43 protein-coding genes, 1 tRNA gene and 2 pseudogenes (1 of these 46 running past the window's edge) are annotated in these 57,671 nt (G+C 70.7%); 34 read left to right on the top strand and 12 right to left on the bottom strand.

What is annotated here, in order from left to right; translation table 11 throughout:
* The first annotated feature begins 1,445 nt into the window (after positions 1 to 1,445).
* Entirely contained in the window at positions 1,446 to 2,225 is a 780-nt protein-coding gene (locus tag ACFHVL_RS23435) for a Replicase polyprotein 1ab (protein WP_416630625.1), read from the top strand.
* Positions 2,222 to 3,262, top strand: coding sequence for an HAD-IIA family hydrolase (locus tag ACFHVL_RS23440; protein ID WP_416630586.1), 1,041 nt, complete (start codon positions 2,222 to 2,224; stop codon positions 3,260 to 3,262). The genes ACFHVL_RS23435 and ACFHVL_RS23440 overlap by 4 nt, the downstream gene beginning before the upstream one ends.
* A 38-nt stretch (positions 3,263 to 3,300) precedes the next feature.
* Here ACFHVL_RS23440 and ACFHVL_RS23445 read toward each other — a convergent pair whose 3' ends face one another.
* Positions 3,301 to 3,639 (bottom strand): SCP2 sterol-binding domain-containing protein, encoded by a 339-nt coding sequence (locus ACFHVL_RS23445; RefSeq protein ID WP_416630587.1) that lies wholly within the window; start codon positions 3,637 to 3,639, stop codon positions 3,301 to 3,303.
* A gap of 144 nt (positions 3,640 to 3,783) precedes the next feature.
* Between ACFHVL_RS23445 and ACFHVL_RS23450 the strand changes: the two genes are divergently transcribed.
* The 13 genes from ACFHVL_RS23450 to ACFHVL_RS23510 all read left to right on the top strand — a co-directional run bounded on the left by ACFHVL_RS23450 (position 3,784) and on the right by ACFHVL_RS23510 (position 18,747).
* The gene (locus ACFHVL_RS23450; protein WP_416630588.1) at positions 3,784 to 4,311 is read left to right on the top strand and encodes a phasin family protein; all 528 of its coding nucleotides are present in this window, start codon (positions 3,784 to 3,786) and stop codon (positions 4,309 to 4,311) included.
* On the top strand, positions 4,311 to 4,487 hold the full coding sequence (locus ACFHVL_RS23455) for a hypothetical protein (protein WP_416630589.1): 177 nt from the start codon (positions 4,311 to 4,313) through the stop codon (positions 4,485 to 4,487). The genes ACFHVL_RS23450 and ACFHVL_RS23455 overlap by 1 nt, the downstream gene beginning before the upstream one ends.
* Before the next feature lie 24 nt (positions 4,488 to 4,511).
* Positions 4,512 to 5,330, top strand: a complete 819-nt coding sequence (locus ACFHVL_RS23460) for a TlyA family RNA methyltransferase (RefSeq protein WP_416630590.1) — start codon at positions 4,512 to 4,514, stop codon at positions 5,328 to 5,330.
* Positions 5,327 to 6,256, top strand: coding sequence for an NAD kinase (locus ACFHVL_RS23465; RefSeq protein ID WP_416630591.1), 930 nt, complete (start codon positions 5,327 to 5,329; stop codon positions 6,254 to 6,256). Before ACFHVL_RS23460 ends, ACFHVL_RS23465 begins: the two co-directional genes overlap by 4 nt.
* A gap of 43 nt (positions 6,257 to 6,299) precedes the next feature.
* Entirely contained in the window at positions 6,300 to 8,057 is a 1,758-nt protein-coding gene (gene recN / locus ACFHVL_RS23470) for a DNA repair protein RecN (RefSeq protein WP_416630592.1), read from the top strand.
* Positions 8,058 to 8,146: 89 nt separating this feature from the next.
* On the top strand, positions 8,147 to 9,325 hold the full coding sequence (gene steA / locus ACFHVL_RS23475; protein WP_416630593.1) for a putative cytokinetic ring protein SteA: 1,179 nt from the start codon (positions 8,147 to 8,149) through the stop codon (positions 9,323 to 9,325).
* Positions 9,326 to 9,395: 70 nt separating this feature from the next.
* Complete coding sequence (locus ACFHVL_RS23480; protein WP_416630594.1) at positions 9,396 to 10,331, top strand: copper transporter; 936 nt, start codon at positions 9,396 to 9,398, stop codon at positions 10,329 to 10,331.
* 34 nt (positions 10,332 to 10,365) lie between these two features.
* The gene (locus ACFHVL_RS23485) at positions 10,366 to 11,223 is read left to right on the top strand and encodes a hypothetical protein (protein WP_416630595.1); all 858 of its coding nucleotides are present in this window, start codon (positions 10,366 to 10,368) and stop codon (positions 11,221 to 11,223) included.
* Between the two features lie 12 nt (positions 11,224 to 11,235).
* A complete protein-coding gene (murJ, locus tag ACFHVL_RS23490; protein ID WP_416630596.1) occupies positions 11,236 to 12,885 on the top strand; it encodes a murein biosynthesis integral membrane protein MurJ in 1,650 nt (549 codons plus the stop codon).
* Complete coding sequence (locus ACFHVL_RS23495) at positions 12,882 to 14,105, top strand: glycosyltransferase family 4 protein (RefSeq protein ID WP_416630597.1); 1,224 nt, start codon at positions 12,882 to 12,884, stop codon at positions 14,103 to 14,105. Before murJ ends, ACFHVL_RS23495 begins: the two co-directional genes overlap by 4 nt.
* Positions 14,105 to 16,345, top strand: a complete 2,241-nt coding sequence (locus ACFHVL_RS23500; RefSeq protein WP_416630598.1) for a hypothetical protein — start codon at positions 14,105 to 14,107, stop codon at positions 16,343 to 16,345. The genes ACFHVL_RS23495 and ACFHVL_RS23500 overlap by 1 nt, the downstream gene beginning before the upstream one ends.
* A 45-nt stretch (positions 16,346 to 16,390) precedes the next feature.
* The gene (locus ACFHVL_RS23505) at positions 16,391 to 18,088 is read left to right on the top strand and encodes a CTP synthase (RefSeq protein ID WP_416630599.1); all 1,698 of its coding nucleotides are present in this window, start codon (positions 16,391 to 16,393) and stop codon (positions 18,086 to 18,088) included.
* Positions 18,088 to 18,747, top strand: a complete 660-nt coding sequence (locus ACFHVL_RS23510; protein ID WP_416630600.1) for an NUDIX domain-containing protein — start codon at positions 18,088 to 18,090, stop codon at positions 18,745 to 18,747. The genes ACFHVL_RS23505 and ACFHVL_RS23510 overlap by 1 nt, the downstream gene beginning before the upstream one ends.
* Before the next feature lie 121 nt (positions 18,748 to 18,868).
* On the opposite strand, the gene ACFHVL_RS23515 is transcribed toward ACFHVL_RS23510, so the two are convergent.
* Complete coding sequence (locus ACFHVL_RS23515; RefSeq protein ID WP_416630601.1) at positions 18,869 to 19,045, bottom strand: TM2 domain-containing protein; 177 nt, start codon at positions 19,043 to 19,045, stop codon at positions 18,869 to 18,871.
* Positions 19,046 to 19,298: 253 nt separating this feature from the next.
* On the opposite strand from ACFHVL_RS23515, the gene ald reads away from it, so the two are divergent.
* The 9 genes from ald (at position 19,299) to ACFHVL_RS23560 (ending at position 27,358) form a co-directional block, all read left to right on the top strand.
* The gene (ald, locus tag ACFHVL_RS23520) at positions 19,299 to 20,414 is read left to right on the top strand and encodes an alanine dehydrogenase (RefSeq protein WP_416630602.1); all 1,116 of its coding nucleotides are present in this window, start codon (positions 19,299 to 19,301) and stop codon (positions 20,412 to 20,414) included.
* A complete protein-coding gene (locus ACFHVL_RS23525) occupies positions 20,411 to 21,391 on the top strand; it encodes a site-specific tyrosine recombinase XerD (protein WP_416630626.1) in 981 nt (326 codons plus the stop codon). The genes ald and ACFHVL_RS23525 overlap by 4 nt, the downstream gene beginning before the upstream one ends.
* A 193-nt stretch (positions 21,392 to 21,584) precedes the next feature.
* Positions 21,585 to 22,514, top strand: a complete 930-nt coding sequence (locus tag ACFHVL_RS23530) for a ParA family protein (RefSeq protein WP_326555661.1) — start codon at positions 21,585 to 21,587, stop codon at positions 22,512 to 22,514.
* Positions 22,515 to 22,538: 24 nt separating this feature from the next.
* The gene (locus ACFHVL_RS23535; protein WP_416630603.1) at positions 22,539 to 23,525 is read left to right on the top strand and encodes a segregation and condensation protein A; all 987 of its coding nucleotides are present in this window, start codon (positions 22,539 to 22,541) and stop codon (positions 23,523 to 23,525) included.
* Positions 23,522 to 24,292, top strand: a complete 771-nt coding sequence (gene scpB, locus ACFHVL_RS23540) for an SMC-Scp complex subunit ScpB (RefSeq protein ID WP_416630604.1) — start codon at positions 23,522 to 23,524, stop codon at positions 24,290 to 24,292. The genes ACFHVL_RS23535 and scpB overlap by 4 nt, the downstream gene beginning before the upstream one ends.
* Complete coding sequence (locus ACFHVL_RS23545) at positions 24,279 to 25,019, top strand: pseudouridine synthase (protein WP_416630605.1); 741 nt, start codon at positions 24,279 to 24,281, stop codon at positions 25,017 to 25,019. Before scpB ends, ACFHVL_RS23545 begins: the two co-directional genes overlap by 14 nt.
* 98 nt (positions 25,020 to 25,117) lie before the next feature.
* Complete coding sequence (gene cmk / locus ACFHVL_RS23550; RefSeq protein ID WP_416630606.1) at positions 25,118 to 25,798, top strand: (d)CMP kinase; 681 nt, start codon at positions 25,118 to 25,120, stop codon at positions 25,796 to 25,798.
* Complete coding sequence (gene der, locus ACFHVL_RS23555) at positions 25,795 to 27,180, top strand: ribosome biogenesis GTPase Der (protein WP_416630607.1); 1,386 nt, start codon at positions 25,795 to 25,797, stop codon at positions 27,178 to 27,180. The genes cmk and der overlap by 4 nt, the downstream gene beginning before the upstream one ends.
* Positions 27,181 to 27,284: 104 nt before the next feature.
* Positions 27,285 to 27,358: transfer RNA gene (locus ACFHVL_RS23560), tRNA-Pro, on the top strand.
* 1,082 nt (positions 27,359 to 28,440) lie between these two features.
* On the opposite strand, the gene ACFHVL_RS23565 is transcribed toward ACFHVL_RS23560, so the two are convergent.
* Genes ACFHVL_RS23565 through ACFHVL_RS23585 form a run of 5 tightly spaced genes read right to left on the bottom strand, consistent with a single transcriptional unit; the run spans position 28,441 to position 36,861 of the window.
* A complete protein-coding gene (locus tag ACFHVL_RS23565; protein ID WP_416630608.1) occupies positions 28,441 to 30,117 on the bottom strand; it encodes an amino acid adenylation domain-containing protein in 1,677 nt (558 codons plus the stop codon).
* A complete protein-coding gene (locus ACFHVL_RS23570; protein ID WP_416630609.1) occupies positions 30,114 to 33,137 on the bottom strand; it encodes a condensation domain-containing protein in 3,024 nt (1,007 codons plus the stop codon). The genes ACFHVL_RS23565 and ACFHVL_RS23570 overlap by 4 nt, the downstream gene beginning before the upstream one ends.
* Complete coding sequence (locus ACFHVL_RS23575) at positions 33,134 to 34,189, bottom strand: 2-oxo acid dehydrogenase subunit E2 (RefSeq protein WP_416630610.1); 1,056 nt, start codon at positions 34,187 to 34,189, stop codon at positions 33,134 to 33,136. Before ACFHVL_RS23575 ends, ACFHVL_RS23570 begins: the two co-directional genes overlap by 4 nt.
* The gene (locus ACFHVL_RS23580) at positions 34,179 to 36,161 is read right to left on the bottom strand and encodes a thiamine pyrophosphate-dependent enzyme (RefSeq protein WP_416630611.1); all 1,983 of its coding nucleotides are present in this window, start codon (positions 36,159 to 36,161) and stop codon (positions 34,179 to 34,181) included. The genes ACFHVL_RS23575 and ACFHVL_RS23580 overlap by 11 nt, the downstream gene beginning before the upstream one ends.
* Before the next feature lie 10 nt (positions 36,162 to 36,171).
* The gene (locus tag ACFHVL_RS23585; protein ID WP_416630612.1) at positions 36,172 to 36,861 is read right to left on the bottom strand and encodes a class I SAM-dependent methyltransferase; all 690 of its coding nucleotides are present in this window, start codon (positions 36,859 to 36,861) and stop codon (positions 36,172 to 36,174) included.
* Positions 36,862 to 37,303: 442 nt separating this feature from the next.
* Between ACFHVL_RS23585 and ACFHVL_RS23590 the strand changes: the two genes are divergently transcribed.
* The 5 genes and pseudogenes from ACFHVL_RS23590 to ACFHVL_RS23610 form a co-directional block, all read left to right on the top strand.
* The gene (locus ACFHVL_RS23590; protein WP_416630613.1) at positions 37,304 to 38,974 is read left to right on the top strand and encodes a condensation domain-containing protein; all 1,671 of its coding nucleotides are present in this window, start codon (positions 37,304 to 37,306) and stop codon (positions 38,972 to 38,974) included.
* A 70-nt stretch (positions 38,975 to 39,044) separates the two neighbouring features.
* Complete coding sequence (locus ACFHVL_RS23595) at positions 39,045 to 40,307, top strand: MFS transporter (protein ID WP_416630614.1); 1,263 nt, start codon at positions 39,045 to 39,047, stop codon at positions 40,305 to 40,307.
* Positions 40,304 to 43,234 (top strand): type I polyketide synthase, encoded by a 2,931-nt coding sequence (locus ACFHVL_RS23600; protein ID WP_416630615.1) that lies wholly within the window; start codon positions 40,304 to 40,306, stop codon positions 43,232 to 43,234. The genes ACFHVL_RS23595 and ACFHVL_RS23600 overlap by 4 nt, the downstream gene beginning before the upstream one ends.
* Positions 43,218 to 45,467, top strand: a complete 2,250-nt coding sequence (locus ACFHVL_RS23605; RefSeq protein ID WP_416630616.1) for a lantibiotic dehydratase — start codon at positions 43,218 to 43,220, stop codon at positions 45,465 to 45,467. Before ACFHVL_RS23600 ends, ACFHVL_RS23605 begins: the two co-directional genes overlap by 17 nt.
* A gap of 111 nt (positions 45,468 to 45,578) precedes the next feature.
* Positions 45,579 to 45,792 (top strand): annotated as a pseudogene (locus ACFHVL_RS23610) (hypothetical protein); the annotation flags it as partial.
* A gap of 130 nt (positions 45,793 to 45,922) precedes the next feature.
* Here ACFHVL_RS23610 and ACFHVL_RS23615 read toward each other — a convergent pair.
* Entirely contained in the window at positions 45,923 to 48,838 is a 2,916-nt protein-coding gene (locus ACFHVL_RS23615; RefSeq protein WP_416630617.1) for a condensation domain-containing protein, read from the bottom strand.
* Between the two features lie 414 nt (positions 48,839 to 49,252).
* Between ACFHVL_RS23615 and ACFHVL_RS23620 the strand changes: the two genes are divergently transcribed.
* Positions 49,253 to 49,381 (top strand): hypothetical protein, encoded by a 129-nt coding sequence (locus ACFHVL_RS23620; protein ID WP_416630618.1) that lies wholly within the window; start codon positions 49,253 to 49,255, stop codon positions 49,379 to 49,381.
* A gap of 149 nt (positions 49,382 to 49,530) precedes the next feature.
* Here ACFHVL_RS23620 and ACFHVL_RS23625 read toward each other — a convergent pair whose 3' ends face one another.
* Positions 49,531 to 50,727: an IS630 family transposase gene (locus tag ACFHVL_RS23625; RefSeq protein ID WP_416630619.1), complete on the bottom strand. Its 1,197-nt coding sequence runs from the start codon at positions 50,725 to 50,727 to the stop codon at positions 49,531 to 49,533.
* A gap of 97 nt (positions 50,728 to 50,824) precedes the next feature.
* On the opposite strand from ACFHVL_RS23625, the gene ACFHVL_RS23630 reads away from it, so the two are divergent.
* On the top strand, positions 50,825 to 51,145 hold the full coding sequence (locus ACFHVL_RS23630; RefSeq protein ID WP_416630620.1) for a hypothetical protein: 321 nt from the start codon (positions 50,825 to 50,827) through the stop codon (positions 51,143 to 51,145).
* Between the two features lie 462 nt (positions 51,146 to 51,607).
* On the top strand, positions 51,608 to 52,729 hold the full coding sequence (locus ACFHVL_RS23635; RefSeq protein WP_416630621.1) for an integrase core domain-containing protein: 1,122 nt from the start codon (positions 51,608 to 51,610) through the stop codon (positions 52,727 to 52,729).
* 247 nt (positions 52,730 to 52,976) lie between these two features.
* Here ACFHVL_RS23635 and ACFHVL_RS23640 read toward each other — a convergent pair whose 3' ends face one another.
* Together ACFHVL_RS23640 and ACFHVL_RS23645 are read right to left on the bottom strand one after the other, a co-directional pair.
* A complete protein-coding gene (locus tag ACFHVL_RS23640; RefSeq protein WP_416630622.1) occupies positions 52,977 to 53,891 on the bottom strand; it encodes an aminoglycoside phosphotransferase family protein in 915 nt (304 codons plus the stop codon).
* A 65-nt stretch (positions 53,892 to 53,956) separates the two neighbouring features.
* Positions 53,957 to 54,203 (bottom strand): annotated as a pseudogene (locus ACFHVL_RS23645) (transposase family protein); the annotation flags it as partial.
* A gap of 33 nt (positions 54,204 to 54,236) precedes the next feature.
* Here ACFHVL_RS23645 and ACFHVL_RS23650 point away from each other — a divergent pair.
* The gene (locus ACFHVL_RS23650) at positions 54,237 to 55,346 is read left to right on the top strand and encodes an ISAs1 family transposase (RefSeq protein WP_416630627.1); all 1,110 of its coding nucleotides are present in this window, start codon (positions 54,237 to 54,239) and stop codon (positions 55,344 to 55,346) included.
* Positions 55,347 to 55,481: 135 nt separating this feature from the next.
* Here ACFHVL_RS23650 and tnpC read toward each other — a convergent pair whose 3' ends face one another.
* Positions 55,482 to 57,188 carry an IS66 family transposase gene (tnpC, locus tag ACFHVL_RS23655; protein ID WP_416630623.1) on the bottom strand — a complete coding sequence of 569 codons (1,707 nt, stop codon included), beginning with the start codon at positions 57,186 to 57,188 and terminating at the stop codon, positions 55,482 to 55,484.
* Positions 57,189 to 57,339: 151 nt separating this feature from the next.
* Here tnpC and ACFHVL_RS23660 point away from each other — a divergent pair, with 151 nt between their 5' ends.
* Positions 57,340 to 57,671 carry the 5' portion of a hypothetical protein gene (locus ACFHVL_RS23660; protein WP_416630624.1) on the top strand. The gene runs 40 nt beyond the window's last position, so only the first 332 of its 372 coding nucleotides appear in the window; it begins with the start codon at positions 57,340 to 57,342; the stop codon falls past the right edge of the window.

Here is a 57,671-nt window from a genome sequence, read left to right on the forward strand (position 1 = left end):
AAGCTCTCCAGCGCCGATGGTACTGCACTCGTGAGGGTGTGGGAGAGTAGGTCACCGCCGGACATCTTTACAGTTGAGGGCCGCTCCCTGCGGGGAGCGGCCCTCAACTGTGTGCGCCCGCCGTGCGTCGGCTGGGGGGCATCAGGGAGGATAGAGTCGTGAACCCAAATGGGCAGGATGGCGACCGACCTCGCCGTACGGATGACCGAACCAGCCGGGCCGGTGGTTCCGGTCGCGGCGATGCCGGCCGTCAGGTCCGCGGTGACCGCGGACCGCGGCGTGACGACCACCCCCGGGATAGAGCCGGCGGTGATCCGCGGCGTGACCGCCCGCGCGCCGAGGGCCGAGGCGACAGCCGGGGCGGTGCTGGCGGTGAGCGTGGCGCCAACACCCGTCGCGTCGATGACCGTCGCGGCCCCGGCCCAGGTGAGCGCCGGTATGGCGACGACCGTCCCCGCGACGGCGGCAGCCGTGAATCCCGCGGCAGTTACGGCCGGGAGCGGTCGGGTGGGTTCCCGCCGTCTGGTTCTCCCCGTCGTAGCGACGGTGCCGGTCGTCCCCCGTACGGTGGCGGGTCTTCAAGCGGCCAGAGCCCCTCATCGGGCGCACGTGGGAGCGGACGTCCGGCGCGGGACGGCGATTGGCGTTCCCGGACTGAACGGACTGGGCCTCACTCCGACGACCGCCGCAGCCAGTCGCGCGATGCCGGGTACTCCCGTGGACGCGACGATGCCGGATTCCGCCAGCGGCCGGCCGGGTCCGATCGGTCGCGTGATGATCGTCGTCCGTTCCAGCGTGACGATCGCCGGGGCGACACGGCTGGCTTCCGCCGCGATGAGCGGCCCCGTACCGATCGGTCGCGTGATGATCGTCGTGGCGTCACGGGCGGACAGCGCGATGAGCGGCCCCGTACCGATCGGCCCCGTGATGATCGTCGTGGCGACGCGGGCGGTTTCCGTCGTGACGACCGGCCCCGCGACGATCGCTTCGTCGACCGGCGTGGATCGGGAGGCTTCCGGGCCGATGATCGGCCTCGTACGGCTGGGTCGCGCGATGAGCGGCCGAAACAGTGGGGGGATCGCGACCGGCGGGCCGAGTCGACGAGCGGCGATCGTCGGCCGCAGCAGCGTGACGGCGCGCAGCGGGAAGATCGCCGTCCGGGTGGGTACGCCGGGCGGGGGCAGCAGGCTGCCGGCGCACCGGAACGATCCGGGTACCGCGGCCGTTCAGACACCGGATCCGACCGCCCGTACCGTGGCGTTGCTGCGGACCGGTCCGCCAGCGGTTCCCGGGGGCATCGGAACGAGCATGGGGATCGTACGGCGGTCCCGGCCACGGGCGATCGGACGCCACAGCCTGAGCTCGCCGACGATGTGCTCGCGAGCGATCTGCACAGCGAGGTTCGTGCCGAGCTACTCGGTCTGGCGCGTCCAGTGGCCGAGACCGTGTCCCGACATCTGGTGGCGGCGGGTCAGCTCCTCGACGACGAGCCGGAGTCGGCGCTCGCGCACGCCCTGGCTGCGCGTCGTCTCGCCTCACGTATCGCTCCGGTGCGGGAGGCCGTCGGGTTGGCGGCGTACCGGGCGGGGGAGTGGCAGACCGCCGTCTCCGAGCTGCGGGCGTACCACCGGATGACCGGACGGCAGACGTACCTCGCGGTGCTGGCCGATTGCGAGCGGGCGTTGGGCCGGCCCGAGCGCGCGATCGACATCTATCGTGGTGCTGACCGTGACGCCCTGGGTCCGGAGACAGCGATCGAGCTGCTGATGGTTGCTGCGGGGGCACGGGGAGACCTGGGCCAGCCAGCTGCCGCGGTGGCGATGCTGCAGGTCCGGGAATTGGCTGCGGATGCGGGGCAGCCCTGGACCGGCCGGCTCCGCTACGCCTACGCTGACGCGCTGCTCAGCGCCGGCCGCAAGGACGAGGCGCGGGAGTGGTTTGCGCGGGCGGCGGAGGCGGACGAGGACGGTGCCACCGACGCCGTCGAGCGGCTGCTGGAGTTGGACGGTGTCGTACTCACCGGTGACGACATCGAATTGAGCGACACCGAGGGAGCCGAAGCCGACGAGACAACGTCGGTGGTGGCCGACTCCGGGCCGACCGATCCGGAGCAGGCCGACGATGGAGGCGGTCAACCGCAGGCCGCCGCCCCGGTGGAGCAGCCGCCGGCGGTGCCGGAGATCACCGCCCCGGTGGAGCGGCGCGACGAGGACGGGACACGGTGACCTCGTCGGACCCGGCGGAGACCCGGTGTGGGCTCGCCGCCGAGTACGACCTGATCATCTTCGACCTCGACGGGGTGATCTATCTGATCGACCGGCCGGTCGACGGGGCAGTCGAAGCTGTCGACCGGTTGCGGCGCATGGGCCTGCCGGTGGCGTATGCCACGAACAACGCGTCCCGGCGGGCGGCCGATGTCGCTGGGCTGTTGTCTGGCATGGGCGTGCCGGCTACCGCCGAGCAGGTGCTGACATCGGCCGGCGCCACGGCGTCGGTACTTGCCGAGCAGTATGGGCCAGGTGCGAAGGTGCTCGTCGTCGGGGCGGAGGCGCTGCGCCACGAGGTGTCCGCCGCTGGCCTGTCCTTGGCTGACGGTGCCGACGACAAACCTGCCGTGGTGGTGCAGGGCTACGGGCCGCAGGTGGCATGGGCGGACCTGGCGGAAGCATCGGTGGCGATCCGCGCCGGCGCCGACTGGGTCGCGACCAACACCGACCGTACGTTGCCCAGTGGTCGTGGTCCGCTGCCGGGCAACGGTTCCCTGGTCGCCGCCCTGCGGACCGCGCTGGACCGAGACCCGGACCAGATCGTCGGCAAGCCCGCGCCTGGTTTGTTCGTCACCGCGGCGCGGCGTGCCGGGTCTGAGCGCCCGTTGGTCGTCGGTGACCGCCTGGACACCGACATCGACGGTGCCAACCGGGCCGGGATGGCCAGCTTGCTCGTGCTCACCGGGATCAGCGATGCCAGTGAGTTGCTGTCGGCGCCGCCAACGCGCCGGCCGACGTACGTTGCCGCAGACCTCAGCGGGCTCTTCGACCCTGACGCCGCGCGACCGATCGTGGCGAGTGGTACGGCTGCCGGATCGACCTGGCAGGTCTACGGCGACAACGATGGCGGACTCGTCCTCGACGGGGCCGGAGGTACCGTGCTGGACGCGTTGCGGCTGCTGTGCCGAACCGCTTGGCAGGGGGAAGCCCCAGCAGCGATCCGAGCTGCGTCGAGCGAGGCCGGATCGGCGCTGGCCGAACTCGGCCTGGGTTGATGGTCGGCGGTCGGTCCGGTCACCGTCAGCGGGCCGGCTCAGAGCAACTTGCGCAGTTTGAGTAGGTCGAACGGGTTGGCGCTGATCGACAACCGGCGGTTGGCTAGGGCCTTGCCGGCGTCGAGTTCCCCACGAACCAAAGCGAGCAGATCATCGCTGCCGATGCTCATCGCGATCTTGGCCTTTGGGTCGTCGCCGTCGGCGATGTCGACGAGGCGTCCGTCTGTCAGCCGTCCGTGGAAGGCGGCACCCAGGTCGGTGATCCGGCAGGCAAGGGTGCGGTCCAGGTTGACCCGCTCACGCACGTCGTCGGCGTTGGCTGAGAGCTTCACGGCGAGCTCGTGCAGTGCCTGTCGGCACTCGTCGATGCTGGCCATGTCGAACCTCCCAGACCTCTTCTGACGTGCTGACGCTGCCTGACCAGCTCGGTTGTCCGCCGGTAGCACTGGCACCGTACCGCACCGGGGCGACCTGTCCCGGTAGCGTGGCACCGAACATTCTCCGTGGCAAAGGAGTCGGACATGCGTGACGCGTGGCGGGCGTACCTGGAACTGGCCCTCGGCCTGACCGAGGCGTCCCGGAAGAAGGCCGAGCGGACTGCCCGGTCACTGGTCGGAAAGGGCGGTGCCACCGCCGTGCAGCTCCAGACGGTGGCGGAGGATCTGTTGTCGGCCGGCACTGCCAACCGGGAGGCACTCACCCGGCTGGTCCGAGTGGAGGTCGACCGGGCGCTCGGCGCGGTGGGACTCGCGAAGGCCGACGAGATCGCCGCGCTGCGTGCGCGGCTCGGGCGCGTCGAGCAGGATCTGGAGCAGGCGCGCGCGCAGACGGCTGATGCGACGGCGGCCGCCGCCACCGCGGAGTCGGCCATTCCGGTGTCCGCCGCCGTCGAATCCCTGGCGCCGGGGATGCCTGCGCCGGACGCCGAATCACCGGACGCCGTGCCGCAGCCCGCACCCAAGAAGGCGGTGGCGAAGAAGGCGGTGGCGAAGAAGGCGGTCGCGAACAAGAAAGCCGCCGGGCTCGGTGACCCGCTGGCGGGTGCGTGATGACGGAGCCGGATGTCGAGGGCACCTCGGATGGTCGGACCGGGCATCCGGCGGTGGACGCCGCCATCGAGGCGATCCGCAACGCCGCCGGCCTGCCACCGGCGGACCAGATTGCCCAGTATGAGGCGGCGCACAGCACCTTGCAGGAAACTCTTGCCACTATCGACCAGGCCTGAGCGCCAGGAACCACACGGAGACCCATGGCCCGCCGTAACCGTCTTGACGTCGAGCTGGTACGCCGCCGACTGGCACGATCCCGGGAACAGGCCGCCGAGTTGATCGAAGCGGGTCGGGTGGAGGTCCGCGGTGTCGGCGCGGTGAAAGCCGCCGCGATGGTCGACCCGGCGGACGCGGTGCGGGTCCTCGGCGACGATCCCGTCGAGGCATACGTGTCGCGGGGCGCGCACAAGCTCATCGGCGCACTGGACAGTACCGAGGTGGCGGTCGCCGGCCGTCGGTGTCTGGACGCCGGTGCGTCGACTGGTGGCTTCACCGAGGTGCTGCTGCGTCGCGACGCCGCCGAGGTCGTCGCGGTCGATGTCGGCTACGGGCAACTGGCCTGGTCGCTGCGGAGCGATCCACGGGTACGGGTACATGAACGGACCAACGTCCGTAACCTCACCGTGGACCAGATCGGTGGCTCGGTCGAGCTGACGGTGGCGGATCTGTCGTTCATCTCGCTCCGGGTGGTGTTGCCGGCGCTGCTCGCGTGCACAGCGCCCGACGGCGACCTGCTGCTGATGGTCAAGCCCCAGTTCGAGGTCGGCCGCGAGCGGGTGGGCCCGGGAGGCGTGGTGCGCGATCCACGACTGCGCACCGAGGCGGTGCTGGAGGTGGCCGACGCCGGTGCGGAGCTGGGACTCGGCGTGGCGGCGGTGGTAGCCAGCCCGCTGCCCGGCCCACGGGGCAACGTCGAGTTCTTTGTCTGGTTCCGGGCTGGGGCACCGGCGGTCGATCCCCTGCGGGTCAGGGCTATCGTCGACGCCGGTCCGGCCACGAAGGAAGGTGGAACGCGGTGAACGCGACAGTCTCGGGCGGTATCGCTCCGCAGGTCCCGCGGAGCACCAGGGCCGCGTTGCTGGTGACTCACACCGGCCGGCGGCGTAGCACCGACCACGCCCGTACCGTGGCGGCCGACCTCATCGAGGCCGGCTTCGAGGTCCGGGTGGTAGCGGAGGAGGCCGAGGACCTGGACCTGCCGGGGGTGTATCCGATCGGCGGCCCGGCTGCGGCCGACGGGGTGGAGATCGTCTTTGCCCTCGGCGGTGACGGCACCTTCCTGCGTGCCGCCGAACTCGCCCGGCCAGCGAAGGCACCACTGTTGGGCATCAATCTCGGCAAGGTCGGTTTCCTCGCCGAGGCGGAGATCGGAGACCTCGATCGGGCGGTTCGTCAGGTCGTGGCCCGTGAATATACAGTGGACGAACGGCTGACCCTGGATGTGCGCGCTGAGCTGGAACACGGGGTGACCATCGACTCCTGGGCGCTGAACGAGATCAGCGTCGAGAAGGGCCAGCGCGCGCAGATGCTGGAGCTGATGGTCGACGTCGACGGCCGGCCGTTGTCGCGTTACGGAGCCGACGGTGTGGTCTGCGCCACCCCGACCGGTTCCACCGCGTACGCGTTCTCGGCCGGGGGTCCGGTGGTGTGGCCGGAGGTCGAGGCACTGCTGCTGGTGCCGATCAGCGCGCACGCGTTGTTCAGCCGGCCGCTGGTGACGGCGCCGAGTTCCACGTTCGTGATCACTGTCGACCCGTACACCACCTTCGCGGTGCTCTGTTGCGACGGGCGGCGGGTCTACGACCTGCCACCCGGTGCGCGGGTGACGGTCCGTCGGGGCGACCAGCCGGTACGGGTGGTTCGACTACATCCGCGGCCGTTCACCGACCGGCTGGTCGCAAAGTTCGACCTGCCGGTCAACGGCTGGCGGGGCAACCGCCGCTGACCCGGGTGGTCAACGTGGCTCCCCGCTACTACTGTCGGTGGCTGTGCTGGAAGAACTGCGTATCACCGGGCTGGGCGTCATCGAGGACACCACGCTGCCGCTGACCCGCGGTATGAATGTGATCACCGGTGAGACCGGGGCCGGTAAGACGATGGTGGTGACCGGGCTCGGCCTGCTTCTCGGCGGCCGAGCGGACGCCAGTCGGGTACGGGCCGACCCTGGTCGGGCCATCGTGGAAGGCCGGCTGCGGTTGACCGGCCGGGTCGGGGCCGTCGTGACCGGTCGGGTCGCCGACGCGGGGGCGGAGCCCGATGACGACGGTGGTCTGCTGGTCAGCCGGACGGTCACCGCGGAGGGACGCTCCCGGGCGTACGTTGGTGGCCGCAGTGTCCCGGTGTCAGTGCTCGGGGAGATCGGTGACCAGGTGGTCGCCGTGCACGGGCAGTCGGACCAGTTGCGGCTGCTGCGGCCGGCGGAGCAGCGGGCGTCCCTGGACCGCTTCGCCGGGGCGGAGCACGAGAAGCTGCTCGACGGCATGCGGGAGGTGTACGGCCGCTGGCGGCAGGTCAGCGACGATCTGGCCGACCGGCGGAGCAATGCCCGCCAGCGTCACCAGGAGGCCGACCTGCTCCGGCTGGGGCTCGACGAGATCACCCGGGTCGATCCGCAGCCGGGTGAGGAGGACGAACTCAAAGCCGAGGCGCAGCGGCTGGAACACGCCGAGGGTCTGCGTACCGCCGCGCAGCTGGCGGCCCTCCACCTCGCCGGTGGTTCGGAACCGACCGATGAGACGCCGGATGCGACCAGCCTGCTCGGGACCGCCCGCCGCGCGTTGGAGGCGCAGGCTGGGGTGGACCGGTTGCTGGGCGAGCTGGCCGCCCGGGTGGCCGAGGCGGGGACCCTGGTCGGCGACGTCGCCGCGGAACTGTCCGGCTACCTGGCGGCGCTCGACGCCGATCCGCAACGGCTGCAGGTGGTACACGAGCGCCGGATGGCACTACGGGGTCTGACCCGTAAGTACGCCGACGACGTCGACGGGGTGATCGCCTGGGCGCAGCGGGCCCAGGCGCGCCTGGCCGAGCTGGACGGCTCTGACGACCTGCTCGACGAGCTGGACCGGGAGCGGGCGCGGCTCGCGGACGAGGTCGTGGAACTGGCGGGCCGGGTGTCGACCGCCCGCCGGCAGGCGGCGGTCCGCTTCGCCGAACAGGTCAGTGTGGAGCTCGCCGGGCTGGCCATGCCGCATGCGCGGGTCGAGGTGGTGGTGTTGGCGCGGGCGGTAGGCCGGGGTGATCCGACGGTGACCGTGGACGGGGTCGAGGCCGGTGTCGGCCTGGACGGCGCGGACGAGGTGGAGTTGCGGTTGCTGGCGCATCCCGGCGCGCCGGCGTTGCCGCTGCAGCGGGGCGCGAGCGGTGGCGAACTGTCCCGGGTCATGCTGGCCATCGAAGTGGTGTTCGCCGGTGCGGGCGGGCCACCCACGCTGGTGTTCGACGAGGTCGATGCTGGTGTCGGCGGTCAGGCGGCGGTGGAGATCGGCCGTCGGCTGGCCCGGCTCGCCCGTAGCCACCAGGTGCTGGTGGTGACGCATCTGCCGCAGGTGGCGGCGTTCGCCGACCGGCATCTCGTCGTCGCCAAGGACACCGGCGGTGCCGTCACGACCAGCGGCGTCCGAGTGGTCGAGGACACCGACCGGGCCCGGGAACTGGCGCGGATGCTCGCTGGTCTGCCCGACTCGGATCTGGGTATCGCGCACGCGGAGGAACTGCTCGCCGTCGCCGCCCGCGAACGGCGTGGCTGACGGGTCGGCGACGTGTGGGAGTCCGCCGGATGCGGAGAAGCGGGCATGTCGCGTCGGATTCCGTTTCCCCGCGTGCCAGGATGGTGAGGATGCGTCTACCCACTTTACGCCGGGCCCGCGCCACCGAGCCCGGGACGATTGCCGGGCCCGCGCGGCTCGATCGCCGGACGAAACGTCTGGCCGGTCGGCTCCGGCCCGGCGACATTGCTGTCATCGATCACGTCGACCTGGACCGGGTGGCGGCGGATTCGCTGGTCGCGGTCGGGGTGGCCGCGGTTCTCAACGCCAAGCCGTCGGTCTCCGGCCGGTATCCGAACCTTGGGCCCGAGGTGCTCGTCCAGGCGGGTATCCCACTGGTCGACGGACTCGGCGAGGCTGCGTTCGAGAAGATCCGTGAAGGTGACACGGTGCGTGTCGACGGCGCGACGGTGCTGGTCGGCGAGGAGCAGGTGGCCGCTGGGGTCCGGCAGGACGCCGATTCGGTGGCCAAGTCGATGGCCGAGGCCAGGGAGGGCCTGTCGGTCCAACTGGAAGCCTTCGCTGCGAACACGATGGAGTACCTCAAACAGGAGCGGGATCTGCTTCTCGACGGCGTCGGCGTGCCGGACATCGAAACCCGGATCGCGCGCCGGCACTGCCTGATCGTGGTCCGTGGCTACGACTACAAGGCCGACCTGGATGTGCTGCGGCCCTACATCCGGGAGTTCAAGCCGGTGCTGATCGGTGTCGACGGAGGCGCGGACGCCCTGGTTGAGGCCGGGTACACCCCTGACATGATCATCGGTGACATGGATTCGGTCACCGACGACGTGTTGCGCTGTGGTGCCGAGGTCGTGGTGCACGCCTACCGGGACGGCCGGGCACCGGGCATGGACCGCGTCCGTGAGCTGGGGGTGGAGGCATTGACCTTCCCGGCCGCCGCGACCAGCGAGGATCTGGCGATGCTGCTCGCGGACGAGAAGGGCGCTTCACTGATCGTCGCGGTCGGCACACACGCCACCCTCGTCGAGTTCCTCGACAAGGGCCGGGGCGGGATGGCGTCCACGTTTCTGACCCGGCTCAAGGTGGGCGGTAAACTGGTCGACGCCAAAGGTGTGAGCCGGCTGTACCGGCAGAACATTTCTGGATCGTCGCTGCTGTTGCTCGTGTTGTCCGCCATCGCCGCGATGGCCTCGGCTGTCGCGGTCTCCACGGTCGGCCAGGCCTATCTCGGGGTGGCGTCCGAATGGTGGGACAATTTCGTGTTCCAGCTAGGGCAACTTTTCTAGCGGAGACGGCAGCGGCCAAGCGCGGACGGAGCCCCGGTCAAGCGCAGTCGGATCGGATAAGGCGGCAGGTTTGATCAACTTCCGGTATCACGTGGTGTCGCTCACTGCGGTGTTTCTCGCCCTGGCGATCGGGCTAGTGGTCGGCACCGCCGCATTGAACGGCCCGGTCGCCGACTCTTTGAGTGACAACGTGAACGCTCTTCGTAAAGACAATACTCAGTTGCGGGAGACCGTCAACAGCCTGCGCGAGGAAGTCAACCGGGAAGAGGACTTCGTCGCCGAGGCCGCGCCGATACTGCTGGCCGACAAGCTCGCCGGGCGTCGGATCCTGGTGGTCTGCCTGCCCAGCGGACGTGATCACGCCGAAGGTGTGACCGCAGCGCTCGACCTTGCCGGAGCGACGGTGACCGGTCGCATCGATGTGCAGGACAAGTTCGTGAACCCGGACAACAGCGTCGAGCTGTTGGAGCTCGCGACCGCAGCGGCCCGACCGACCGTGCCCACCACCGGGTTGCCCGGCAACAGTGACGGCGTGGAAACCGCCAGCGCCCTGCTGGCCAGCGCGCTGGTCGACCGTACCGAGCCGCCGGCGGTCGATCCGGCGGACCTGGCAGCGGTCCTCGACGCGTACGGCGACGCCGGCTACATCACGGTCGAGGATCCGGTCACCGGGCCGGCCGAGGCCGTCGTGGTGATCAGCGGACAGCCGTACGTCGACCGGGACGCGGCGAAGAAGGACGCCGCGGTGGTGACCATGGTCGTGCAGTTCGACCGGGTCAGCCAGCTCGTCGTCGCCGGTACCGGGTCCAGCGACGGCAATCTGATCTCCGCGGTGCGCAGCGACCCGACGTTGAACCAGTCGATCTCCACGGTCGACAACGGCAACACCACCGCCGGGCAGACCGTCACGGCGCTGGCCACGGCCGAGCAGTTCACCCTGGACCAGGCAGGTCACTACGGGCTTGGCGCCGGTGCCACGTCGCTGATGCCGCAACGCCCCGAGTAGCAACCGAGCAACACCCCGACGGAGTGGACCCCTGATGTGGAACCGTGGCCCGCTGGGCCTGTTGCTGGTCGGTGTCGCTGGTGCGTTCGCGGCCCAGGCCGCGCTACGTACCACCCGTAGGATCGCCCCCCGGGGCGTTCTGGACCGGACCAACTTCCGGGGCCGCGAGGTCAGCCTGGCCGGCGGTCCGGCGCTAGCCGCCGGTGCGTCGCTCGCCGCGGCCGTCGGGTGCGGGAACCCGGCCGCAGCGGCCGCGGCCCTGGTCGCCGGCACGGGCGCTGGCGCGGTCGGCCTCTACGACGACATTGTCGGGGCCCGCCCCGAGCAGCGTGCGGTCAAGGGTTTCGCCGGGCACCTGTCCGCGTTGCGGGCCGGCCGGGTGACCAGTGGGCTCGTGAAGATCGTCGGCGTGGGCGCCGTCGGTGTCGCCGCTTCGGCGCTGCTGTCCGCCGAACGGCGCCGGCCCGCCCGCCATCGGGTGATCCGCGGTGCCGACCTGCTGCTCGGCGCCGGAGTCATCGCCGGGACGGCCAACCTGGTCAACCTGTTGGACCTGCGCCCTGGGCGGGCAGCCAAGGCCGGCCTGATCATCGCAGGCCCGCTACTGACCGGCCCGGCCGCCGGCACCGCGGCCGGCGCCGCCGGCGCAGTCGCCGGCCTGCTCCGCGACGACCTCGAGGAACACCTGATGCTCGGCGACTGCGGTGCCAACGCGTTGGGTGCCCTGCTCGGCGTCGCGCTCGCCCAGCGCAGCGGTACAGCGGGCCGCGCCGCCGCGCTGGCCGTCATCGCCGCACTCACGGCGGCCAGTGAGCGGGTCAGCTTCACCCAGGTCATCGCGCACACACCGGGGCTTCGGGAGCTGGACGCCCTGGGTCGCCGGACCCCCTGAGCGGGTTCGACGATGACCACCGCGGCGGTCGCCACCAGGGTCGCCGGCGCCGCGGCGCTGATAACGGTCCTCACCGTCGCCAGCCGGCTGGCGGGCTTCGGCCGTACCGCCGTCTTCGCCTGGTCGGTCGGACCGACCGACCTGGGCGACATCTACCTGGCCGCCAACATCATCCCCAATATCATCTTCGAGATCATCGTCGGGGGCGCGTTGGCGAGCCTCGTCGTACCGCTGCTCGCTGGTGCGGTCGCGGCCGGTGACCGGCCGGTCGTGTCGGCGACCACGTCGGCGTTGTTGACCTGGACGTTGAGCCTGTTGGTGCCGCTCGCCGTCGTCGTCGCGCTCACCGCTGGTCCGATCGTCCGGCTGCTCGCCGGCCAGGCCGGCCCGGAACAGATCGACGCAGGGGTGCTGATGCTGCGGCTGTTCGCCCCCCAACTGCCGCTGTACGGGATCGCCGTCGTCCTCACCGGTGTCCTGCAGGCCCACCACCGCTTCGCCTGGCCGGTCGTTGCCCCGCTGCTGTCCAGCGTGACCGTGATCGGGACCTACCTGGCGTTCGCCGTCACCGAAGGAAGGTTGGCCGATCTACCGCAGGTCGGGGTGCCCGGTCAGGCACTGCTCGCCGTCGGAACGACCGCCGGAGTGGCGGTGCTGTCGCTGTGCCTGGTCGTCCCGGTGCTGCGGCTGCGGCTACGGCTACGGCCGGGCCTGCGGTTCGCCGGCGCCGCCCGTACGGCGGTGGGTGGGCTGGCGGCGGCCGGGGCGGTCACCGTCGGCACCCAGCAGATCGCCGTCCTGGTCGCGGTGTGGCTCTGCTTCGCCGGCGGCCCGCCCGGTGGCAGCATGGTGCTGTTCCTTCTCGCCCAGACAGTGTTCCTGCTGCCCTGGTCGGTGTTGGCGGTGCCGACGGCCACCGCCACCTACCCGACGTTGGCCGCCGCGCACGGTCGCGGTGACACCGACGGGTACCACGCCATTCTCGCTCCGGCGGCTCGCACGGTGGTGCTCCTGGCCTGCCTCGGTGCGTCCGCCCTCGTCGCGCTCTGCGTACCGGCCGCTGCCTTTCTCGTCCCGGCAGACCAGTCCGTCGCGTTGGCGGCCGGGATCGCCGGCTTCGCACCAGGTCTGATCGGCTACGGACTGTTCGCCATCGGCTCGCGGGCGCTGTACGCCGCCGGTCGTCCCCGGCCGGCGGCCGGCGCGGTCGCCATCGGCTGGTGTGCCACGGTCGTCGCCGCGCTGGTGCTGGCGGCGGTGCTGCCAGATCGCGACCGGGTGCTCGCCCTCGCGCTGGCCAACGCCATCGGCATGTCGACGATGGGTGTGCTGCTGGTAGCGGCGCTGCGCCGGGTAGGCGGTGGCGCGGCCCTCACCGGACTGGGTCGGGCGACCACGATCGGAGCCACGGCCGGACTCGTGGCGGCTCTCGCCGGCACGGGCGTGACTTACCTGGCCGGCGGATTCTCGACCACCCCGACCGTGTCCGGCGCCGCGCTGCAAGGCATGCTGTCAGGGGCGACCACGCTGGTGGTGTTCATCGCCGTGTGCCTGCCACTTGATCGTCACGACCTACGGCCGCTGGTCGTCGCGACGATCCGTCGGACCCGCCGACTCAGCGGCGGTGCCCGACCGAGCGGGAAGGGGACGGTACCACAGTGAGCGATTCCAGGCGGGACGGCTGGACCGGCACGGTGCTGCTGCTGCTGGCGTCCAGCACCGGTGGCGTCGGCCAGCACCTGGCCTCTCTCAGCGGAGGTCTCGTCGCCGGCGGCGCCACGGTGATCGTGGGCGGCCCGGCGGCCACCGAGAAGCAGTTCCGATTCACCGCCACCGGCGCGACGTTCGTCCCGGTGGAGATTCCCGCCAACCCGACCCTGACCGACGCGGCGGCGATTCGCACCGTACGCCGGGTGATCGCCGGCGGGGTCGACGTCGTGCACGCCCACGGGTTGCGGGCCGGGCTGGTCGCGGTGGCGGCCCGGCCGGCCGCGCCGGTCGTGGTGACCCTGCACAACAGCGTCCTCAGCGGCGGGCTGCGGGGCAGACTGTCGCGCTGGGCCGAGCGGCGGGTGGCCCGGTCCGCCCGGATCGTCCTCGGCGCCTCGCCTGACCTGGTGGACCGGGCGGTCGCCCTGGGCGCACCGGACGCCCGGCTCGCCCCGGTCGCGGCACCGGAACTGCCCTCGCCGCGGCGGTCCCGGGCCGCGGTCCGGGCCGAGTTCGGCGTCGGCGCCCGCCAACCCCTGGTGCTCTCGGTCGGGCGGCTGCACCCACAGAAGCGCTACGACCTGCTGGTCGACGCGGCAGCCCGATGGCGCGAACTGACCCCACCGGCGCAGGTGGCGATCGCGGGGAGCGGGCCGAGCTACCTGCCGCTGGCCGCGCAGATCTCGGCGGTACGGGCACCGGTCACCCTGCTCGGGCACCGTACCGACGTGGCGGACCTGCTGCTCGGTGCCGACCTCGCGGTGGTCTGCAGCGACTGGGAGGCCCGGCAACTGTTCGCGCAGGAAGCGTTGCGGGCCGGTGTGCCACTCGTCGCCACGGCCGTGGGCGGCATTCCGGAGCTGGTCGGCGACGCGGCACTGCTGGTTCCGCCCGGTGACGTCGACGCACTCGACGCCGCCGTACGGCAACTGTTGAGTGACCATCAGCGGCGGGCGGACCTGGCCGCGGCAGGACCACTGCGAGCCCGACTCTGGCCCACCGAGCCGGAAACCGTCGCGGGGATCCGCGCCGTCTACCAGGACGTGACGGGCGTGGAAGGCAGATCCGCCGCCAGCTCCGGCACCCGGACCGTCGGGCTGGGGTCGGGCGGACAGCCAGTGCCGGGCGGACCGGCCGACCGCGACGACGGACTTGTGGATGGTCGTGGCTGATGCGCCACCGGATCGTGCCGCTGCTGGTGCTGGCGGTTCTGCTGGCCGCCGGGATCACCGCGTTGGCCGGCCAGCCGGCGGTCGGCACGTCCGCCCGCAGCGCCGACTACGTGGTCGTCGTCGGCGTCGCGGGGCTGCGGTGGGACGACGTGGACCCGCAGCGCACTCCGACACTGTGGCAGCTGGCCGGACAGGGATCGATAGCCGCGCTGTCGGTCCGTTCCGCGAGGCTGCCGACCTGTCCAGCAGACGGTTGGGTCACCCTCGGCGCCGGCAACTACGCGGCCCACGACGCCAGCGGTGTCGACACCGACGGTGAGTGCACGCCGCCGCAGATCGTCGTCGACCAGCCGGACGGGATCGGCGGCTTTCTGCCGTCGCAGCGGGCGACCGTACGTTTCAACCAGGAACGGCTCAGCTGGGGCGCGGTGCCAGGTGCGCTCGCGGAGTCGGTGCGCTGCACGGTCGCCGTCGGCCCCGGCGCCGCGTTGGCCGCCGCCCGCCCGTTCGGCCGGGTCGACCGCTACGAGCCGGAGCTTCCCGAGGATCCGCGCGACCTGCTCGCTTCCTGCGTACTCTCGCTCGTCGACGCCGGTGCGGTCACCGGCGAGGACCCGGCCGTCCGGGCCGCGGCCGCCGCGCAGGCTGACGCGGAACTGGCCCGGGTCCTGGCAGCCCGCCCACAGCGTTCGCTGGTGCTCGTCGCCGGCCTGGCCGACACCAGTACGTCGACCCGGTTGCATGTCGCGGTCGCCGACGGACCAGGCTGGGACGCCGGCTGGATCACCTCACCGACCACCGGGCGCGACGGTTACCTGCAGTTGGTCGATCTCGCCCCGACCGCGCTGTACGTGCTCGACCGCAATCAACCCGCCGGTCTGTTCATCGGCCAGCCGGCGGCCTCGGCTCCAGGTCGGCCGCAGGACCTCGCGGACGCCATCGCCCACCCGGCCGACGCGGATCGGGAGGCCCGCGCCCAACGCCGGGCGTCCGCATGGTTCTTCGGTCTGCTCGTCGCGTTCCAGACGATCCTCGCCGTCGCGGTCGTGCCACTGCTGCGTCGGGTTCGCCGCAACGCCGGGCGGCCCGGCCCCGACCCGGTCACCAGGTGGGCCGGCGCGATCCTCGAGGTGCTGCTGACCGCAGCCGCACTCACCATTCCGGCGGCGCTGCTGGCTGATGGACTGCCCTGGTGGCGCAGCGACCGTCCGAACCTGGCACTGGCCGCGATCACCCTGGTCGCCGTCGCCATCGGCACCACGGCGGTCCGGTTCAGCCGCCCCTACCGGAGCACCCTCGGCCCGATGGCGCTGGTCGCCACGGTCGCCGCCGCGGTCGTCGCCGCCGACGTGCTGACCGGTGCCCGGCTGCAACTCAACGGCGTCACCGGCTACTCCGCCTTGGAAGGCGGTCGCTACGCGGGCCTGGGCACGGTCGGTCTGGGGGTGTTGATCGCCGGGACGCTGCTCGCCGCCGGCTGCCTGGCCCAGCGGGTCCGCCGGTCCTGGCGGGTCACCGTGGTGGTGGCGGTCGGCGGTGCCGTGATCATCCTGGTCGGCAGCCCGTACCTGGGTGCGGACCCGGTCGGTGCGATCGCGCTGACGGCTGGGGTGAGCATCGCGGCGGCGATCAGCACCGGCGGCTGGTTGAGCCTGCCCAGGGTGGCCTGGGCGACAGTCGCCGGTTTGGTGGTGACAGTCGGGTTCGCGCTGCTCGATCTGCAACGTCCGGAGACCGAACGGGGCAGCCTCGGGCGGCTGCTGACCGCGCTGGGCGACGGGACCGCCGGACTCACCCTGCACCGGTCCTCCGCGGCCAACCTGGCGGCCCTGCTTGGTAGCCCGCTGACCGTCCTTGCGCTGGTGAGCGGGGTGCTCGTCTGGTTCGCTCTGCTGCAGCCGTGGGGTGGGCTCAAACGGCTGTTCGGCATCTACCCGGCGGTCCGCGCGGCGATGGCCGGGGCTGCGGTCGCGGCGGTGGTCGGCGGCGGTCTCGCCGGGGCGGCACTCGACGTGGCGGGCGCCGCGGCCGCCGTCGGCGTGCCGATGGCGGCGCTGGTCGCGTTGCGGGTCCTCGGCCACTCCGCAGACCGGACGAGACCCACGATCGGCCCCGACCCGGACGGCTCCGCCACCGCCGCGAACTCGTCGACCGAGGCGCTGACCGAGGCCATCGAGCCCGTCGTTTCGGCAGGTGTTACCGTGGAGTCCCGTGGATCGCGCCAGCAGCTTCATCAGTGACGCGCAGGTCTGCATGACCAGTCAGACGACCCACGGGAGCACGCCTTGGCCCCTTCGACACAGACGGTGCGGCACATCTTCGTCACCGGCGGCGTCGCGTCCTCACTCGGCAAAGGCCTGACCGCCTCAAGTCTGGGAAATCTGCTCACCGCCCGGGGACTGCGCGTGGTGATGCAGAAACTCGACCCGTACCTCAACGTCGACCCCGGCACGATGAACCCCTTCCAGCACGGCGAGGTGTTCGTCACCGAGGACGGCGCCGAGACCGACCTGGACGTCGGGCACTACGAGCGGTTCCTCGACCGCGACCTGTCCTGCAAGGCAAACGTCACCACCGGTCAGATCTACTCCGCGGTCATCGCCAAGGAACGCCGTGGCGAGTACCTCGGCGACACGGTCCAGGTGATCCCCCACATCACCAACGAGATCAAGGCACGAATCCGGGCGATGGGGGACCCAGACGAGCAAGGCCTGGTTCCCGACGTGGTGATCACCGAGGTCGGGGGGACGGTCGGCGACATCGAGTCGTTGCCGTTCCTCGAAGCGATCCGGCAGGTCCGCCACGACGTCGGCCGGGACCGCTGCTTCTACCTGCACGTTTCCCTGGTGCCGTACCTGGTGCCGTCAGGCGAACTGAAGACCAAACCCACCCAGCACTCGGTGGCCGCGTTGCGCAGCATCGGTATCCAACCGGATGCGATCGTGTGCCGTTCCGACCGGGAGATCCCGGACAAGCTCAAGCACAAACTGTCGCTCTACTGCGACGTGGACCGGGAGGCCGTGATCGCGGCCCCGGACGCGCCGAGCATCTACGACATCCCGAAGGTGCTGCACCGGGAAGGTCTCGACGCGTACGTGGTGCGCCGGCTCGGGTTGTCCTTCCGGGACGTGGACTGGAGCAGCTGGGACGATCTGCTGGAGCGGGTCCACCACCCGCAGCACACCGTCACCGTGGCGTTGGTCGGCAAGTACGTCGACCTGCCCGACGCGTACCTGTCGGTGACCGAAGCGATCCGGGCTGCCGGGTTCGGACACCGGGCCCGGGTACAGATCCGGTGGGTGCCGAGCGACGAGTGCGTCAGCCCGAACGGCGCGGCGGCCGCGTTGGCCGGAGTCGACGGGATCGTGATCCCGGGCGGGTTCGGGGTGCGGGGCATCGACGGCAAGATCGGTGCCTCCCGGTACGGCCGGGAGAACGGCGTTCCGGTGCTGGGGTTGTGCCTCGGGCTGCAGTGCATGGCGATCGAGGTGGCCCGCAACGCGGCTGACCTCGTCGGCGCCAACTCGGCCGAGTTCGACGAGGACGTCGAGCATCCGATCATCGCGACCATGGCCGATCAGGAGCAGATCGTCGCCGGCAAGGGCGACCTCGGCGGCACGATGCGGCTCGGTGCCTATCCGGCGAGGTTGACCGAGGGGTCCATCGTGGCGCAGGCGTACGGCGCCACGGAGGTCAGCGAGCGGCACCGGCACCGCTACGAGGTGAACAACGCCTACCGGGAGGTGCTGGAGAAGGCCGGGTTGCGGATCTCCGGCACATCGCCGGACGGTCGGCTGGTCGAGTTCGTCGAGCTGGATCAGGCCGAGCATCCGTTCTTCGTCGCCACGCAGGCCCATCCGGAGCTCAAGAGCCGCCCCACCCGGCCGCATCCGTTGTTCCATGCCTTCGTTGGCGCGGTGATCACCTACTCCGAGGCCGACCAGTTGCCGGTGGATCTCACGTCCGCCGGCGGTCCGCTCTGATGGGTGGTGCCGGGGCCGACGACACGGCGGCGGATCACGGCCTGGCGGATCACGTCTCCGCAGCGGACCACGTCTTCGCGGTCCGGTCGAGTCGGGATCGGTTCACCGGCCGGGTGTTCTCCGTCGTCAGTGACGAGGTGGCGATGCCCGGCGGTGGCGCGGCCGTTCGGGACTACGTTCGGCACGTCGGCGCGGTCGGAGTGGTCGCCATCGACGATGTCGGCCGGGTCGCCCTGGTTCGCCAGTACCGCCACCCGGTGCGCCGGCAGATGTGGGAGTTGCCCGCCGGCCTGATCGACGTGGCGGGGGAGGACCTGCCGGCGGCAGCCCGTCGGGAGCTGGCCGAGGAGGCCGATCTGGTGGCCGAGCGGATCGATCTGCTCGTCGACCTGCACACCTCGCCCGGATGCTCGAACGAGATGATCCGCATCTTCCTCGCCCGCGACCTGGCGCCGGTGCCGGACCACGACCGGCACGACCGGCGGGACGAGGAGGCCCAGATGCAGGTCCGCCTCGTCGACGTCGACGAAGCGGTACGGATGGTACTGGTCGGAGAGATCACCAACGCCGCGGCGGTGGCCGGTCTGCTGGCCGCGGCGCGGGCCCGGGACCTGGGATGGACGTCGCTGCGGGCCGCCACCGAGCCGGTGCCGCGCTGACCCTGCGGCGTTGCGGCGGCCGGGGAGGGTGCGACGTCCACCCCGGCCAGCCGCTCACCGCCGGTGGCGGCCACGCGGCCGGATCTGTTTGATCGTGTCCGCGTGGCTGCCGGGCCTCGGATTAGTCGCGCAGCGGCCGACCCTCGCCGTCCACTCCACCGTTTATGAGGATGAGGATGCCGTCGATGAAGCCCCAAAGGCCTCCGATGCCGCAGGTCACGACGCTGACGACGAGCTGAAGGACACCAATCTTGGTGTGTCCCATATAGAACCGGCCGACGCCGAAGCCGCCCAGCACTTCTACTGCCCACATGGTAGGACAGCGGTGGGGTGATATCGGCCGTATGGACATCGACGACTCACATGTCCGACCGACCCGGTCCAACTCTCGGGACTGACACACCGCCACGTCAGCTCTCGGGACTGACACATCGTCAAGTCTGGCCGAGATCGTCTGTCAGGATGCGCGCCCGGGTCGTCCGCCAAACGGATCTAGACTGCGCCGGACGGGCGTGATCGGGCAGCGGCGCCTGCAGAGAGGTGACAGTGACGTGAAGGTTGGCATACCCCGCGAGGTCAAGAACCACGAGTACCGGGTGGCTATCACCCCGTCCGGCGTGCACGAGTTCGTCCGGGCCGGGCACCAGGTGGTGATCGAGACCAGCGCGGGTGTCGGATCCTCGATCAGCGACGAGGAGTTCGCCGCCGCCGGTGCGACCATCCTGCCCGGAGCCGACGAGGTCTGGGCGGCAGGCGATCTGATTCTCAAGGTCAAGGAACCGATCGCCGAGGAATTTCACCGGATGCGCCCCGAACAGGTCCTGTTCACCTACCTGCACCTCGCGGCGTCCAAGGAGTGCACCGACGCGTTGCTGCGTCGGCGGGTCACCGCCATCGCGTACGAGACGGTGGAGACCGCCGATCGCGCGCTGCCGCTGCTCGCCCCGATGTCCGAGGTCGCCGGCAGGCTGGCACCCCAGGTCGGCGCCTACCACCTGATGCGCTCCGGCGGCGGTCGCGGCGTACTCATGGGTGGCGTCTCGGGCGTCTACGCGGCGAAGGTGGTGGTCGTCGGAGCCGGCGTCTCCGGCATGAACGCCGCCGCCATCGCGCTCGGCATGCAGGCCGAGGTGCTGCTGTTGGACCGCAACATCAACAAACTGCGGCAGGCCGACGCCATCTACCAGGGCCATCTGCAGACCGTCGCGTCCAACACGTACGAGGTCGAACGGGCGGTACTCGACGCGGACATGGTCATCGGGGCCGTGCTGGTCCCCGGCGCGAAGGCACCCAAACTCGTCACCAACGAACTGGTGTCCCGGATGAAGCCAGGCAGCGTGCTGGTCGACATCTCCATCGACCAGGGCGGGTGTTTCGAGAACTCCCGGCCCACCACCCACGCCGATCCCGTCTACCGGGTGCACGACTCGGTCTTCTACTGCGTGGCGAACATGCCCGGTGCCGTCCCGCACACCAGCACCTACGCGTTGACCAACGTCACCCTGCCGTACGCCCTGGAACTGGCCAACCGTGGCTGGCGCGACGCCCTTGGGCGCGACAGCGCGCTCGCCGCCGGCCTGAACACCTACGACGGCGAGGTCACCTATGGTCCGGTCGCCGAGGCCCACGGCCTGACGAGCCGGCCGGTGACCGAGGTGCTCGACTGACCCGCCACAGCGCGCCGCAACCGGCGGAGCGGACCAGCGCGTTGCGCCAGGCGGTGCGCGGCTACCTGGACCACCTCACGGTCGAGCGTGGTCTGTCCCAGCACACGTTGCGGTCCTATCGGCGGGACCTGGAGCGTTACCTCGGCACGCTCGCCGGATGCGGGGTCGCCGACCTTTCGCAGGTCGGGCCGGCGCAGATCACCGGACACCTGGCCGTGCTGCGGGCCGGCACCGACGAACAACCACCTCTGTCGGCCGCGTCCACCGCCCGCGCCGCCAGCGCCATCCGTGGACTGCACCGGTTCGCCGCCCGCGAAGGGTACGCCGGGTCCGACGCCAGTCGGGACGTGCGACCGGCCGTACCGCCGCGTCGGCTGCCCCGCGCGCTCGACGTGACCCAGGTCGAGCAGCTACTCGCCGCAGCCGGTGCCGTGGACGGAACCGGCGCGCCACTCGCGGTCCGCGACCGGGCGCTGCTGGAGTTCCTCTACGGCACCGGAGCACGGATCTCCGAAGCCGTCGGCGCCGCTGTGGACGACCTCGACCTGACCGCCGCCGTGGTCCTGCTGCGCGGCAAGGGCGGCCGGCAACGGGTGGTTCCAGTCGGCGGGTACGCCGCCGCCGCGCTAGGGGCGTACCTGACCCGGGTCCGCCCCGGTCTCGCTGCCACCGGGCGGGGCAGCCCGGCGGTCTTCCTCAACGCCCGTGGCGGACAGCTGTCCCGACAGAGCGCGTGGACGGTGCTGCGCCGGGCCGCCGAACGCGCCGGCCTGCCGGTCACCGGAGCGCAACCCGTGTCGCCACACACCCTGCGCCACTCCTACGCTACGCATCTGCTCGACGGCGGCGCCGACGTACGGGTGGTCCAGGAACTGCTCGGCCACGCCTCGGTCACGACCACCCAGGTCTACACGATGGTCACCGTCGAGCGGCTCCGCGAGGTGTACGCCACCTCGCATCCGCGCGCCCGCCACTGACCCGCAGGCAGAAGCGGTCGCGCCGGGTCGACACGCCGGGCCGGTGTCCGCCGCACCCTCGCCCGGTGGCGTACAGTCGGGCAACGGCGCGGCTTTCGTACGGCGGCAGGCGAAGGCCCGCAGCGGCGCGACGCCGCTGCAGACGTCGGTCGGCTCCGGCGCCGAGCAGTCGTCGGAAGGGGGCGCACAGGACGTGGCGGGCAACAGTGACCGTGCCGAGGCGTGGACCTCGACGCTCCGCGAACAACAGGCCGGGCTCGACCTGAGCGCTGAGCTCGGTCCCGCCGACCCCACCGCCTACACCACGCGAAAGCCGATTCCCGAGCCGATGCCGACCGACCGGCACGGTCCGGCCCGGGTGTTGGCGATGGCCAACCAGAAGGGCGGCGTCGGCAAGACCACCACCACCATCAACCTCGGTGCCGCGCTGGCCGAGTACGGTCGTAAGGTGCTGCTGGTCGACTTCGATCCGCAGGGTGCGCTGTCGGTCGGTCTCGGGGTCAACCCGCACAATCTCGACCTGTCCGTCTACAACCTGCTGATGCAGGACGACGTGACCGCCGAGGACGTGCTGATCAAGACCGATGTCGCGGGTCTGCACCTGCTGCCGGCCAACATCGATCTGTCGGCTGCGGAAATTCAGCTGGTCAACGAGGTCGCCAGGGAGATGGCCCTGGCCCGGGTGCTCAAGTCGATCCGCAAGGAGTACGACTTCGTTCTCATCGACTGTCAGCCCTCACTCGGACTGCTGGCGATCAACGCGTTGACCGTCGCGCACGGCGTACTGATCCCGCTCGAATGCGAATTCTTCAGCCTGCGTGGCGTGGCCCTGCTGCTGGACACCATCGACAAGGTCCGCGAGCGGCTCAACTTCGATCTCGAGCTTGAGGGCATCCTCGCGACCATGTACGACAGCCGCACCACACACTGCCGCCAGGTGCTGCAGCGGGTGGTCGAGGCGTTCGGCGACAAGGTCTACCAGACAGTGATCACCAAGACGGTCAAGTTCCCGGAGTCGACCGTGGCCGGCGCACCCATCACCAGCCTGGACCCGGCCTCGTCCGGTGCCCGCAACTACCGGCAGTTGGCCCGCGAGGTCATCGCGCAGCATGCGGAGCGTTAGCCTGCGGTGCGGCTCGACACGTAGGTGCACTACGGTCGACTGGTGAGTGCACCGACGGCTGCCGACGCGGCGACTGCCCAGGCCGCCCCGGCCGCGGAGCCCGGCGCCGATGTCGGCGTCACCCCGGCCGGCGACAACGTCGGCTTCACCGTACGGTTGGCGAATTTCACCGGGCCGTTCGACCTGCTGCTGCAGCTCATCGGCAAGCACAAGCTCGACGTCACCGAGGTGGCGTTGCACGAGGTCACCGACGAGTTCATCGCTTACATCCGGGCGATGGGCGACGACTGGGACCTCGACGAGGCCAGCGAGTTCCTGGTCATCGCGGCCACCCTGCTCGACCTCAAGGCCGCCCGGCTGCTGCCCGCCGCCCAGGTCGAGGACGAGGAGGACCTGGCCCTGCTGGAGGCGCGGGATCTGTTGTTCGCCCGGCTGCTGCAGTACAAGGCGTTCAAGGAAGCCGCCGCGTACATCTCCGCTCTGGAGACGGCCGGCTCCCGCCGCTACCCCCGGTCGGTCGCCCTGGAGGAACGGTACGCGCAGGCGCTGCCCGAGCTGGTGCTCGGCATCGGCCCCGAGCGGTTGGCCAGACTCGCGGTCAGGGCGATGACGCCCCGGACCGCGCCGATCGTGTCGATCGATCACGTGCACCAGGTGCGGGTCAGCGTGCGTGAGCACGCCGCCCTGCTGCGCGACCGACTGCGCCGGATTGGCACCGCGACCTTTCAGACGCTCTGCCTCGACTGCGAGTCCACGCTGGAGGTGGTGGCCCGGTTCCTCGCGCTGCTGGAGTTGTACCGGGAAGGACTGGTCGGCTTCACTCAGGAGCAGGCCCTTGACGACCTCACCGTACGCTGGACCGGCGGCGTCGACGGCGGAGCCGAGCTCACCATCGACGAGTACGCCGGTCGGCCCGAGGAACGGCAGCGTGACGCTGTCGACGGGGCACCGGGCGAGTCGCCGGCCGCGGCGGCAGAACCGTCGGACACATCAGGGGAGGAGACCCAGTGACGAGCGCCGAGCAGCCCGACTCGCTCGCCGAGCAGGCAGCGGCCTGGGTGCCGCCGTGGGCGCGGGACGCCGTACCGGCAGCGGTCGATCCCGCCGAGTCCGCGCCGGAGCAGGCCACGGCCGCGACGGCCCCCGAGCCTGTCGCGCAGATGCCGCCCGAGCCGCCCCTAGAGCCGGAGCAGCCGCCGGAGCCGGAGCCTGCTGCGGCATTGGCGCTGCTGGACGACGCCGAACTGTGCGCCGCGCTGGAAGCGATCCTGCTGGTGGTCGACGAACCGGTCGCCGAGGTGGTGCTGGCCCAGGTGCTGGAGCAGCCGACGGACCGGGTCGCCAGCGTGCTCCGCCGGATCTCCGCCAGCTACACGGCCGCCGGTCACGGCTTCGACCTGCGGCGGGCAGCGGGCGGGTGGCGGCTCTACACCCGCCCGGAGTACGCCCCGTACGTGGAGCGGTTCGTGCTGGACGGGCAGTCGGTACGGTTGACCCAGGCCGCCCTGGAGACACTCGCGGTGGTCGCCTACAAACAACCGGTGACCCGCGGTCGGGTCTCTGCCATCCGCGGCGTCAACTGTGACGGAGTGATCCGTACCCTGTCGTCGCGTGGCCTGATCGAGGAATGTGGCAGCGAGCCGGAGTCCGGCGCCTACCTCTACCGGACCTCGACGCTGTTCCTGGAAAAATTGGGGCTGAACAGCGTCGAGGAGCTACCCTCGCTCGCGCCATTCCTGCCCGACGACGTGGAAGAGATCGCCGATGCCCAACGATGACGACAGTGGCGTGCAGCGCCTGCAGAAGGTGCTGGCCGCCGCCGGCGTCGGCTCCCGACGGGCGTGTGAGGATCTGATCTTCCGTGGGCGGGTGACCGTCGACGGACAGGTCGCCCGACTCGGCGACAAGGCCGATCCGCGCAGCGCGGTCATCCACGTCGACGGCGAGCGGCTGGTTACCGACCATCGGCTCGCCTATCTGGCAATGAACAAGCCGCGTGGGGTGGTATCTACCATGGCGGACGAAAAAGGGCGTACGGCGCTGTCGGATCTTCTCGACCGGGTCAACGAGCGGGTGTACCACGTGGGCCGACTGGACGCGGAGAGCGAAGGCCTGCTGCTGCTGACCAACGACGGCACTCTGGCGCACCGGCTGACCCATCCGTCGTACGGCGTTCCCAAGACGTATCTGTGTGAGATCGCCGGCCCGGTCCCCAGGGCGGTGGGCCGTCGCCTGCTCGCCGGGGTCGACCTCGACGACGGCCCCGCCAAAGTGGACAAGTACACGTTGCTGGACACCCTGGGCCGCACCGCGCAGGTGGAGGTGGTGCTGCACGAAGGGCGCAACCACATCGTCCGGCGACTGTTCGACGAGGTGGGGCATCCGGTGTCGCGGCTGGTGCGGACCTCGATCGGGCCGATCCGGCTCGGTGACCTCCGGCCGGGCCGGACCCGGCGACTGAACAACGCTGAGGTCGCCGCCCTGTTCGCAGCCACCGGTGACTAACCAGGCATGATTGGACGCGTTGGGGGGCACCCGGAAGGGTGCCCCCGGTGGGATTCCCGGGATGGCCGGGGGCGGTGTGGCGGGTGAGAGGAGCGACGGTGGCTGAGCAGGAACGGACCGGGCACTTTGTGGTAGCGGTGGATGGTCCGTCCGGATCGGGCAAATCTACCGTTTCCCGGCGACTCGCTAGCGCGACCAATGCGCGGTACCTGGACACCGGGGCGATGTACCGGGCGATCACCTGGGCGGTACTGCGCTCCGGTGTCGACCCACACGACGCCGACGGGGTCAGCAAGGTCGCGGCGGACGTGGCCCTGTCGATCGGCACCGATCCGACCGCACCACACATCAGCGCGGACGGAGTCCGCGTCGACGCCGAGATCCGCGGGGCGGACGTCACCTCGGCCGTCTCTGCGGTGGCCGCCGCCCCCGCCGTGCGGGAGCTACTGGTCGCCGCACAACGCGCCCTCATCGACGCACATGCGCCGATCGTCGTCGAGGGTCGCGACATCGGCTCGGTCGTCGCCCCCGAGGCCGACCTCAAGATCTACCTCACCGCCTCCGCCGAGACCCGCGCGATGCGGCGCAGCGCCGAGACGGCCGCCGACGTCGCGGCGACCGCCGAGGCGCTCGCCCGACGCGACCGGTTCGACTCGACCCGTACCGTCGACCCACTCCAGCAGTCCGCGGACGCGGTCGTCGTCGACACCACCGGAATGGGCATCGACGAGGTCGTCGACCAGCTCCGGGGCCTGCTCTTCGCCAGGACCAGCCGATGAGCGCCGAGGCGGCCACGGAGTACGTGGCCGATCTGTCCGCTCCGGTGCCGGTGGTCGCGGTCGTCGGCCGGCCCAACGTAGGAAAGTCCACACTGGTCAATCGGATCATCGGCCGTCGGCAGGCGGTGGTCGAGGACGTGCCGGGTGTCACCCGCGACCGGGTGCCATACGACGCGAACTGGTCCGGACGGCAGTTCACCGTCGTCGACACCGGCGGCTGGGAGCCCGACGCGCGGGACCGGGCCGGCGCGATCGCGGCCCAGGCCGAGATCGCCGTCGCCACCGCCGACGTGGTCCTGTTCGTGGTCGACGCCACGGTCGGCTCGACCGACGTGGACGAAGCCGCCGTCAAGATGCTGCGACGCAGCGCCAAGCCCGTCATCCTGGTCGCCAACAAGGCGGACAACGCGGCTGTCGAGGTCGAGTCGACGTCGCTGTGGTCGCTGGGTCTCGGCCAGCCGTACCCCGTATCCGCACTGCACGGTCGCGGATCCGGCGACCTGCTGGACGCCGTCCTCGACGCGCTGCCCGACCCACCGCCCATCCCCGAGCCCGGTGGCCCCCGTGGTCCCCGGCGCGTGGCGCTCGTCGGCCGGCCCAACGTCGGTAAGTCCAGCCTGCTCAACCGGCTTGCCCGGGAGGATCGCGCGGTCGTCGACTCGGTTGCCGGCACCACCGTGGACCCAGTGGACAGCATCGTGGAGATCGGTGGCGAGCCGTGGCAGTTCGTCGATACGGCCGGCCTGCGTAAGCGGGCAAACCGGGCAAGTGGTACCGAGTACTATGCCAGCCTGCGGACGGCCGGGGCGATCGAGGTGGCGGAAGTAGCGGTCGTTCTGCTCGACGCCGGTGAGACCCTGAGCGAGCAGGACCAGCGGGTACTGACCATGGTCGTCGAAGCCGGCCGGGCACTGGTCATCGCCTTCAACAAGTGGGACCTTGTCGACGCGGACCGACGCTACTACCTGGAGAAGGAGATCGAGCGGGACCTGCGCCGGATCCCCTGGGCGATTCGGGTGAACATCTCCGCGAAGACCGGCCGGTCGGTGGAGCGGCTCGCGCCCGCGCTGCGTAGCGCCCTGGCGAGCTGGGAAACCCGCATCCCGACGGGACAGCTCAACCAGTGGATCACCGCCCTGACTCAGGCCACCCCGCACCCGGTGCGGGGCGGCCGGGCACCAAGAATTCTCTTCGCCACCCAGGCCGGCGTCGCACCACCTCGGTTCGTGCTGTTCACCACCGGTCCACTCGATGCCGGCTACCAGCGCTTCGTCGAACGTAAGCTGCGGGAGGAGTTCGGTTTCGAGGGTACCCCGATCGACGTCTCGGTCCGGCCGCGCAAGCAGGTCGGCCCCGGTGGGCGGGGCAAGGCACACGGCTGAGTAGGGCTCCGGTCAGCCGGTCCGATCCACAGGTGGGGGCGCGCGGCCCCCTGCCGCGGATGCGCTAGGCTGTACCGGTTGCCACAGATGTCATTCTGTGGCAGCGGGACGTGGCGCAGTTTGGTAGCGCACTTGACTGGGGGTCAAGGGGTCGTCGGTTCGAATCCGGCCGTCCCGACAGCGAGAGGGTTTCCGCAGGTCAGCGACTTGTGGGAGCCCTCGGCTTGTTCATCTGCCTCGATGTGCTGGCGTGCGAGGCGTTGCTGGAACCCTTAACTCGGGTGGTGTAGCGAGCCGGTCTTGGTTGCCTCCGCTGAAAATCGCCTGGTGGGAGTACTGTGTCGGCGGCGTTGTGATCGTCGTTGGACCTCTTAACGACGGACTATTTTTGGACAAAACGGGTGCGAGTCCGTCCTGGTTGCGGCTGAGGTGCTAGGTGCAGCAACCAGCATCATCCAGGTCCATCACGAAGGTTCCGGCTGTCCTGCATCACTCGTGAATTGGTCGCGTAGCGGTAGCACCCCGATCCGGAACCGAGGGCTGGGGTGCTCGATCCCCGACAGTGCGAATACCCGTGTCCCGGTCAGCATGACCGTCTCGATGAAGTCATCCGCCAGCAGCGCCTCCGTCTGCGAGGGGTCCACGCCGATCGCGGCGAGTGGCCACACCCGGTCCAGACGCTCCGGCCCGCATCGAGGCGTGTGGCCGGCGGCAGGGAAGTCGATGGCGTCGGGGGCGATGACTCCTCTACTTGGCCGGTTCACGGCCGCCGAAGACGCCGCCGACGCCGGTGCCGGTGCTGGGGAGGCGGAAACGGCGAAGGTGCTGCAGGCGTATCGGGGCGAGGGGTTCGTCGGCCTGCGCGACGAGGCGCTGGTCCGGTTGTACGCCAACACCGGCGCCCGCCTGTCGGAGTTGGGCATGCTGCTGGTCACTGACGTGGTTCGGGCCGAAGAGTGTTCGGGCGCTGTTGCGGTACCTGAGCGCGCGGGACAACCGCGAGGGCGCCTCGTCGCCGAGCCGCGCCCAGGGTGCCAGGAGGGACGGCGGCCAGGGATCAATCGAGTCCGAGAACCGGAAGACCTGTGTGTGTCTGCCGGCAGCGACGGGACGTAGCCGAATTCACGCGCCCCTCGTAGGCGCGTCGCGGCGACTCACGGTTGAGTCGCAATTGGGTCCTGGCGCATTGTCGCTGGCGGGCATCGGCTCAGCCGCGGGCGCAGGATCTCCATCGATGCCGCGTTGCTGTCCTGTGCGTAACTACTGGGGACCGGCCAGCATTCGGTGCAGCGCTCGGCGGTCGACCTTGCCGGTGGAACCGAGCGGCACCTCGGGCAGTACCAGCCAGCGGGCCGGGATCATGTAGCCGGGCAGCCGCGTGCCGAGTGCCGTGTTCAGCCGCCGCGGCAGCGTGCCCGGCGCGTTGTCGCTGGCGGCGGCCAGGACGAACCCGACCAGCATCGAGTCGGGGCCTGAACCGGTCTTCTCTACGAACGCGGCGTCGACCAGCCCGGTGGCCAGGACTGCGGACTCGACCTCCTCCAGTTCGATCCGGAAGCCCCACAGCTTGATCTGGCGGTCAAGCCGGCCGAGCACCTCGTAGTTGCCGTCCGGCCGCAGGCGCGCCAAGTCGCCGGTGCGGTAGATGATCTCGCCGGTAGCGGGGTCGGTGACGAACCGCAGCGCGGTGAGGTCGGGCTGGTGCAGGTAGCCGAGCGCGACGCCGGGGCCGCCGACGCACAGTTCGCCGGTCTCGCCCGGCGGTATGGGCTGCAGGTCCTTGTCGAGGATTCGCAGCGTGGTCCGCTGCAGCGGCCGGCCGATCGGGATGCGGTCCGTATCGGAGAGACTTGCCTCGGTGCAGTCGAAGTACGCGGCGAACGTAGTGGTCTCAGTCGGCCCGTACCCGTTGACGATACGGCCGGGTGGACCGGCGGCGAGGACCCGGTGGACCGCGATCAGGTCCAACTGCTCGCCGCCGACAATGAGGTTGCGCAGCGGGGCGAGCGCGGCAGGTCGTTCCCGGGCGATCAGGTGGAACAGCGACGTAGTGAGGAACATGGTGGTGATGCCCGCCGAGATCAGCAGCGTGCTCCACTGGGCGAACGTTACGTCGGTAAGTGCAGGGAAGACCACCACGGTGCCACCAGCGACCAGCGTGTTCCACACCTCGAAGGTGGCGGCGTCGAACGCGGGGTTGGCCGCGTGCGCGACGCGGTCACCGGGCGCGATGGTGCAGAACAGCGGGTTGACGGCGAGCCGCCGCACCGCGCGGTGCGGCACTACCACGCCCTTCGGCTCCCCGGTGGATCCGGACGTGTACATGATGTAGATCGGGTCGTCCGGGGCGGTGGCCGGTGGCAACGCGCTCCCGGCGGACACGGCGTCCCGGTGCACGGCCAGCCGCAGGCCGCGGGTGACCGGCATGCCGTCGGCTGCGTCGGCCGGGTGCAGCATCGCGGCGATCTTGGCCTGGTCGAGGATCGAGGTGATCCGGTCCGGCGGCGCGTCCGCGTCCAGACATAGGTAGGCCGCGCCGGCCCGGGTGACGGCGAGCATCGCGACCACCAGGTCAACGGAACGGCTCACCCGCAGGCCGACGGTGTCACCGGCGCCGACGCCGCCACCGGCCAGCTCGACCGCGAGCGCGCCGGCCGCCGACCACAGCCCGGCGTACGTGAGGGTGTCCCCGCTCGTCGCGTCCGCCACGGCCGGCTCGTTCGGGCGCGCCGCGACCTGCGCCTCCACCAGGTCGTGGACGCCGTCGCCGCGCGCGCTGCGCGGGCGCTGGTCGGTCCACACTCGGCCAATGTGGTCCAAGCACTCCACGCGGCTGCCGGTGAATCCGGTCTCGCGCCAGCCGTCTGGTGGCGTTGTGCCGTCGGCCGGCCAGATCGAGTACTGCTCCTCGTCGTTGACCACCACGAGGTGTGTCATCGCGCGTCCCCGTTCAGGAGTCGGACGATCTCGTCCACGAGCCCGTCCATGGTTGCCGCGCGATGCAATCCGGTGTCGTGGTGTACGGCGAACCGCAGCCGGCCATCGCGCAGCTCACCCGCCACGTCGAGCAGGTACGGCCAGCGGCCGTCCGGATCCTGGGCGGTGCCGGACGGGTGCGCCGACGGCCGCAGGACCCGGGCCGCCGGCTGCCGGTCCCAGGAGCCGATCTCGCCCAGGTAATTGAAGCTGACCTGCGGCCTGGCCGATCGCGCCATCTCCTCCCGTACGGCCGGATCGGGGTGTGCGTGGGTGAGCAGGCCGTGCCCGAGCCCGTGCATTGGCACTGCCTCGATCTGCGCGCGCAGCTCGCCGGCGAGCCGCAGCAGGGATGATGTGCGGCCTAGACGCAGGCGGAGCGGGTAGAAGTACTGAAACCAGCCGACCGTCCGCGTCACGTCGACGTCGTGGCCGGGCGGCCCGTTGCGGCCCGGCGCGGCCAGCGCGACGGTCAGCTCGTCGCCGCCCTGCCACGCGGCGACCGCAACGGCGGTGGCGGCCAGCAGCAGATCGCTGAGACCGGTACCGGCTTGGCGCGCCTCCGTGGCAAGCCGCGCGGTGACGTCGGCGGCGAGGCTCCGGCGCACCCCGACCCTTGATCCGAATCGGACGGCGGTGCCGGGCAGGTCGACCGGCAGTTCCTCGGCGCGGGCCTGCGCGCGCCAGAACGCGCGCTGGCCGATCAGCTCCGGCGCGCTAGCCGCGTCCCGGAGCAGGTGCGCCCACGCGGCGTACGGCAGCGACGGCGGCGCCGGTGCCGCGCCGGGGTCGAGCACGTCCGCGAGGTCGTTCATGAGCAGCGTGCGGGAGAAACCGTCGACCAGCAGGTGATGGCAGATGAGTAGGAGCCGGTCGGGCTGCCCGCCGGGCATTCGGAAATGAACGGCCCGCATCGGAGCCGCCGACAGCGACAGGCGTCGCTGTGCCGTATCCGCTATGTCCGCAGCGAGCCGGTCTGCCCGCTCTACGTCGGCGTCGCGTAGGTCGTGCGTGTCGAATGGCACTGGCCCGGCGTCCGGGAGGCTGATCTGCCGTCGCCGTCCGTCGCCGTCCATGACCAGTCGCAGCCGCAGCGCGTCGTGCCGGCGGGCCAGTGTGGCCACCGCGCCGGACAGCTCAGCCGCGGTCACCGGCCGGAGCAGTTCCGCATGGTACGGATGGTTGAAGTGCCCGGGATGGCTCAGGTGCGGCAGGATTTCGGTCAGGAACCATGCCTGCGCCGGGGTCGTCGGCACGTCACCAGTGACCACCCTCTCCCATACCTGCGGCTGTCGGGGCCCCAGGGCGGCGAGCCCGGTGACGGTAGGGTGGCGCAGTAGGTCGCCCGGGGAGAGGGACAGCCCGGCCGCAGCCGTCTCCGCGATCACCTGGATCACCTGCATGGAGTCGCCGCCTAGCTGGAAGAAGTTGTCGTCCGCGCCGACCCGGTCCACGCCGAGCACCCGCGCCCAGACACCGGCCAGCAGTGCTTCCGCCGGGGTGCCTGGCGCCCGGTAGACGGGCTCTGCGGGTGCAGCTACGGCCGTCCGGACCAAATCCGGTATCGGCGCGAACTGGCTGATCGGCTGGTCCGCGCCGTCTGCCATCCGATCCAGCAGCCCAGTCAGGTCGGCCACCCACGCGGCCACGTCCGGCTCATCTAGGTGGCCGGCGAACCGGCAGACGCCGACCAGACCGCCGTCCGCGCCGACGGTGACGGTGACGGTGACGAACAGATCCATGTCGGTACGCCCGGCCGGCGCCGGGTCGAGCGTGAACCGCGCCCCGTCGCCGTGCCGCTCCCGGGACGGCGCGTCGAGCAGGCTCAGCATGGTCTGGAACAGCGGGTTGTGCCGGTCGCCACGGGTTGCGCGCAGGGCCCGGACGACGTCCCCGAACGGCACGTTCGCGTTCGCCTGGGCTCCGCCGACGGCACGGTGGGCGCGACGCAGCAACTCCCGTACCGGCGGGTCGCCTTCCAGATCGAGCCGCAGCGCCTGCGGGTTGTAGAAACAGCCGACCACGTGGGCCAGATCCGGCCGGGTACGCGTGCTCGCCGGCACACCGACGACCACGGTGTCCTGCCCGTTCGCGCGCCGCAGCGCCAGACCGGCCGCAGCAAGCAGCGCCGCGTACCGCGTCACCCGCTCCGTCCGCAGCAGCTCGAACAGCTCTGTGGTCCGGCCGGCCGGCAGCCACAGCGGTACGTGCCCGCCCGGCCCAGACTCGGCTCGGGCCCGGCGCGCCGGCAGCGTGGACAGTGGTGGCGCACCGCGCAGCGTGTCCGTCCAGTACATCAGCCCGCGCTCCCGGTCCGCGGCACGCTCCGCCGCGCAGTGCTCCCCGAACTTGTGCCCAGGGCCGGCCGATGCGCTCCGCCGGCCGGCGACCACGTCGCCGTACGCCGCGGCCAGGTCGTCGAGGACGATCGTCACCGAGGTCGCGTCGAAGACGATGTGGTGCACGGCTGCCAGCAGCACGGTCTCTTGATCGCTGAGCCGGACCGCGTGCAGCGCCACCGGCGGCCCCGTGGTCAGGTCGAATGTCCGGACACAGTGCTCGGCCGCGAGCCGGTCGAACGCGGTGGCGCGCTCCGGCGCCGGCAGCCCGGACAGGTCGGTCCAGACAAGCGCGGCGTGCAGGTCGTCGCGGACCACCTGCGCCGGGCCCTCCTCGACGATGATGGTGCGCAGCGCGCCGTGTCGGTCCAGCACCGTCCGGATCGCAGTCTCCAACGCCGGCCGGTCGAGCGGGCCGGCGATCCGGATCGCGAACGGCACGGTGTACGCCGGGTCGCCCGGCGTCAGCGTCTCCAGCAGCCACAGCCGTTCCTGGGCGTGGGACAGCGGCCAGGACGTGGCCGGTGCCGCCGGGCGTTCCCCGGCGCTCTGCCGGCGCCGGCGCATCCGCAGCCGCTGCAGGAACAGCCGCTGCTGCTCCGGGGTGAGCCCGGCCAGCTGCGCGGCGAGCGGGCCGCTCATCGGTCCTCCAGCAGCCGCGCGCGCACCCGGGTGAGGAAGTCGGCCACGGCTCGGCCGCTGGAGACCCGGTGGTCGAAGACTGCGGTCAGCGTCATCGGGCGGCCGGGCAGCGAGGTGTCCGCGCCGACGCCGACCGCGAGCGTCTGGTCCTGGTTGATCCGCGGCTGGAACTGCAGGATATTCTGCCCGGACAGGTCGCTGACGGTGACGGTGGCACCGGCGACGTCGTCCGCGTGGAGGCCGCGATCGTGGTACGCGGCGAGCAGGTCGAGCAGGTCGAGCGTGATCTGTTCCGGCCCGAGCCGGTCCGCGTGCTTGATCACCGGCACCCGCAGGCCGTGCCCGGCGTCTACCGCCACGCCGACGTTGATGTCGGTGTACTGCTCCACATGGTCACCGGCGAACCGCGCGTTCAGCCCGGGGAACTCGGTCAGGGCGCCGGCCAGCGCGTGGATGATCAGTGCCAGCGGCAGTGGTGGCACGTCGCCCTCGGCCGGCGCCCGGTCGAGGACATCCGCGCCGAACGCGACGGTGAGCGCGCTGGCGAGCGCGGCGCCGCCCGCGTGCAGGCGGGCGATCTCGGTCTGCTTGGCCGGGCCGATCGGTGTGCGCCGCACTGCGGATCCGGCGTGCGCCAGCTCCTCTGCGCTCCGGCGGACCATCGCGCCGGTGACCAGGCCGCGTCCCTGGAACAGGTCCGCGCTCAGGTCGAGCCGCCGCAGCTCGCGCAGGCCCTCGGCGGAGAAGCGTGGCCCGGTCACGGCCGGTGCGGTCTCGCCCGGGTTCGGTGCGGGCGCGGTCGCGGCCAGCTCGTCCATCGAGGTGAAGAGCAGCGCGATCGGTGCGCCGGTAGGGACTACGTCGCCCTCGGCGGCGAGCTGCCGCAGGTAGCCGGGGCCGGGTGACTCGATGACGGTGACTGCCTTGGCGGACTCGACCTCGAGCAGGTCGTCGCCGGCCGAGACCTGGTCGCCGTCGGCGACCAGCCAGCGGAGCACTTCGGCGGCGTCGTCGTTCGGGTTCTGCTTCGGCAGAGTTACTTCAGCCGGCACTGTGCAGTACCTCCAGCGTCGCGGCGACGACCGAGTCGGCCGTGGGCAGGACCGCCCGTTCCAGCGAAGGAGCGGCCGGGATCGGAACCGGCGCGGCGGCGACCCGCGCTAGCCGGGGTGAGCCGGCGACCGGGCGCTCGGCGAGCTGGGCTAGGACCTCAGCACCGAAACCGGCGAAGCCCTGCCCCTCCTCGGCGACCACGATCGCGCGGCCGCCGGCCAGCAGCGGGCGCAGCGGGCCCAGGTCGAACGGGAAGATCTGGGCTGGGCAGAGGACCTGGGCGAGCACATCGTGCTCGGCGAAGAGCCGGTCGGCAGCGGTGAGTAGATCGTCGAGCATCCCGCCGTAACCGATGAGCGTGACGTCGGCGGTGGTGTCGTCCGCGGCCACCCGCACGGTCGGCAGCGCGTCCGCGGTCTGCCAGGCGATGAACCCCTCCGGCAGGCCGGCGCCGAGCCTGCGGCCGTAGAGCAGTTTGTTCTCCAGCACGACTGCTGGGTCGCCGTCCGCGTCCAGCAGTCCGCGGTAGACAGTGAGCGGGTCGAGCAGGCTGTGCAGCGCGGCGACGCGTAGGCCGGGCACGCCGAAGAGGTGCCTGTCGAGTGTCTGGCTGTGTGTGGGTCCGTACCCGCGATGTCCGCCCATCGGGGTGCGCACGATCAGGCGGCCGGGCCCGGCCGCGCCGTAGACCGTGCGCAGCTTCGCTGCCTGGTTGATCAGCTGATCGGCGGCGAGCAGCACGAAGTCGCCGAACATGATCTCCACGAGCGCGCGCCGGCCGCCGAGCGCGAGCCCGGTGCCGACTCCGACGATCGCGGCCTCGGAGATCGGCGTGTTACGAACTCGGCCGGGGAACAGTGTGCTCAATCCCGCCGTGGCCATGAACGCGCCACCGTACGGATCCTCGACGTCCTCGCCGAGCAGCAGCATTCCCGGGTCCGCGTCGAGCAGCGCCTTGAGACCGTCGCGCAGCGCGGTGACGACCCGCCGGCCGTCGGTGGCGGCCATCCGGTGAAAGCGCGCTGGCTTCGGGTCGGCCGGCCGGGCCAGCAGCACGGCCGGGTCCGGTCTCGGCGAGGCCCGTGCGGTCTCCACGGCCTGCGTCACCCGCTCGCGCGCGGCTCGGTCCAGCGCGGCGACGGTCTCCCCGCCCTGGTCCAGAGCCCGCTGCAGCGGGTCACGGGACCAACCCGCGGCGATTCGCGCCGGATCGCGGTGGTCGTCGCCCTTGGAGTGCGGGGCCAACCGGAACGTGTCGATGATCAGCATCACCGGTCCCGCGCCGGAGCGGACCGTCCGGGCGGCGTGCGCCGTGGCGGCGGACAGCGCGGCCGGGTCCCCGGTGCTGGTTTCCACGACCGGGATGGCGAACGCCTCCGCGCGCCCGGCGGCGGTGCCTGCGGTGGTGGTGTGGGTGTCGGTCGACTGCGCCACGCCGTTGCGCTCCAGGACCAGCAGCAGCGGCAGGTGCCAGAGCGCGGCCAGGTTCATCGTCTCGTAGAGCACGCCCTCGCCGAGCGTGCCGTCGCCGATGACCGCGACTGCGATCCCGGGGGAGGCGTCGAGCCGATGCGCCATGCCGGCTCCGGCGGCGATCGGCACCAGGCCGCCGAGGATGCCGCCGGAGTAGAAGCCGTCCCGATGCAGGTGCTGGCTGCCGCCGAGGCCGCCGCAGCCCCCGTCGCGGCGGCCCATGATTTCGGCGAACAGCCCTTCCAGGTCGTGCCCCGCGCCGAGGTAGTGCCCGTGACACCGGTGGTTCGAGAAGACGGTGTCGTCCCGGATCAGGACCTCGCCCAGCGCGGCGCCGACCAACTCCTGGCCGATGCAGCAGTGCACGGTACCGGACAGTTCACCGTCGGCGAAGAGCTGGAGCAGCCGCTCCTCGGCCCGGCGGATCAGCAGCGCTCGTTGCAGCAGCGGTGCGGCGGGAAGGTCGGTCGCGAGCGCCGGCGGAAGCGGTGCGGTCACGGTGCCGTCCTCACTGCTCCGGCATCGTGGCGACGAGTGTGACGACCAGCGGCAGCGGGTCGCCGGGGAGCCGCCAGTACCCGTCCTTGCCCTGTGCCATCGACGGGAACCGCTGTCGGATGTCGAACGGCAGCTCGCGGAGTCGGTCGATGCGCAGGCCAGCGTTGATGAGCGCGGTCGACAGGCTGCCGACGGACCACCGCCAGAAATACTCAGTGTGTGGCTCGACGGGCTTGAGATCGGCGTAGGTCTTCGCGACCTCCATCCGGTTCGGACCGTCCTGGAACAGGGAGTAGGTGAGGCGTAGCTCTCCGTCGATCTCGGTGAAGAGTGGTAGCACCGGGTGGATTTCCACGATGCACACCTTGCCGCCGGGCTTCAGATAGGAGGCGGCGATCTCGGCCCACCGGTCCAGGTCGTGCATGAACACGAGCGCGCCGTAGCTGGTGAAGACGATGTCGAACTTCTCGTCCAGCGTCTCCGGCAGCTCGAAGATGTCGCTGCGGATGAACCTGGTGTCCAACCCGAGGTCGGCCGCGATCGCGCGGGCGTTCTCGATCGCCTCGTCGGACAGGTCGACGCCGGTGGCACGGGCGCCCAGCCGGCTCCACGACATTGTGTCCAGGCCGAAATGGCACTGTAGATGCAGAAGTGATTTGCCGGTGACGTCACCGACTTCCTCGATTTCGATTCTCTGCACCGTGTTTCGACCGTTCTTGAAAGCATCGACACCATAGAATTCAGTGTCGAGATGCTCTTTTACGCGCAGATTCCAGCCGTTTCTGTTGGCGGTTACGCAGTCCTCGATGGAAGGGGTGACCTCTGCTTCGGAAGTGGTCATTAATGATCACTCTCGTTAGTCGACGTTCGTGACCAACGCAATCTAACCGGCCGATCTGTACCCGTCAACGCTGTCCGAATAGCCCGATTTTTATGGGTTTGTAGCTACTCTGTGGGTGATGTCGGCGGATGCCAGACATGATGCACATGTATCTACTATGGCCAATTTCTGAAATTTCGCGACCGCGTTCTGCTTCTTTCTTCAATTCGGTATCCATGACATAATTCCCGACGTCGAGCATTCGATCATCGACTTTTCGTACAACGGGTTCCGTGCCGGCCGAAGCATTCGGGGGATTTTAATGATCGACGGTGCAGTCGAGGTCGACGACGCAAGCGTTATCTCGGTGTCGCCCGCTCAGGAATCGATGTGGTTCGCCCTGCAGCTCACCCCGGGCCCGGCCTACCACGTGCCGTACCGGGTCCGGCTGGACGGCCTGCTCGACCCCGGCGCGCTGCGCTCCGCCCTCGGCGACTTGGTCGCCCACCACGACGCGCTGCGGGCCTCGTTCACGCTCACCGGCACCGAGCTGCGGCAACGGATCCGGCAGGCCGGCGCGTTCACGCTGCCGGTCACCGACCTCGGCGCATTGCCGCTCGACACCGCGACGGCGCGTGCGGAGGAGTTGGCCCGGGCGCCGTTCGACCTGGCCGGAGGCCCACTGCTGCGGGCCGAGCTGCTGCGGTCGGCGCCGGACCGGCACGAGCTGATCCTGGTCGTTCATCACCTCGTCTTTGACGGTGGGTCGGCGCGGGTGTTCTTCGCCCAGCTCGCCGAGGCGTACGCGGCTCGCGCCGCGCACCGCACCCCGGAGCTGCCGCCGCACCCCGCCGCGTACCCGGACCTGATCGATGCCCAGCGCACCCCTCCGGGCGGCGCCGACCTCGCGTACTGGCGGGATCGCCTGCACGACGTGCCACCGCCTCTGACCCTGCCCGGCTCCCCGCCCCCGGGCACCCCGGACGGGCTGCACCGCGTGCGCCTTACCCCGGACCTGGCCGACCGGGTCCGGGCCGTCGGCCGTCGGCATCGATGCACATCGTTCATGACCATGCTCGCCGCGTTCGCGGTGCTGCTGCGCACGCACACCGGCCGCACCGACGTGGTGATCGGGTCACCGGCGGCGGACCGCCTGCGCCCGGAGACCGCGCACGCGGTCGGACTGTTCGTCAACATGCTGCCGTTGCGCGTGACGATGACCGGCACGCCGACCTTCGCGGATGTTCTCGCCGGGGTACGGGACGCGGTGCTGGACGGATTCGGTCGCCAGATCCCGTTCGAGGACATCATTCAGGAGATGGGCCCGGCCCGCGGCGCCGGACGCAGCCCTCTCTTCCAGACCGTGTTCTGGCTGCATCCGGCGCAGGCCGAGCTGCCGGCCCTCGGTGACTGCCGCCTCTCCGTGGAGGAAATCTTCACCGGCACCGCCAAGTACGACCTGACGCTCGGCGTCCGCGAGACCCCGGACGGCACGGTCTGCGACTTCTTCTACCGGGGTACGGTGCTGGATCCGGCCGGCGCGGACCGGCTTGCCAACGGATACCTGCGGCTCCTTGACACCCTGGCGAGTCCGGACGCGGTCCTTCCGGGCCTGCCCACACCGGCCCCGACGGCCGCAACGACCCAGGCCGCCACGACCACGGCCAGGCCGGTCGCGGAGTCGGGCGGACCGCTCGCCGGCCGGATCGCCGAGGTCTGGCGCGAGGTGCTGGACGTGCCTGTCGTCGGTCCGCAGGACAACTTCTTCGACCTCGGCGGCCACTCCCGGCTGATGCTGCGCGTCCGGGGTTTGCTCGCCGAACGGCTCGGCGCCGAGGTGTCCATGCTGGATCTCTTCGACCACCCGACCATCGCCGCGCTCGCCGGTCACCTGGCCGCCACCGCACCACCGGAGACGTCCGGCGACGATCCCGCGGAGCGCCGCCGTGCTGGCGCGCTCCGCCTCCGCCAGGCGAAGGGGCAGCAAGAATGAGCGAGCTCGGGAGCGAATCATCGGCTCAGCGCAGACCACGGCGTGACCGCAGCGTCGAGGTGAGTCCGGCATGACGCAGGCACCGAGCAGGCTGGGTACGTTCGTGGCGCTCTGGCTGGCCGAACTGGTGTCGCTGACCGGCACCGCGATGACCGGCTTTGCGCTCGGCGTCTGGGTCTATCGGACCACCGGATCTGCCGCCCAGTTCGCCGGCGTCGTGACCGTGCTCTACCTCCCGCAGGTGTTGGTCACGCTGGTAGGCGGCGTGCTCGCCGACCGGTACAGTCGGCGCCGGCTGATCCTGCTTGCCAACGCGGGCGGCGCTGCCGTGCTGGCCGTGCTGATCGTGCTGGTCGCGGCGGACGCGCTGAGCGTGCCGCTGGTCTATGCGGTCACGTTCCTGGTCGCCACCTGCGGCGCGATCCAGTACCCGGCGTTCGCCTCCTCCGTACCGCAGCTGGTCCCGGAGCGTCTGCTGCCCCGCGCGAACAGCATGGTGCAGATGGCGAACGCGTCCTCCCGCCTGCTCGCCCCGGCGCTGGCCGCCGTGCTGATCCCGGTCGTCGGAATCCTCGGTGTGGTCCTCATCGACCTGGTCACGTTCGCCGCGATGGTGGTTGTCCTGGCGGTGATCCGGATCCCGCAGCCGGCCGCGACCGGGCAGGCCACCGGCGTCCGCCGGATCCTCGGCGACGTCGCCGCCGGCTGGGCCTACATCTCCCGCGAACGCGGCCTGCTGATCCTGCTCGGCTTCTTCTCGATCGCCAACATCGCTGCCGGCTTCACGCTCGCGCTGTTGCCCCCGCTGGTCCTGGAGTTCGGCACGCAGAGCGACCTCGGTTTCATCCTCTCCGCCGAGGGCTTGGGCTGGCTCGCCGGCGCCATCCTCATGATCGTCTGGGGCGGGCCGCGCCGCCGCATCCACGGCGTGCTCGGCGCCGGCATCGTCTTCGGCATCGGCGTCGCGATGCTCGGCGTGCGCGCCGCAGTTCCGGTTGTCGTGGCCGGCGTGCTCGTCTACGCCCTGGCCCTGCCGGTGATCAACGCCTGCAACGCGACGATCTGGCAGGCCAAGGTGCCGGCCGACATGCTCGGCCGCGCGTTCGCGACGCTCCGCGTGGTGGCGCTCGCCTCGGTGCCGGTCTCCGCGCTCACCGCCGGAGTCCTGGCCGACGCGGTTTTCACGCCGCTACTCGGCGAGGAGCGCGGCATCGCAGGCCTGCTGATGACCGTCGGGTTGCTGCCGATCGTGGCCGGGATCGCCACGTACTTCTCCCGTCACGTCCGCGACCTCGAACGTGAGCCGGCCCCGGCGGCGGGAGTGGGCCGATGACGACGTCGCCGGACGAGCTCACCGGCCTGGAGATCGCGGTGATCGGCATGGCCGGCCGCTTCCCCGGGGCACCAGACTGCGCGCGTCTGTGGGAGACGGTCCTGGCCGGACGGGAACGGATCACCCGTACCGATCCGGAGGGGCCCGGCCACGTCGCGGCCTGGGGACGGCTGGACGACATCGACCGATTCGACGCGGCCTATTTCGGATACTCGCCGCGTGACGCTGCACTGCTCGACCCGCAGCAGCGGATCTTCCTGGAGACCGCGCAGCATGCGCTGGAGCACGCCGGCCACTACAACGGCGGCCGTGCCCGGGTCGGCGTCTACGCGGGCGGCAGCATCAGCACGTACCTGCTGCGCAACCTGCTCGGCGGCACCACCAACGCCGGCTACGGCGAACTGATCATCGCTAATGACAAGGACATGCTGGCGTCCCGGGTCTCCTACCACCTCAACCTCACCGGGCCCAGCGTGGCTGTGCAGACGGCCTGCTCGACCTCGCTGGTCGCGGTGCACCTGGCCGGGCAGGCGCTGCTGGCCGGCGAGTGTGAGATCGCGATCGCCGGTGGAGTCTCCGTCCAGCCGCCGCAGGGCGGGTACCACCCCGAGCCCGGCGGGGTACTGTCTCCGCGCGGGGTCTGCCGGCCGTTCGACGCCACGGCCGACGGCATGGTCCCTGGCAGTGGCGCGGCCGCCGTGGTCCTCAAACCGCTGGCTGACGCGGTCCGCGACCGCGACACCGTGCACGCGGTGATCGCGGCCACTGCGGTCAACAACGACGGCGGCGACAAGGTTGGCTTCACCGCGCCCCGGATAGACGGGCAGGCCGAGATGATCCGGACCGCGCAACGGCTGGCCGGCGTCGATGTCACACGGATCGGGTACGTCGAGGCGCATGGCACAGCCACTCCGCTCGGCGACCCGATCGAGGTCGCGGCGCTGACCAGGGCGTTCCGTTCCGCGACCGACCGGACCGGGTTCTGCGCGCTCGGGTCGGTCAAGGCGCTGATCGGTCACCTGGACGCGGCGGCCGGTGTCACCGGTCTGATCAAGACAGTGCTCGCGCTCCGCGCCGGCGTGCTGCCACCGAGCCCGTACCTCCGCAGGATCAACCCAGAGCTGTGCCTCGCGGACAGCCCGTTCTACCTACCCAGGGTCGCGCAGCCGTGGCCGGGTGACGGGTCGCGGGTCGCGGCGGTCAGCTCGATCGGTATGGGTGGGACGAACGCGCACGCGGTCCTGCGGCAAGCACCCGAGCCGGCGGCCGGGCCCGGTCGGCGGCACCGATGGCACGCGGTCGCAGTCTCCGCCCGGTCGGGGGAGGCGCTGGACCGGATGCGCGCCGGCCTGGCAGACCGGTTGACGCCCGGCGACGACCTGACCGACGTGGCGTTCACGTTGCACGCCGGGCGGCCGCGGGAGGCGTACCGCGCTGTGGTGGTGGCCGAGGACCCGGCAGGTGCCGCCGAAGCGCTCCGGAGCGGCGTGCGGCAGGCGCACGAGCCGGCCGACGACGTACCCGTGATGTTCCTGTTCCCAGGGCAGGGTGCGCAGCGTCCGCGGATGGGACACGGGCTGTACCAGACGGAACCGGTCTTTCGGGCCGCGCTGGACGAGGTCGCCGGGTTGGCCCGCGCGCACGGCGTACCGTTGGCGGAGCTTTTGTTCGATGACGCGCCGGAGGCCGCAGCGCGCCTGACGGACACCAAGATCGTGCAACCCGCGCTGTTCGCGGTGGAGTACGCACTGGCGCGCCTGCTCGGATCGTGGGGGATCAGGCCGGCCGCGATGCTCGGGCACAGCGTCGGCGAGTACGTGGCTGCCACGCTGGCCGGGACGTTCTCGCTGCCTGACGCGGTAGCGCTGGTGGTGACGCGCGGGCGCCTGATGGCGGGCCTGCGGCCCGGGGCGATGCTCGCCGTCGCCATTGCCGCGGAAGAGCTGCCGACGCTGCCCGACGGCGTCTGGCTGGCGGCGGACAACGCGACGGGCAGTTGCGTCGTGGCGGGCGAGCCCGGCCCGGTCGATGCGTTCGCGGAACGGCTGTCCCGCGCCGCTGTCGCGACCAGGTGGCTCGCGGTCTCGCACGCGTTCCACACGCCGATGGTCGCGCCTGTACTGGCCGAGCTGGCCGAGGCGGTGGCCGGGGTGGAGGCGCGCCCACCGGAGATCCCGTTCGTATCGTGTCGGACTGGCCGGTGGATCACCGCGGCGGAGGCCACCGACCCGGGTTACTGGGCAGGGCAGGCCGCCGATCCGGTGCGGTTCCGGCAAGGGCTTCGCACGCTGCCGGACGGCGTCCTTCTCGAGGTGGGGCCGGGTACGGCGCTGACCGGCTTCGTCGCCGGCCGCCCCGCCCTGCCCACGCTTGGCCGCACGGGTCCCGGCAACGATCCGGATGGCGAGGAGAAGGCACTGGTCACCGCGCTCGGCCGGCTCTGGCTGGCCGGCGGCACCATCGACTGGAAGACCTTCCACGGCCCCAGTGCCGGCCGGGTGCCCCTGCCTGGGTACCCGTTCGCGTCGAACCGGCACTGGATCGCGCCCGGCGTTCATGACGGGACGCCGCGCCCGGCCGGTTCCGACGTGGCGGACCTCCCGGCCGAGTCCGCCGACGACGTGACGGTCCGGCTGCGTCGGGTCTTCGCAGAACTGCTGGGCATCGCCGGGGTCGGCGACCACGACGACTTCTTCGAGCTCGGCGGCACGTCGTTCCTGGCCACCCGGGTCGTCGCGGTCGTCAACGACGAGTTCGCCGTACGCCTGACCCCCGGGGACCTCTTCGACGCGCCGACCGTCGACACCCTGGCCGAGATGGTCTGGCGGCAGCTGACCGAGGGGGACGATGAATTGCTCGAAGAGATTAGGCAGCTGTCGCCGCAGGATGTCCGCGCGGCCCTGGGTGACGATGGCGGCCGCGGCTGAGCACGCCGCCGCCCGGCACCTCGTGCCGTTCGGCGAGCGATGGGCGATCTGGCGGTGGGTGGCGCTGCGCGGTGCGGGCATGCCGGTCGATTGGCTCGCCCGGCTGAGCCGCCCCGGGCTCGCGGACATCGGCGAGGAGGAGTTCGCGCGGGCCGGCGCGGAACTCGCGGCGGACCTGCGCGCGCTCGCGGCCGAGCCGGCTTTGCGGGAGGCGATCACCTGGCAGAACCGGCACGCGCTGCGGACCGGGGTAGACGTGATGCTGGCCTCGCCGGGGCGCCGCTCTTCGAAATACCGGCAGAAGGAGGCGCTGATCGCCCGCTACCTGCAGCGATACTGCGCGAAGAACGACACGATCGGCTTCTTCGGACCGGTCGGCTGGGCCACAATTCGCGACGACGGGCCGGCCATCACGGTACGCCCGGGAGCGGGCCTGGTCGCGGACCGGACGACGTACCTCGAGGGCTGGTGCGCGGACGAGATCGCGGCTGTGATCGCCGCGGACGAGGAGCTGCGGCCGTGGCTGGCACCGCGGATCCCACCGTTCCTGCGCCTGGACGGCGATCAGCTGCACCGACCGCTCGCCCCGCCGCTGACGCTTCCGCCAGATGAGGCTGCGGTCCTCGCCCGCTGCGACGGCGTTACCCCGGCGTACGCGATCGCCTCCGCGTTCGCCGGCAACGGCTTCGACACTCCCGGGGAGGTCGTCGAGGTGCTGCACCGGCTGGCCGCCGCCCACCGGATCGTCTGGGGCCCGCAGATTGCCGCCGACGACCCCGACCCGATCCGCGCGCTGCGGGACCTGTTGCGTCCCCTGCCGGCCGGACCGTCGCGGCAGCGCGCCGAATCCATTGTGGAAGCGCTGACCGAGCGGTACCGGGCGGTCGCCGCCGCCACCGGCGACCCGGATCGGCTCGGCACCGCGCTCACCGCGCTGGAGGAGTGGTTCACTGAGGTCACCGGCGAGGCGTCCACCCGCAACCACGGCCGGTTGTACGCCGGTCGCACGCTCGTCTACGAAGACTGCCGCCGCGACCTCGACGCCGAGCTTGGCCCGGAGCTGCTGGCCAGCCTCGCACCCCCACTGGAACTTCTGCTCACCTCCGCCCGCTGGTTCACCGAACGCGCGTTGGCGCTCTACCGCCGAGAGCTTCTCGCGCTGTACGACCGGCTCGCTGTCCGGCACGGCCCCGAGGTGCCGCTCGAGAACCTCTGGTTGTACGCCCAGGATCTGGTCTTCCGGGACGCCGGCGACGCGTTTGACGTCCTCGCCACCGAGGTCCGGCAGCGGTGGGCCACCGTGCTCGCCACCGCGCCCGGCCCCGACTATGCGTCCGCCAGCCTCCGCGACGCCGTGGACCGTGTCTTCGCCACCACCGTCACCACGCCCGGCATCACCCGATACTGCTGCCCCGACGTGATGATCGACGGCCCGAGCATCAGCGCGATCCGGGCTGGCGAGCACCGGTTCGTCCTCGGCGAACTGCACGCCGGCTTCAACACGCTAACCTCCGCCTTTTTCGCCCGCCAGCACCCCGCACCACACGAACTGGCCGACGCGGTCGAGCACGATCTGCCGGACCCCCAGATCGTCGCGGTCTTCTCCCGCGAGGTGCCGTCCCGCATGATGCGTGGCCTGACCGCCCCGCGCGACCTGCGCATTCTCTACGCCCAGGACAGCTGCGGGGTGGCACCCGAGGTTGCGGTGCCGGTGAGCTCGCTGGTCGCCACGCGGACCGGCGATGAATTGATGATTTCCAGCAGGGACGGCCGGATCACGTTCGAGAGCATGGTCTTCTTCGGCGAGCTGGTCATGGTCCGGGCCCATCGCGCGTTCGGCGTGTCCGCGCCGGCCCCGCATACACCCCGGCTGACCGTCGACCGGCTCGTCGTCGAACGCGAGACGTGGCGTTTCGCCCCGCGTGACCCGGCCTTCGCATGGATCGCCGATGAACACGAGCGGTTCCGCGCCGCGCGACGCTGGCGAGAGGATCGGAATCTTCCCCGATACATCTTCATCCGCACCGCCCGCGACGCCAAACCGCTCTACGCTGACTTCGACTCCCCGGTGCTGATCGACCTGCTCAGTCGAGCCGTGCGGCGTGCGGCCGACGACGGCGAAGATGTGACGATCAGTGAGATGCTTCCCGGCCCGGAGCACGCCTGGCTGCCGGACGCGCAGGGCCGCCGGTACACGAGCGAGCTACGCGTGGTCGCCATCGCACGCCTGTGAACCTGTCGGACCGTTTCTGAGCCGACCCGGAGACGCTGCCCGCGTCTCATTGGGCGCCGGGTCCGGCGCTCTTGTGGCCGCCCCGGTCCGCCACCCGTCACCGTGCTGGCGATGACCGCGCTCGGCCACATCGGCGACGACGATAAGGTACGCCGGCTCTCCCCGCTGATCCGGGTGTGGCCGGGGGAGACGGGCCACAGCAGGGCGGTCGCCGGTCTCGACATGCTCGCATCGATCGACCGACGTTGCGTTGCTGCACCCGCACGGCATCGCGCAGCGGGTGAGGTCCAAGGCGCTGAAGGAGTGCGTCCGGGTGCGTGCTCGGACCGGGGGCGCCCGCTCTCGCCGCTACTCGCGGCGAGAGCCGCGGGAGCGCTCGGAACGTGCCCACCAGGGAAGCGGGAAACGAGGATTCTGACTTCGCCTTTCGGATTGTGACAAGGCGCTACTGGACGTCACGTGAGCCGAGCGGCGAACTCTGGCACCGTGGGGGCGTCGAAGATCCAGCGGGCCGGGACCTCCACGCCGAATGCCTCGCTGATCCGTAGCGCGGCCGACACAGCGAACAGTGAATGCCCGCCAAGCTCGAAGAAGTCTCGGTCGCCGGTCGCCAGTTCGCGCTCCTCGTCCGGCCCGCAGCCAAGCACGCCGGCCCAGATCGCGGCGATCCGGCCTCGCACCCCTTGGTCGTCCGGGTCCTCGTCGACCGGCGGCGCGGCCGTGGCCAGTCCGGCCAGCGCGTCCGGGTCGACGCCACCGGCACCGGTGCGCGGTAGCCGAGGCACGACCACCACGCCGCCGAGGGACTGCCGGCAGGTGGATGTCGCGCGGGTGCGGCGCAGCAGGACTGCGGGCACGATCGTGGCACCCGGTGCGGGCACGACCACCGCCACTTGGCGGTCGTCGACCATGGTGACGGCCGCGTCCGCCACGTCCGGCTCGGCCCTCATGGCGTCGGCCGGTGACGCTGCCAGTTCCAAGTCACCGTCCGGCGTGACCCGGGCGACCTCGTCACCGAGGAACACCCGCGCGCCGCGCCGGTCCCCGAACGAATCCGGGCGGAACCGGTCGGCGGTACGCGCCGGATCTCCCGCGTAGCCGATCGCCAGTCCCGCGCCGGTCAGGCACAGCCGTCCGGTATGCCCGGCGGGCGTAAGCCGTCCCAGATCGTCGACAGTATATGCCCCGGCGCTGCCGACGGCGGTCTCCGAGGTGTGAGTAGGCGTCGTGCCGTTCAGCGAGTAACCCGCCTCGACCGGGCCGGCGAGGCAGTGCACGGGGAACGGGAGCCGGACCCCGTCACGTCCGGCGACCACGGCGGCTCGCAGCCGCGAACCGTGTGCCGCAGCCCAGACTCCCAGCTCCGCGACGTCCGCGCCGCCGGCGAAGGCCACCGTGGCCCGCATCTTCGCGGTCCCTGCGTGCAGGACCGCGCCGGAGAGCAGCGCGGCACACACCTCCAGCACCCAGGCCGCCGGTCCGGCCGCGCGCCACGCCACGACATCGGCCGGGGTGAGCCCGGGCAGCGTGGCGGCGCGCCCGGCGAGGTCCGCGAGGACGGACCGGGGGAGTACGACCGGCATGGGTGGGGAACCGCCACCCGCCGCGTCCAGCAGCACGGCTGCGGCGGTCGCCCTGACCACGCTCGGTAGCACCGGCACGTCCGGCGCATCATCGACGTCCACCAAGGCCAGGCGAGCCGGCCACGCTGCGGTGGCGTCCGAGCCGGCCAGCAGCACCGTGGCACCGGCCCGATCGGCCAGCGCGGCTCGTCGCTCCCGCGGCGTCTCCGGGTCGAGCAGCAGGCAGGCCGCACCGGTCCGCAGGATCCCGAGCAACCCGGCGACCGTGCCCGGTGCCGCCTCGGCGTGCAGCGCCACGACGGTTCCCGTCACACAGCCGGCCGCGCCGAGCGCGCCGGCCACCCGCCACGCCCAGCGGTCCAGCTCACTCCAGCTGACCTCGCGCGTGCCCGCGCCCACCGCGATCGCGTTCGGTGTGGCGGTCGCGCGCTTTGCGACGACCGTGCTCACGTCCGGATGCCCACGCCCGGCGACGGGTCTGATCACCGCGCGCGCCACCTGCCCAGCCGGCAGCGCCGCGAGGTCAGCGATCGGCCGGTCCGGGTCGGCCGCGATCGCGGTCAGGATCTCGTGCAGATGCTCCGCGTAGCCGGCGACCGCCCCGACCGGGAACCGGGACTCGTCGTGCAGCAGCTTCAGCAGGACCGCGCGTTCCGCGAAGACCTGCAGGACCAGCGGGTAGTTCGGCTGGCGCAGCAGCCGGAAACGCCGGTCCGTCCAGGCACCTCCCTGCGCTCGTAGGACCGCGTCGAGCAGGAAGTTCTCGTAGACCACGAGCGTGTCGAACAGGCGCTCGCCGGCCGCGGCAGCGTCCCGCTGGATCTCCATCAGGGACGCGTGTTGATGGTCGCGGACCCGTACAGCCTGGCCGCGCAGCGCGACGAGCAGCTCCCGGACGGTCGACGAGGCGCCGACCCGGGCCCGTACCGGCAGGGTGTTGAGCATGAGGCCGATCATCGTGTCCGATCCGGGCACGGTGTCGCGCCGCACCGACCGTACCGCTCCGAAGACGACGTCCTCCCGGCCGAGACAGCGGCCGAGCAGCACGGCCCAGGCCGCCTGCATCACTGTGTTGGGCGTGCAGCCGCACTCGCGCGCCACCTCGCGCAGCCCTTCGGACAGCTCTTCCGTCAGTTGCAGGTCGTGCTCGGCGTGCCGGACGCCGGAGGCCTCGCCCCGATCCCCGGCAATCAGCGTCGGGCCCGGAAGATCGGCCAGGGTCGCGCGCCAAAAGGCGCGGCCGGCTGCACCATCCCGCGTGGACAGCCAGTCGATGAACGCGCGATAGGGCATGGCCGGCGGAAGGTCGGGGACCATGCCGGTCCGCAGCGCGTCGTACGTGGCGAAGACCTCCCGCAGGAGCAGCAGCAGCGACCGCCCGTCCAGCACCGAGTGGTGGAACGTCAGCAGGAACCGCACCGCACCCGCCTCCCGCCGGACGGCACCGCGTACCAGCGGCAGGCGATCCACCCGGAACCCGTGCGCCCGATCCGCACGCAGGAACGACTCCCAGTCCCCGGTCACCACCGTGATCGGGAACGGCATCGGCGGATACAGCTCCTGACGTACCTCGCCGTCCCCACCGATCCGGAACGCGGTCCGCAGGGCGTCGTACCGGTCCGCCGCCCGCTGCCATGCTGCCGCGAAGATACCGGCGTCCAAACCAGATTCCAGGACGCTCTCCACCTGTACTGCGTCGAGGCTCGGCCCATCCGCGAGCGGGCTGTCCGCGACGATGCCCAGCTGCATGGGGGAGAGGGGATAGGTATCGATCGGGTCGTCGGCCACGGAGGTCCTCCCGGACGCGAAGTCTGCGTCAAGAATATGTATCGATTCCCATGATCGGAATGGTCGAATTTCAGCCGGCCGGCCTATACCATTCCAAACTCCCTCAAGGGCGGTGACCTGGCGTTTTGAAGTTCAGTTCAGGCTTCCCGGTGGTGCTCGTTGATCACCCCGTTGAGTCGTCATCGGCCTCGTGTGGGCGTGTCATGGGTACCCGTCGACAACGGTCAGCGCGTGTCGCTCGTTGTAGATCAACACGTGGTCGGTGCACTCTTCGCGAGGGCTACAGCAACCGCACGGCCATACCAGATCTCGTCAGCGCGAGCCGGGAACTCCCAGCTCACGGCGTGGGCGATAAGTTAACTGGCCGGCCTGGACGCGGACCCGCCGCTTCCGGTCAAGCGCTGGCGCCCGCTGGTGGCCTGGCTCCCGGCCATCCCGCACGTGATGATTGTCGCGGCGCTGACCGGCGGCTGGCGTGTCCGCAGCGACGGCGGCACCGTCGTGTACGTGTCCGGCAGGCTGGTCGCGGTCGTCGTGTGCTGATCGTCGGGCCCGTGCTTCTGTTCACCGGCCGCAACCCGCCCGGCATGTTCGACCTGTTGCTCGGGTTGGCGCGCTGGGTGACTTGCACGATCGCGGACATTGCGTTACTCGTCGGGGCTTAGTGGTCGAGGTCGTAAGTCCTTCGGGGGTTACGCGGCCAGGGCGTGTGCGGCGGGTTGGCGTTCGCGGCTGGAGGGCTGTTGGGGGTTCTGCTCTTTCGGTTCGTGTCGCTCGATCCGGGCGAGTAGATCGGCGAGATCGGTTGGGGTGAACTTCCATCTGAAGGGCCGGGTGGTTGCGTTGTAGCGCTGCTCGAAGGCGGTGAGGCGGTCCTGTACCTGGTCGAGGTTGGTGAAGTCGTTGGGGGTGACGACTTTGCGTTGCACGATGGAGAAGTAGATCTCCACTTGATTGAGCCAGGAGGCGTGGACCGGGGTGTGGATCATGACGGCGTTGGGGTAGCGCTTGGCCAGCCGGTTGATCGCGGCGTGGCCTCGGTGGGAGGAGCCGTTGTCGACGATCCAGAACACCCGCCGGGCGGAGGCGTACGGCTCGCGGGTCATGACCTCGTCGACCAGTTCGGTGAACGGGTCGATGCCGGTGGTGTCCTGGCAGAGTCCGATGACGTGGGCGCGGTGCACGTCGTAGGCGGCGAGGTAGGCGAGTGCGCCGCCGCGGTCGTATTCGTGGTTGACCCGCATGGCGCGGGCCGCGCCTGGTGGCAGGGTGGGGTGGCAGCGGCAGCGGGCCTGGATGCTGGTCTTCTCGTCGGCGCAGATGACGTACTCGTCGTCGCCGAGCGGGACGCCTTGGTGGGAGCGGGCGTAGAGGTCGAGTACGCGGGTGGCTTTGACCGCGAAGTCGGGGTCGCGGATGAAGATCCAGGACTGGTGTCGCCAGGGTTTGAGGGTGTCGGTGGCCAGGATTCGGCGGATCGTGGAGGGCGAGATCGCCGCGACGATGCCCCGGGCGATGACCTCGCGGGCCAGGTCGGGGCAGCTCCACCGCGACAGTGGCGCCTCGGCCTCGGCCGGTAGCTGGCAGGCCAGGGCTTTGACCTCGGCGACCTGCACGGGCGTGAACCGGACTGGCCGCCCGGAACGCTTACGGTCGGCCAGACCGGGCAGTCCCTGCTCGGCGTAGCGTCCACGCCAGCGGCGCACGGTGTCGATGTGCACGCGCTGCCGGGCGGCGATCTTCTGGTTGGAGTAGCCGTGGGCGGCGTCGCGGATGATCCGGGCGCGGATGACCTGCTGGTAGGCGGCGGTGTGGGAGTGGGCCAGGGCCTTGAGCCGGTGCCGGTCGGCGGCGGGCAAGGTGATCTGGCGTGCTCGGGGGACGGGCACGGGCGAGCCTTCACGACAATGATCCGGGGTGGGGCTCGCAGGTTGCCCTGCCGATGCCGCCGTCGGGCGTCGACACGCCGGGGGCAGGATGTGACCCATGCCGGCGATTCCCGAGTCCACCAAGCATTCCCTGGCGCAGCGGCTGCGCGAACACGCCAGGGCGAGATGGCCCCAGCTGGCCGCGGTGGATGTGCGCTGTCGCGGGCGGTTCGCGTACGTCACCGGCGAACTGGCCGACGGCGAACGGCTGCCGCTGATGCGGTACCGCTACGGCGGGTCCGCGCACCGCTGGGGCACCGCGATCTATGTGGCCGGCAGCAACAGCTACGAGGACCAGATCTGGTTCAGCGGCAGTGTCGAGGACGCCTTCGACTTCGTCTGCGACATCCACATCAGCCCCATCACACCCGAACCCTGACCCCAGTCACCCGTCAACCCCCGAAGGACTTACGGCGCCGACCACTTAGCCGCCGCTGCGCCTGGACCAGGGCGGCAAGAGCCGGACGGCGTTCCGCCGTCACCGGACTCAGCCGCAGGTGGACGGCGAGGACTACTTTACTCGACCGGTTTATGCTTCAGGCGACCTGGACAAACGTGCGTGAGCATGCCGCTGGGCCACCGGACTACTGGGGGTCAAGGGGTCGTCGGTTCGAATCCGGCCGTCCCGACAGCGAGAGGGTTTGCGCAGGCCAGCGACTTGTGGGAGCCCTCTTTTCATTGCTTGGCATGGATGCCCGGTCTAGCACTGTGGGTGTCGAAACCTCATCCATGCTGGCCACAGCCGTCTTGATCACCGAGACAAGGAGGCTGGTGCCGACTCTCGGCTGGATCGCGACGGTGCTCTCCGTCGAGCACTGCGCGACGATGGGGGGCCGCACCGGTGCTGGCCGCGCCGATCGCGGGTGTGCTGTTTCGACTGGCCTACCTCGGCGTGACCAACGCCCTCGCTCTGCTGCGGCTGCTGCCGATGAGCGACCGCGACAAGGACGCCGAAATCCTCGCGCTCCGACACCAGATCCTGGTCCTCGAACGACATCTGCACGGCGAACGGGTCCAGTCCGCGCGAGCGGACCGGGCCTGGCTGGCCGCCCTGCTGCACCCGATACCACGAACCGTACTGAACCGTCTGCGGCTGCTGGTCCGCCCGGAGTCGGTGCTGCGCTGGCACCGGGACCTGATCGCCCGCCGGCACGCCCGGATCTCCCGGCCCCGCCGGGTTGGGCGGCCACGAACGATCCGGTCGATCCGCACGTTGGTGCTACGCCTGGCCAGCGAGAACAGCACCTGGGGATACCGCCGCATCCACGGCGAACTGCTGATCCTGGGCGTCAAGGTCGCCGCGTCCACCGTCTGGGAGATCCTTGAAAACGCCGGAATCGAACCGACGCCCCAGCGCACCAGCAGCACTTGGGCTGCGTTCCTGCGGTCCCAGGCCCACGCCGTCATCGCCGCCGACTTCTTCGAAACGACCACACTGACCGGCACCCGGCTCTACGTCCTGGCGATCATCGAACACGCCAGCCGCCGGATCCGGATCCTCGGCGCCACCGCGCACCCGACCGCTGGCTGGGTGGCCCAGGCCGCCCGCAACCTGGCGATGGATCTCGAAGACACCGGCTGCCGGGTGAAATACGTGATCCGCGACCGGGACGGCAGGTACCCGGCACTGTTCGACACCGTCCTTGCCGACGCTGGGATCGTCGCGATACTCAGCGGTGTCCGCATGCCCCGAATGAACGCAATCATGGAACGCTGGGTGCGGACCTGCCGACGTGAACTCCTCGACCGGACCCTGATCCTCAACCAGCGACACCTACTGCACGCGCTGCGCGAGTACGAGAGCTTCTACAACGAACACCGCCCTCATCAGGGCCTCGCCAACGCCCGGCCACTCGCCCCGCTACCCGACCCGATCACCGACCCAGACCGACTCACCCACCTGACCATCCACCGGCGGGACCGCCTCGGCGGCATCCTCCACGAGTACGAACATGCCGCCTGAACTGCCCGGATGACATTTTCGGCAGGTACACGCCGTTATATGGCACATCGACGATCAGCGTGCCGTCCCGGTCGAGCAGCACGGCGTCGATCGGCCCGCCCGCCGGAAAGCCCTGCCGTCGCTGCTTCGCCGAGGTATCGCCGCAACACGACGGTGTGCCGTCGTTTCCGTCACCGTCTGGGTCCGGCGCAGGCGGGGCGATGTCGTGCCGGGCGGCATGGGTGGTCACGGCGATCACACCAACGATCTATGTCATGAAGACGGACACGAGTCGTCGGCATCGCTGCGGGTCTTCGGTCAGCCCGGCGTTGAGGCCCCAGAGCCAGTACTCGACCGACCGGAACACGACCCAGTCGCGGGCACGGGCGTAGTCCAGTCCGCCTTCTGCAACGGCCGTCTCGAAGTGTGCGACGACCTCCGCGGCGTCGGCCATGTCGTCGAGGCGGGTCCACAGCACCCGGGCGAGGTCGTACTCGATGTCGCCTCGCAATAGGAGCGGGTCGACGGTGAGCCAGGGTTCCCGGGAGCCTTTGAGCACCTGACCGGAGTGCAGGTCGCCGTTGACGGCGAGAACCGAGCTGGTGCCGGACAAGCCGGGAGCGACATCGAGCGCTTCGGCCAGGAAGGCCTTGTCGAAGGGCTCATGCAGTCTGTGCCAGGTTGCCTCGAGATCATCGGCGATTGTCCGGGCGAGGGTCGCCGTCGATTGCACGTCGGGTGGTGCAGCAACGGCGAGCCGGCGAATCATCCGGCCCAGAATAGCGACAGCCTTGTCCACCGGCCGGTCGCTCAGGGACAGGTGCATGGCGAGTCGCTCAAGCAGCATCGCTCCGTGGTCGACATCGGCTTCGATGAGCAGCACGGTGCCGCGTCCGTCCCAGAACCGCAGAGCGCGAACCTGGTCTGCGACGTCGGTGTCAGGGGGGGCGATGCGGAGGGCGTACTCCTCACCGTCGCGAGTCACGGGAACGACGACGGCGTGGGATCCGTGTGAGAGCTCGCCCACGATGCGTAGATCCCACTTCTCGCACTGGAGCCGGATCGCCCGAGGCAGCTCGGCCAACCACTCGGCACCCTCTTGCCACCAACGGGGCATGTTCAGGAACGACTGCGGGATAGTGATCCCGTTCGTCGCGCGGCGGGAGTCGTGGGGTTCATCCATACCGATCAGCCTAAAGGTTGTTGCGCAATTCGATGATGGCGTTGCCGGTCAACGGTTCTGGTGTCGCCCCCGAGGATGATGTTGTGGAGGTGGGCATGCCGGAAGCGGTGTCGGTCAATGTGTGGGCGGCGCGGCGGTAGTCGCGCAGGATCTTGAAGGCTTTCATGCGGGCCAGGGCGTGTTCGACCTGGCCCGGACGGTGCGGTGATGCTTGTTCAGGGTGGTCTTCCAGTCGGGCAGTTCGCTGCCGTCGGTGGGTTTGCGGTACGGGATGATCACCTCGGGGTTGCTGCGGTAGGTGCCGTCGGCCAGGGCCGTTGCGTAGTCGGCTGAGGGCTTGCTGAGCTGGGAGTTTGGAGAGATCCGCGTGATCCACGTGGCCGCCGCTACCCCCTGGTCAGCGTGCTCGCGGTCGCGGTGTGCGCGGTGCTGGCCGGGGCGTGCACGTTCGCCGCGATCGCCGACTGGGTACCCGACCTCGACCGCGCCTCGTGGGCGAGGCTCGGGTTCACCGACAGGGTCCCCGCCGCGACCACGCTGTGGCGGCTGCTGATCCGCGTCGACGCGCAAGCGCTGTCGGCGGTACTGGCAGGCTGGCTACAGGCACGCACAACACCCCTCACCGGGACCGGACGGCGGTGGCGCCTCGTCATCGCCGTCGACGGCAAGGTCGTACGCGGCGCCCGACTCGCCGACGGACGTCAGGTCCATCTGCTGTCGGCCTACGACACCAGCACCGGCATCGTGCTCGCCCAGGTCCAGATCGCCGCGAAGTCGAACGAGATTCCGGCGTTCACGCCCCTGCTACGCCTGGTCGCCGCCCAGCTGGGTTCGCTGACCGACGTCCTGGTCGTCGCGGACGCCCTGCACGCCCAGACCGGACACGCCGAGTACCTGTCCGCCGCCGGCGGCCATCTGATGGTCACGGTAAAAGCCAACCAGCCGACCACGTTCGCCCAGCTCAAGACGCTGCCCTGGGCGCAGGTCCCGGTCGGAGCGCGGACCCGCGACACCGGACACGGCCGCACGGAGACCCGCACCGTCAAGGCCGTCACCGTGACGACCCCCGGCGGGCTCGGCTTCCCCCACGCCCAGCAGGCCGTCCGGATCACCCGTACCCGCACGGTCAAGGGCAGGACCAGCCGCGAAACGGCGTACCTGACCGTGTCCCTGCCCGCCGGACAGGCCCAACCCGCCGACCTCGGCACCTGGGCACGAGCCCAGTGGCACATCGAGAACCGCCTGCACTACGTCCGCGACGTCACGTTACGTGAGGACGCGCATCACGCTCGGACCGGCAACGGCCCCGCCGTATTCGCGACATTCCGTAACACCGCGGTCGGCTACCACCGCGGCAACGGCGAACCCAACATCGCCCGCGCCACCCGACGCGCGAACCGACGTTCCACAGAGCTCATCGACGCCGTGACCAGCAGTAACCCGACTACGCAATAGCCCTGGGAGGAGGGGGCTGTTCCGTCGTAAGTAGTCCCAATTCCCGTGGGTGACTGTGGGTGATGGGGGTTGTGGGCATGCCGACGGTCGGCGTGGCCGGTTGCGGCGGCGCCGTGGTGTTGGCCGGTGTGGTCGTCAGCCGGTCTCGGGTGGTTGTGCCCAGGTGTGCAGGTCGTCGGGGGACGCGGTCCAGGGCAGGAATCGTTGCAGGTCGGGGCCGGTCAGGGGTTTTCCGCCGTTGCGGCCGCAGGCGTCGAGGTAGGCGGTGAGGTAGGTCAGGACGTTGAGGCCGGCCTGTTCGGCGGTCGCGGTGACGGTCCAGACGGTCGCGGCGAGACGGGCGGCGTCGTCGGTGCGGGAGCCGTAGGCGTTCTTACGGGTCACGACCGGCCTGCGTAGCGCCCTTTCCGAGGCGTTGTTGTCCAGGCTGATCATGGGGTGGTCGCGGTGCGCGGTCAGGCCGTCCCACTCACGGTCCAGGGTGGCCAGGGCCTTCTTCGCCGGTTGTCGCAGTCCGGGGCTTCTCATCTGGGACTGCCGGGCGGTGTCGATCGTGTCCAAGGTGGTGTCCCAGGCGGTGTACGCGTCGGCCAGCCGTGCCGCCGCCTGGACCGCGGCCCGTCCGGGTGCGGCCGTCACGGAGGCGTTCCACGCGTCGGTCAGCTCGTCGTGGGCGACGTGCAGGGCCTTGATCCGGTCCAGCCAGTCCCGGGTCCAACACCCGAGTTGGGTGGGGTTCGCGTCCCCCGCCCGCACGAAGTACCGGCGGACATGAGCCCAGCAGTACAGGTTGGTCAGGCCCTCGGTCCTGCGTCCGGCCGAGGCGTAGACGGTGTAGAAGTCGCTGGAGACGACCAGCCGACGCGGCCCACCATCAGCGTGCGGGGTCAGCTGTCCGGTGGTGGTGTCGATCCCGGCATGCCGGGCCGGAACAGCGCCGGCGCGGGTCGGGTCCATCACGAAACAGGTGGTGTCCGCGCCGATGAACACCCACAGCCACCAGCGGGCCGGGCCGTCGCCGTCATCCGGGGTGAACACATGCCACGAGGTCTCATCGGCGTGCAGATGCCACGAATCACGGTTACGGGCAACGATCTGCTCCTGCAACGGCGCCAGCAACATCCCGGCGGCCGCGCAGGTCCCGACCAACGTCGAGGAGCTGAGGTCAGCACCCTGGCGGGCCAGCCCGGCGATCAGGGAGTTCTGGGAGCGCCCGGCCACATACCGTTCGACCAGCAACATGACGATGAACCTGTTGCTGAACCGGCCTTTCCCGATCGCTTTCGGCGGCCCGGGTGCGGTCACCGTCCCCGGCCCCGCACACCGGCAACGCCGCCGATACCGGCGCCGACGGTGCACCACCACCCGCACCGTCACCCGCCAGTCGACCTGCTCGAAGGCGTGATCGTCGAACGCCTCGAACGGTGACCAACAGCTCGGGCAGCAGTACCCGCCCTCAGCGAAGTCCCACACCACCTCCACCCGCGGCAGATGCGAGTAATCCCTGCGACCGGCCCGGCCACCCGGCCCCCGCGGCGACACCCTCTCCCGCTGATACCCGCCAGGCTCACCACCATGCCCACCCCGGCCATCACCATCACCGGCCGTCGGCCGGACCCGCTCGGAGGAACGCCCGAACACCAGCCGCTGCAACACCGCCAACTCCGCCGACAGCCGCTCATTCTCGGCCCGTAACCGCTCATTCTCGGCCCGCAACTCAGCATTCTCGGCCCGCAGCTGCCCGGCCAACCGTTCCCACCGCTCGTTGGCCTCCACCACCCGAGCCAACACATCCCGCAACCCGCCGTCAGCATCCGCCGTGGCACCCACCGAGACCGTCACAGCCGCCAACCAACACCATCACGACCGCCCGACCCCGGACCAACTGTCCGACTTACACACAGTCACCCACGGGACTTGGGACTACTTACGTGAGACGTGTCCGTGGTGTGACTCGAAACGGCTGAAGCTGCTGTTGCGCACCACGGACGTGATGCAGCACATGCCCGGTGTCTTCGTCCTGGATTCCTGTCAGGACTGCGGGCACACTTTCCAGAACCCGCGGCTGAACGACGCCGGTCTGGAGTTCTACTACCGGGACTTCTACGACGGTCTCGGTGAGGAGAACATGAACACGATCTTCGACACGAAACGGTTCGTGAACGACGGGCGGACCCGGATGGTCGCGGCCGAAGGAACGCCGAAACAGTGGCTCGACGTGGGCACCGGGCACGGTCACTTCCCGGACGACGCGAAGAAGCTGCTGCCGGACACGGCATTCGACGGCTTGGACATGACCGACGGGGTGCTGATCGCCCAGCAGAA

The organism is Micromonospora sp. LOL_023 (assembly GCF_048060115.1).
Taxonomy (GTDB): domain Bacteria; phylum Actinomycetota; class Actinomycetes; order Mycobacteriales; family Micromonosporaceae; genus Micromonospora_E.

Coding starts and splice junctions, on each gene's coding strand:
- ACFHVL_RS23445 (WP_416630587.1), bottom strand. CDS start 3,639: ATGGCCAGCATCGACGAGTGCCGACAGGCACTGCACGAGCTCGCCGTG.
- ACFHVL_RS23450 (WP_416630588.1), top strand. CDS start 3,784: ATGCGTGACGCGTGGCGGGCGTACCTGGAACTGGCCCTCGGCCTGACC.
- ACFHVL_RS23455 (WP_416630589.1), top strand. CDS start 4,311: ATGACGGAGCCGGATGTCGAGGGCACCTCGGATGGTCGGACCGGGCAT.
- ACFHVL_RS23460 (WP_416630590.1), top strand. CDS start 4,512: ATGGCCCGCCGTAACCGTCTTGACGTCGAGCTGGTACGCCGCCGACTG.
- steA (WP_416630593.1), top strand. CDS start 8,147: ATGCGTCTACCCACTTTACGCCGGGCCCGCGCCACCGAGCCCGGGACG.
- ACFHVL_RS23485 (WP_416630595.1), top strand. CDS start 10,366: ATGTGGAACCGTGGCCCGCTGGGCCTGTTGCTGGTCGGTGTCGCTGGT.
- murJ (WP_416630596.1), top strand. CDS start 11,236: ATGACCACCGCGGCGGTCGCCACCAGGGTCGCCGGCGCCGCGGCGCTG.
- ACFHVL_RS23500 (WP_416630598.1), top strand. CDS start 14,105: ATGCGCCACCGGATCGTGCCGCTGCTGGTGCTGGCGGTTCTGCTGGCC.
- ACFHVL_RS23510 (WP_416630600.1), top strand. CDS start 18,088: ATGGGTGGTGCCGGGGCCGACGACACGGCGGCGGATCACGGCCTGGCG.
- ACFHVL_RS23545 (WP_416630605.1), top strand. CDS start 24,279: ATGCCCAACGATGACGACAGTGGCGTGCAGCGCCTGCAGAAGGTGCTG.
- der (WP_416630607.1), top strand. CDS start 25,795: ATGAGCGCCGAGGCGGCCACGGAGTACGTGGCCGATCTGTCCGCTCCG.
- ACFHVL_RS23565 (WP_416630608.1), bottom strand. CDS start 30,117: ATGACACACCTCGTGGTGGTCAACGACGAGGAGCAGTACTCGATCTGG.
- ACFHVL_RS23570 (WP_416630609.1), bottom strand. CDS start 33,137: ATGAGCGGCCCGCTCGCCGCGCAGCTGGCCGGGCTCACCCCGGAGCAG.
- ACFHVL_RS23590 (WP_416630613.1), top strand. CDS start 37,304: ATGATCGACGGTGCAGTCGAGGTCGACGACGCAAGCGTTATCTCGGTG.
- ACFHVL_RS23595 (WP_416630614.1), top strand. CDS start 39,045: ATGACGCAGGCACCGAGCAGGCTGGGTACGTTCGTGGCGCTCTGGCTG.
- ACFHVL_RS23600 (WP_416630615.1), top strand. CDS start 40,304: ATGACGACGTCGCCGGACGAGCTCACCGGCCTGGAGATCGCGGTGATC.
- ACFHVL_RS23605 (WP_416630616.1), top strand. CDS start 43,218: ATGGCGGCCGCGGCTGAGCACGCCGCCGCCCGGCACCTCGTGCCGTTC.
- ACFHVL_RS23630 (WP_416630620.1), top strand. CDS start 50,825: ATGCCGGCGATTCCCGAGTCCACCAAGCATTCCCTGGCGCAGCGGCTG.
- ACFHVL_RS23640 (WP_416630622.1), bottom strand. CDS start 53,891: ATGGATGAACCCCACGACTCCCGCCGCGCGACGAACGGGATCACTATC.